The following is a 57,671-nucleotide window of genomic DNA, read 5'->3' as shown; positions in this document are numbered from 1 at the left end:
TCCATTCCTTATATAAATCTGGTAGTTGCGCAAATTGTGCTAACTGTACATCAGTCAGTTTAGGATAATATTTTTGAATTAATTTCATCAGTCTATATCTTGTTGAAGTTTCAAATAGCCACATTAAACTACTTTCGTGCAAAGATACACAATTTATAAGGTGATATTTTTCTACTTTTGTACCCTATTAAAATATAATTAATGAAAACCTATCAAGAAACTTTAGCCTTTCTGTTCAGCCAACTTCCGATGTTTCAAAACCAGGGTGAAAAGGCATTCAATAATAAATTGGATAAAAGTTTACAATTAGATGATTACTTCAACCATCCTCATCAAAATTATAAAACTATTCATGTGGGGGGCACTAATGGTAAAGGTTCTGTATCGCACCTTATTGCATCAATTCTACAAAGTGCAGGATACAAAGTAGGGCTCTACACTTCTCCTCATTTTAAAGATTTTCGGGAACGTATAAAAATAAACGGAAAACCTTGTGATGAAGATTTTGTCATCGATTTTGTATCGGAACATTCAGCTATTATTGAAGAGTTAAAACCTTCGTTTTTCGAAATGACTGTTGCTATGGCATTTGAATATTTTAACAGACAAAATGTTGACGTCGCAGTTATTGAAGTAGGTTTAGGAGGCAGATTAGATTCTACAAATATTATTCAGCCGGAATTATCGATTATTACTAACATAAGTAAAGATCATACGGCAATGCTTGGCAATACGCTCACAGAGATTGCCGGAGAAAAGGCAGGAATTATAAAGGCTGAAACAACTGTTATTATCGGAGAGTATCAAGAGGAGGTTGCCAAAGTATTCAAAGAAAAAGCTGAAAAAGAAAAAGCACCGATAATTTTTGCCGACAAAGAAAATCCACTTCAAAACATTCAAAAAAAAGATACAGAGCTTATCTTTGATTGGCAGGATATGAAAAATCTGCATTGTCCGCTACGAACAAGCTATCAAGTAAAAAATATCAACACCGCACTCACGTCTTTATGTCATCTACATGATAATAAGGCTTTTGAGATTTCAGAAACAAGTATCAGAGAAGGATTGAAAAATGTAGTTAAACAAACGCAGTTTCTTGGACGTTGGCAAGTGATAAACACTTCACCGCTCACCATTTGCGAGTCTGGACATAATGAAGCAGGCATTTGCTTAGCGATGAAAGAGTTAAGTGAATTATCTTACGAAAACTTGCATATCATTTTAGGTGTAAGTAATGATAAAGAATTAACTGATATCTTACCACTGTTTCCAAAACATGCAACTTACTATTTCACTCAAGCGAACGTACAGCGTGCAATGAATGCAGAAGAACTAAAGCAAAATGCAGAAAAGTATAATTTACAGGGTCAAACATATGAGAACGTGAATACTGCTCTAAAGAGTGCCTATAAAAAAGCTTCAGAAAAAGATGTCATTTATATTGGAGGAAGCATTTTTGTAGTGGCTGAGGTGGATTCATAAATAATTTTGATTAAAAGGTTTTGTACAACATAAAAAATATGCACAAAAACACCTAAGATGTTGATAAAATATTGTAGTTTTGGCAGAGATATTTATAAACTTTTAATTTTATAGAATTATGTCAGTAAAATACACACAAGAACATGAATGGGTTCGTTTAGAAGGAGATGTTGCAACAGTAGGAATTACCAACTTCGCACAAGGAGAATTAGGTGATATCGTATTTGTTGAGATTGAAACTGAAGGTGAAACATTAGATAAAGAAGAAGTTTTCGGAACTATTGAGGCGGTAAAAACAGTTTCTGACTTATTTATGCCTATGTCTGGTGAAATTATCGAATTCAACTCTGAATTAGAAGACAATCCTGCTCTAGTTAACTCTGACCCAATGGGTGAAGGCTGGTTGATTAAAATAAAAGTAAGCGATGCTTCTCAATTTGAAGATTTACTTACAGAAGACCAATACAAAGAGCTTACATAATAAGAAACAATGGGTAAATTTAAATCTACTTACAAAGGCAATCTACGTGTAGAGAGTGTACACTTACAGTCAGGCTCTACAATAGAAACTGATGCCCCAACGGATAACAATGGTAAAGGGGAGCGTTTTTCCCCTACCGATTTAGTTGCTACAGCTCTAGCGAATTGTATGTTGACTATTATGGGAATGAAGGCTGAGCAAATGACTGAAAATATTGACGGTACCACTGTTGAGATTGAAAAAATCATGGCTTCTGCTCCTCGTCGTATCCGTGAAATTCGGATAGATTTTTATTTGCCGAAAAAAGAATATGATAGTAAAACTCAGCAAACTTTAGAAGCTGCAGCCTTAAGTTGTCCTGTGGCAAAGAGTTTGAACCCAGCTATTACGCAAGTGGTCACTTTCCATTGGGAATAAGAGTCTTACAACATTTGATAACTTAAAACCGAGGATTTTCAGCCTCGGTTTTTTTATGCCTAAAATTTCTTTCTTTATCTTTGAATGATAATTAAAAACCTCTATGAGTAACTTCCTCGAAAATAGCCTTCAATACATCAAAGGCATTGGTCCTAAGAGAGCAAAACTCTTAGCTGAGGAACTCAACATACTGTCAGTAAAAGATTTAATTGAGTATTTCCCATACAAACACGAAGATCGAAGTACGTTTTATAAAATTAACGAGATTGCTTCTAGCCAAGCCTATATTCAGACCAAAGGTATCATCACCTCGATGCACACTGTCGGTGAAGGCAGAAAAAAAAGATTGGTAGCAGAACTACGTGACGAAACTGGAAGCTTGGAGCTGGTTTGGTTTAAGGGGGTTAGTTGGCAACAAAAAAATCTCAAACTCAACAAACCTTATGTTGTTTACGGAAAGCCTGCTTTGTTTGGCAGTCACTATAATATTGCTCATCCTGAGATGGAGCTACTTACACAGACAAAAAAGAAAATGACTGGTGCGCTGCAAGCCTATTATAACACTACGGAAAAACTCAAACAACATTATGTAAACTCTAAAATATTAAGTGATGCTATTGGAGGTATTTTGCAAGAACACTATAAAGAAATTCCTGAAACTCTTCCTACATATCTACTCGAAAAATACCGACTGATGGGAAGGCAACAAGCTATAATGAATATTCACTTCCCGGAAAATATCAAAAAGTTAAATCAAGCTACATATCGACTAAAATTTGAAGAATTATTTTATATCCAATTAGGTATTTTAAAAGATAAATTTGAACAAAGTCAAGATACTATCGGATATCCATTCCCCAAAGTCGGTAATTATTTAAATGATTTTTATCATAACCATCTCCCTTTTGATTTGACTAATGCACAGAAACGTGTACTAAAAGAAATCCGCAAGGATTTAGGTAGTGGAAGACAAATGAACAGACTACTACAAGGTGATGTGGGTAGCGGAAAAACAATAGTTGCCCTATTGGCGATGCTTATTGCTGCTGACAATGGCTATCAATCATGTCTTATGGCTCCCACCGAAATTCTGGCAACACAACATTATGAGGGATTGAGTGAATACTTAAGAGAAACAAATATAAATGTCGCCTTACTCACAGGAAGCACAAAGAAAAAAGACCGAAAAGTTTTACATGAAAAGCTACAAGACGGTAGCATTCATATTCTCATTGGCACGCATGCTCTTTTGGAAGACGTTGTTCAATTCAAAAATCTGGGATTTACGGTTATTGATGAACAGCACCGCTTTGGTGTAGCACAACGTTCAAAGTTATGGAATAAAAACCACCGAGCTCCACACGTTTTAGTCATGTCGGCTACACCAATCCCCCGTACCTTAGCAATGACCGTATATGGTGACCTTGATGTTTCTGTAATTGATGAGTTGCCACCAGGAAGAAAACCCATAGAAACCAAGCATATCTTTGACAAAAATCGTAATAAACTTTATCAGTTCATCCAAAAGGAAATTGAGAAAGGCAGACAAATTTATGTTGTTTACCCGATGATAAAAGAGTCTGAAAAATTAGATTATGAAAATTTAGAAAGTGGTTTTGAAACTTTATCAAAAGTTTTTCCTGCTCCTAAATACCAGCTAACTATGGTGCATGGCCAAATGAAAGCTGCCGAAAAAGAGACTGCTATGCAAGAATTCGTATCTGGAAAATCTCAAATCTTGGTGGCAACCACAGTGATTGAAGTAGGCGTAAATGTTCCTAATGCAAGTATGATGTTAATTGAAAGTGCAGACCGATTTGGGTTGTCCCAACTGCATCAACTACGAGGCAGAGTTGGGCGTGGCAGTGAACAGTCCTATTGCATCCTTATCACTTCTTATAAATTAAGTAATGACAGCAGAACTCGAATGGAAACGATGGTGCAAACGAATGATGGTTTTGAGATTGCAGAAGTGGATATGAAGCTACGTGGTCCTGGTGATATACACGGTACTCAACAAAGTGGTGTTCCTTTTAATCTAAAAATTGCACACCTAACAAAAGATACTGCTATCATGCAATATGTCAGAGAAATTGCTTTGAAAATACTTAGCAAGGATTCAGAATTGAAATTGCCAGAGAATGCACTAATCCAGAAACAATTACGTTTGCAAAAACTCCAAAATGTTGATTGGTCAATGATTAGTTAATAAAAAAAGAGCAGAAGCAAAAAAACTCCCGCTCTTTCATGTTCTGTTTGGCTATCTTCAATTAAAATGCTTCTTTTTTTAGAACATATTGGTTAGCCAATTCACCTTCTGTTTTGTTACCATCTTTGTCTAAAAGAGTCAGTTGGTCTTTTCCTAATTCATATTTTTCAACTTCTCCTCTAGCATCTTTCAAGATAAGCACACCATTTTCAATGGTGAAAGTTCCTTCAGATTTGAATTCTTTATCTTCATTTCCAAGATAAGTTTCTTCTTTCTCGTAAGTGTAATCATCATTTAATTCCAATTCCACTTCAATTCCTTCACAGTCTGCACATGGGAATGTTCCTTTATAATCACCTTCCCAAGCCTCAGCAGCGTCTTCTGTAGTGATAGTAGCTACTGTGCCGTCATCTGTTACAACTTTTTTCTCATTGTCTTTCTTACATCCTACTAGTAAAAGAGTAGAGAATGCTAATGCTAAAACTAATTTTTTCATTTTATTCAATCTTTAAGTTTAAAATTACACTTTAATAATCGAACAAAATCTGTGCCTTTATACTTAACATTAAAAAAAAATATTCTCTAAATTTCAAAAAACAAATCTATTCAGCCACTTCTTTAAACCAACAAACTTTCGTATTTTTGTGAATTAAATTATAAACAAATTTTACATGCTTGATACTATTGAAAAAATTCGGAAAGAAATAAGTGATTGGCAGGCGAAGAATAATGACGAATTGGAAGCGTTGCGCATTGAGTACCTTAGTAAAAAAGGAAAAGTGTCTCAACTTTTCAATGAATTTCGAGATGTTCCAAATGAGTTAAAACGTGAAGTTGGTAAATCTTTAAACGAATTGAAGAATTTTGCCAATGAAGAACTAAACAAGCTTAAAGATGAACTATCTACCCAAGATACTGTCGAAGCAAACAATGACCTGACACTACCACCAAAGCCTATAAAAGTTGGAACACGTCATCCTATTTCAATTGTTCGAAATGAAATTATTGAAATATTCAACCGTTTAGGATTCACCGTTTCTGAAGGTCCGGAGATAGAAGACGATTGGCATGTATTTTCCGCATTAAATTTTCCAGAAGAACATCCTGCACGTGATATGCAAGATACTTTTTTCATTCAACAAAATCCTGATGTGCTACTACGTACACACACTTCTTCTGTTCAGGTTCATGAGATGGAAGAATTGGAACCACCTATACGCACAGTTACGCCAGGTCGTGTCTTTCGTAACGAAGCGATTTCAGCCCGTGCACATTGCATATTTCATCAAGTAGAAGCCTTATATATTGATGAAAATGTGTCTTTTGCAGATTTAAAACAAACGCTTATTTATTTTGTAAAAGAATTGTTCGGACAAGATGTGCAAATTCGTTTACGCCCGTCTTACTTCCCTTTCACAGAACCATCTGCAGAAATGGATATTTCATGTACTATCTGTGAGGGAGAAGGATGTAATGTTTGTAAATACACAGGTTGGTTAGAGATTTTAGGTTGCGGAATGGTTGACCCGAATGTACTGGACAGCAACAAAATCAACAGTAAAAAATATACAGGTTTTGCATTAGGTATGGGCATAGAACGCATTGCGATGTTGAAATATGGTATCAAAGACCTTCGTTTATTCTTTGAGAATGATATTCGATTTTTAGAGCAATTTAAATAAAGCCATGATTTTTTGGGAAAATAACTGGCTATGGACACTGATTGCTCTTGGAGTTATAGTGATTACAGTTGTTCTTATTCTTTATTTATTAAAAAGAAAAAGACAGAAAATTCACATTCTAAAAGAAGAGCAGTACAAAATCCATCAGGAAAATCTCTCTAAATTGATAGAATTAATCAATCTTTCTAAGGAGACTTTTGAGCCTAATAAGATTATTCATTTTGAAAACAAGGAAGATAATTTAGTCTTGATAAAAGAGAAGTCGAAGCTATTAAGAGATTTCCAAAATAAAAATTTAGACAAATATTCTGACAAAACAATTACAATTAGTAATAAAATAAATACTATAATATTGAACTGCTATTTTCTTTTAAAGAAAATATATCATATAAAAGCAAAGAATTTGCCATTAGAAAATGCGGCACCATTAATCGACGAACTTGCTTTTATTTACACAGAGGATATCGAAAAAAGATTTCCTGCTTTAATACAAAAATTAAAAGAAGAAAAATAGATACTAAAATGAGCAACGAAAAGATAATTTTTTCCATGCACAGGGTTAATAAGAAAGTCCCTTCTGGAAAACAAATACTAAAAAATATCAATCTTTCATTTTTTTACGGAGCAAAAATCGGTATCATCGGTTTGAACGGTTCTGGAAAATCGACCTTATTAAAAATGATAGCAGGTCTTGATCAAGCCTACGAAGGTGATATTGTTTTTCCTAAAGAACATTCAACAGGTTACTTACCACAAGAACCGGAACTGGATAAATCAAAGACAGTAAAAGAAATTGTTAGTGAAGGTGTTCAAGACCTCATAGATGTGATGAAGGAATATGAGGAAGTAAATCTTAAATTCTCAGAACCTATGAGTGATGATGAAATGAATGCACTCATTGCAAGACAAGGAGAACTGATGGAAATCATTGAGCATAAAAATGGCTGGGAATTGGACAACATGCTAAACCGTGCTCTGCACGCCCTGAATTGCCCTCCTGAAGATGCTAAAGTAGCTACGCTCTCTGGAGGAGAACTTCGCCGTATTGCGTTATGCCGTTTATTGTTGCAAGAACCTGATATTTTACTTCTTGATGAGCCAACTAACCACTTAGATGCAGCGTCTATTCATTGGTTGCAACAACATTTGGAACAGTATAAAGGGACGGTTATTTGTATCACTCACGACCGTTATTTCTTAGACAATGTAGCTAAATGGATTCTAGAACTAGACCGTGGCGAGGGAATTCCGTGGAAAGGGAACTATGAAGAATGGCTAGAGCAAAAGACGAAATTATTAGCTCAGGAAGAAAAACAAGAAAGTAAACGAAGAAAAACATTAGAGCGTGAATTAGAATGGGCAAGAATGTCGCCTAAGGCACGACAAGCAAAATCAAAAGCTCGTTTGAATTCTTATGAAAAAATGATGAATTCTGACACCAAGCAGAAAATAGAAAACCTTCAAATATTTATTCCGAATGGACCTCGCTTGGGTGATAAAGTGATTGAATTTGAGAATGTTACCAAAGGATTCGATGGCAGAAGGCTTGTAAAGGATTTATCGTTTACGCTACCTCCTGCAGGAATTGTAGGTATCATTGGGCCAAATGGTGCAGGAAAAACGACACTTTTTCGTATGATTATGGGGCAACAGAAACCTGATTCTGGAAATATCACTATCGGTCCTACTGTTGAGATTGGTTATGTAGACCAAGCACATGAGAGTATCGATCCTGAGAAAACCGTTTATGAAGTCGTTTCCGGTGGTGTTGACAATGTTATCGTAGACAATCGAGAAATCAATGCCCGTGGCTATTTAGGGCGTTTTAACTTCACGGGAGCTGACCAAGAGAAAAAGTGTGGCGTACTTTCCGGCGGAGAGCGAAATCGCTTACACTTAGCATTAACACTGAAGGAAAATGCCAACGTACTCCTTCTCGATGAGCCTACAAATGATATTGACGTAAATACACTGCAAGCTTTGGAAGAGGGACTGGAAAATTTTGCAGGTTGTGCAGTGGTTATTTCACACGACCGTTGGTTTTTAGACAGAGTTGCGACACATATACTTGCATTTGAAGATGATGGTTACGTTCATTTCTTCGAAGGTGGTTATTCTGATTATGAAGACCACAGACGCAAACGCCTTGGCGAAGATGCTGATAAAAAAGCAAGATATGTAAAATTAAAAGAAGATTAAAAAATGGTCATTCCGAGTATTTTTCGACAATCGGAGGAAAAATGTATCGAGAAATTCAGCAAGTTTTCGATACACATTTAACTCTTTAAAATTCGTAAAATTCACCTAAGCTGACAGATTTTAAAAATAAACAATAACTTATGGCAGTAAATGCAAGAATACCCAAAGGAACTAGAGATTTCACTCCAGAAGTGATGCTAAGACGAAACTATATTTTTAATACTATCAAAGAAGTATTTCATCAATATGGATATTTGCCTATAGAAACTCCAGCCATGGAAAATCTCTCCACACTTATGGGAAAATACGGTGAGGAAGGCGACCGTTTGCTGTTTAAAATCTTAAATAGTGGAGATTATCTTGCAAAAGCTGACGAAAACGCACTCAACGAAAAAGACAGCAATAAACTCATCAGCAGCATCTCAGAAAAAGGCTTGCGCTATGATTTAACGGTCCCTTTTGCACGTTTCGTGGTACAGAACCGTAATGAGCTTTCATTTCCATTTAAACGCTACCAAATACAGCCCGTATGGCGTGCAGATCGTCCTCAAAAAGGACGTTATCGTGAGTTTTACCAGTGTGATGTTGATGTTATTGGCAGTGATTCGTTACTTAACGAAGTGGAATTGATTCAGATTGTTAATGATGTTTATAACCGTTTAAGGTTAAATGCATGCTTTCGCATCAATAACCGTAAGATTTTGGCTGGATTAGCAGAAATAGCCGGAGCTTCCGACAAAATGACAGACATGACCGTTGCTATCGATAAATTGGATAAAATTGGTTTAGATAAAGTATGTCAAGAATTGGAAAGTAAAGATATCGCCACTAATTCTATCAATAAAATAAAAGAAGTACTTGCACTCGAGGGCTCTAATCTTGAAAAACTCAACTTCCTGAAAGATCAATTTTCTGGTTCTGAAATTGGTCTAAAAGGTGTGGAAGAATTGCGCAGCGTTTTAGATTATCTTGCGCCACTTCCTATAAAGATGGACTTACTCTTTGACGTGACATTGGCTCGTGGACTGAATTATTACACAGGTGCTATTTTTGAAGTGAGTGCAAAAGATGCCAAAATGGGAAGTATTACCGGTGGTGGTCGATACGACAATCTTACAGGTGTATTCGGACTTAAAGACATGTCTGGCGTTGGCTTATCGTTTGGTGCAGACCGTATTTACGACGTGATGTTACAGTTAGGATTGTTTGAGAAAATTACAAATCTTGACCAAACGCAACTCTTCTTTGTAAACTTTGGCGAAAAGGAAGCAAATTACTGCCTGCAACTCCTAACAAGACTACGCAATGCTGATATCAATGCAGAACTTTATCCTGATAGTGCTAAGATGAAAAAACAGATGACTTACGCCAATCAAAAAAACATTCCTTACGTAGCACTTATAGGTGAAAGTGAAATGGAATCAGGTCTCATTTCATTAAAAAATATGACAACCGGCGAACAGCAAAAACTAAGTTTAGAAGAGGTGATTAATGTGATAAAACGCTAATTGCTCAACTTCTAACTAAAGAACTAAATAAAATACATAAAGGTGTTCTATAACAGTTCATTTTCTTAAGAAAACAAAAAATTTGGCTCTCTTATTGTAGCTGATAGTTATACAAATAATATTTAGTGACATGGTATATATTCAACTGTTTATCGTACTTGCAGCTATTTTTATTGGAGCCAAAAAAGGCGGTATTGGCTTAGGGATTTGGGGAATGATAGGGCTAGCCATTTTAGTTTTTGGTTTTGGACTGGCTCCCGGCAATGCCCCAATAGACGTCATGCTGATGATCGTTGCTGTGATTACTGCAGCTTCTGCATTGCAAGCAGCTGGAGGTCTTGATTATCTAGTAAAAGTTGCTGAAAAAATATTACGCAAGAATCCAAATGCAATTACGTTTCTTGGACCGCTAGTTTGTTATCTATTCACGTTTCTTGCAGGAACAGGACACATTGCTTACTCATTACTTCCAATTATCTCAGAGATAGCCACAGAAACTAAAGTTCGCCCTGAGAGACCTATGAGTATTTCTGTAATTGCTTCACAGCAAGCCATAACTGCGAGTCCTATTTCTGCAGCTACTGCCGCGCTGTTAAGTACTGAGTTGCTAGGAGGAAAGGGAATTGAACTTAGTGATATATTGATGGTTTGTATCCCGGCTACACTTATAGGAGTTTTAGTAGGAGCTTTCGTAGTTAATTTTGTTGGCGTAGATTTAAAAGATGATCCTGAATATCAGAAAAGATTAAAAGAAGGACTCATTAACAACTCTGATGAAAAAGAAAAAGAAAAAGAAACAATCACTCCAGAACAAGACAGAAAATCGCTGATTTCTGTTATTACCTTTATTTCTGGTGTTATTTTAGTTGTGCTTTTTGGTTCTATCCCATCAATGCGACCTTCATTTGTAATAGATGGTGAATTAATTAAGATGGGTATGCCTGCGGTTATTGAAATTGTTATGATGTCGGTTGCTGGATTCATTCTCCTATTTACGAAAACAAATACTGAAAAAGCAGTAAGAGGAAGCGTGTTTATAGCAGGAATGCAGGCTGTTATAGCTATCTTTGGTATTGCTTGGATGGGAGATACTTTCTTTACTGGAAACATTGATTTTTTCAAAATGCACATTGAACAAGTGGTAACTTCCTATCCATTCCTATTTGCCGTGGCATTATTTATTATGTCAATACTTTTATTTAGCCAAGCTGCCACAGTTCGGACTCTTTATCCATTAGGTATAGCACTTGGTATTAATCCTATGGCATTAGTAGCGATGTTCCCTGCGGTCAACGGTTATTTCTTTATTCCTAATTATCCGACAGTAGTCGCCGCTATCAACTTTGACCGAACAGGAACAACGCGTATTGGTAAGTATGTAATTAACCACTCTTTTCAAATCCCGGGATTTGTTGCTACGACTGTAGCGATAGGAGTTGGTTATTTTATAATAACATTTATTTAGTATTTCATTTACAATTTAAAATTAAACGACATGAAAAATTTAAAGATTTTTTTAGTTTTTATTGCTCTTGTTTTTTCAAGTACAATTTATGCCCAAAAAGCAAAAATCAGGATTATTGCTACAGGAGGGACAATAGCAGGAGTTAGTAAATCATCAACAGAATCTAATTACAAAGCAGGTGAGTTAGGAATTTACCAACTTCTAAGTGCAGTACCTGAAGTGCGCCAAATTGCTGACGTTACTGGCGAGCAGTTAGTCAAAATCGGTTCACAAGACATGAACGATGAGGTTTGGCTTCAATTAGCTAACCGCATAAATCAGTTATTGAATGAAGAAGGATATGACGGAGTTGTTATAACCCATGGAACTGATACTATGGAAGAAACAGCTTATTTCTTGAACTTAACTGTACATAGCAAAAAACCTGTAGTTTTAGTTGGGGCTATGCGTCCAGCTACAGGAATGAGTGCTGATGGACCTTTAAACCTTTATGATGCGGTTGCGGTTGCTGCAAATAAAGATTCTCATGGAAGAGGTGTTTTAGTTGTAATGAATGAACTTGTTTTAGACGCAAAAGATGTAACTAAAACGAGTACACTTGGTGTAGAAACGTTCAAGAGTTTAAATTATGGACCGCTTGCTTATATCCATAACGGGAAAGTTTTTTATAACCGTGCACCTCAAAACAAACACACCTATCAGTCAGAATTTGATGTTGCAAACTTAAAAGAACTTCCAAAAGTAGGTATCGTTTATAGTTATTCTAATGCTTCTGAACTACCAATGAAAGCATTTATTGATGCAAATTTTGATGGAATTGTACATGCTGGAGTTGGTAATGGAAATTTCTACCATAAGAACTTTGATTTAGCAGAAAAGGCACAGAATCAGGGTATTCAGATTGTTCGTTCCTCTAGAGTTCCAAGTGGAGCTACCACTCTTGATGCTGAGATAGATGATGCTAAATATCATTTTGTAGCGTCAAACACATTGAATCCACAAAAAGCACGTGTCTTGTTAATGTTAGCATTAACGAAAACAAATGACTGGGAGAAAATCCAGCAATATTTTAACGAATACTAATTAATTATTCTAATTAAATATAATTATAGAAATGAAAAAGACTATTATATTGATAATCCTCACATTAGGATTTACAGGAATTATAAGAGCACAGCAGAACAGTGAAGGGAAAAATGTAACTTCTTTAGCTGAGAGATTTGATTTAGTTGAAAAGAAATCGGATAAAATGGATGTATATTTCAACTTCCAATCTAGTTTTGATGTAGCTGATGAAGGGACAGAAGATTGGGGTGCAAAATTCAAAGCACGCCAACTGCGTTTGGAAATCAGGGGGAATCTTACTGACAAACTATTTTACCGATTCCGTCATCGCTTGAACAGAAGTAACGAAGCACGTACTATTGATAATCTTTCAAAAGCTACAGATATTCTTTATGCAGGTTATCATTTCTCAGATAAATTTACCATTATCGCAGGTAAGCAATGTCAGGCTTGGGGTGGTTTTGAGTTTGATTTAAATCCTATAAACATTTACGAATATTCAGATATGATTGAATATATGGATAACTTTATGCTGGGTGCTTCATTTGTATTTACTCCTGTAGAGAATCAAGAATTTATTTTACAAATAACTGACAGTAGAAACGATTCTTTTGAGGAGATTTATGGTAACGATATTATTACCAAACAGGGTTTTGAGGAAAGCAAAGCTCCTCTTACTTATATTCTAAACTGGAATGGTAGTCTCTTTGAGGATTTAATCAAAACAAGATGGGCTATCGGTGTACAAACTGAAGCAAAAGATACTTACACAACGAGTATAAGTTTAGGTACAAAATTGAACTTGCCACAATTTCAACTTGCATTTGACTATATGCGAGATGATTGTGAGCTTGATCGTTCAGGTTTAGCTTCATCATTTAGTCCTGATGGTAGATATTTTGAAGATGTTACCTACAACTCATTTATTATGAAAGCGGAATACCAACCTAATCCAAAATGGAATATTTTTGCAAAAGGAATGTATGAAAATGCAAGTGTAGATAATGTAACAAATTATGATGATAACTTCAGAAAATCGTATGGTTATTTCGGTGGCGTGGAATATCTTCCTTTTGAAGATCAAGATTTACGCGTATTCTTAACTTATGTAGGAAGAAAATATGATTTTGATGATAATCTAGCATTTTCTGATTATGATACAAACCGCGTAAGCTTAGGTATTATTTATAGAATAAAGGCTTTCTAAATTTAGTAAAAGCCGAAGCTAAAAAGAGACTGAACTAAAATTCAGTCTCTTTTTTTGTTGAGTTATTCATCTAACTCATACCCTAAATCTTTTCCTTTATCGACTATGGGTATTCCTTTAGTCATCCATTTTGGTGCGGATGCTCCTTTCAAATAATGGTCAAAAAACTGCATCATACGAATAGATAAGTCTTGCTTATTTTTTATTTTTTTGAGATTGTGAGCTTCATTATTGTAAACAAGTAACCATGCTGGCCTACCTAATCTTCTCAATCCCATAAACATTTCTATTCCCTGATAATAAGGAACTGCTCCATCATTATCATTATGCATTATTAATAAAGGAGTTTCTACATTTGGAATACCAAACAACGGCGAATTCTCTACGTACAGATCAAATCCGTCCCAGAGATTTTTACCAATTCTACTTTGCGTTTTCTCATACTGAAATTGACGGCTTAAACCACTTTGCCAACGAATACCACCATAGGCAGAAGTCATATTACTTACTGGTGCTCCTGCCATTGCTGCTTTAAACATATTGGTTCGAGTTACCAAATAAGCTACCTGATAACCGCCCCAACTTTGACCTTGTATAGCTATATTCCCAGAGTCTACATAAGGTAATTTGCTTATTTCCTCAGCCCCGGAAACGATACAGTTGTATGCACTCTCTCCTGGTTTTCCGTCTTTATAAACAATATCAGGAATGAATACTATATAATCATTGCTTACCAGATAACTCATATTCACGATAGATGCACTAGGTCTAGGCGTCCAGTAATTGTGTAATTCATCACTGTATTTTTCATAAAAATAAATCATAACAGGATATTTTTTGTTTGGGTTAAAATCTTCAGGCTTATAAAGCAACCCATCCAATTTTTTCCCATCAAAAGCAGTCCAATGAAACAATTCTACAGTTCCCCATTTAAAATCATTCTGTTGAGGATTAGCATCCGTTATCCTTACATCCTCCTCCTTATCATTCAAAAGATATAAATCTGGAAAGGTTTGAAAATTTTGTTTTCTATATACTATTTTCTCTGCATTTTCAGCCTTTTTAAATCCTGAAAGTATCATATCTCCCGGTGTCAAAATCTCCTCTAATTTATGACTATTGGGATTCAACTTATGCAATTTATTTGCCTTTGTGTTTTTATTAAAAGCAGTTATAAGTAATCCTTTTTTATAGTAAGAGGCTTCTTGACGATGTTCTCTGTCTAAACGCAAAGTCCGATATACTGTATTGGTTTTTCTTCCCATTTTAGTGACATTTTCAGGCTGTACACTGGCATCTAATTTCACTCTCCAAACATCAAACTGATCATATAGTAACACATTCCCATTTCTATCGAAACCTCCTAATCCATAGGCATCATCGAGAGCAGGTCGATCATCTTCAACATCATAGAATGGAACTTCTAATGAAGCTGTTAAATTGTGTCTCGTAAGTGTTTCTAAATTTACAGACCACCAATTCGCTTGTTCGGGTTCAAAATAGACAGCATAGTTGCCAGAAGTAGCTAAATAAGGGAAAGACCTAATTCCTTTCTCAATCAGTCGCCTCTCTCCTGTTTCGGTATTGATACTGTATAGGTCTCTTTTGCTGGGTGATTCCCATGATTTTTCTAGTTCATAAGGTTGTGAAGAATAACCTATTACAAATTTTTGTTCCTTTTCATCATCAAGAATAATTCCATCAATCAATTCATCTTGCAAATTGATGATTTTACCATCCAACAAATTGTAATATGACAAATACCCTTTGTTTTTCAACTCACTTTTTCTCGACTTTTGTTCGGGTTGAATAAGTCTATCTAAATAATGCCAAACATCTACATCTGGAATTTCATCTTTTAGCAAAGTCGTATCTACATTATATTTTCTTTCAGGATTAGTATAGAAATATAGTCTCTTCGTATTTTCTGAAAAATAGGTCTTTTTAGCTCCAGTAATCTCCCAATTTTCACGTAAGTTCTTTCCTAAAGAATCAGTAAGTGCTGTTAATCTATCATTATTGTATAGATACAACTGGTACTTTAATGAGTCTGTACTTGTGGAATCAGGAGCAGCAAGGTAAGCCATATATTCCCCTTTTTTGCTTACAGCAATCTTATCGTAAGCGAACTCAGTTGTGTCAATTACAATATCTTTTCTGTTAGAAAAATCATATTTATAAATCCCAACATCTCCTTTTTTCTTTCCTTTAGTTTTTGAATAATACAAAACGGGCTTTTCCTCAGCCCAAGCGTATTTTTTGAAATTTCTTATAGTATCTTTACGGCTATTCACGAAAGAATACAATACCGCAAAATTATTCTTATAAATATCGTCTTTATACAATACTGAATCTTGTGATACTTTCACATTCGACGTGCTGTCAGTTTCCGCTTCTTCCAGCTCTTCATTTTCTTCATTTTCAGTAGTATCCTTTTCAGGTTTCAACTTTTTATAATGTTCAACTAAAAGATAGTCACTATTCTTCTTGGGAATACTAAACCCTTTTACATTTAGAAAACTATCAATTAATACACCTTTTTCAACATTAAATACAAAGAGTTTATCCTTAGCTTTCTTATCTTTTTTTACTTCATCTTTACGTTCAGCTCTTTTCGTCTCGTAGGAGGGTTTTTCAAGAAAAACAACGTGTTTTGCATCAAAAGTAATTTTAGGATTATTACCATTGAAAAATTGATAAAATTGTTTCGTCTCAGTATTGTAAAGACGTAAATAACTATCACCTCTTTTCGTGTCAGTAACAACAGTAGTTGCAACTAACTTACCGGTGTGCGAAATTTGAACACGCTCTATCTTTTTCCAAAGATCATAATCATCATGTGTAAGAGATTTTTTAGTTTGTCCTACACTAACAGTACCCACTAAAACAAGTAGGAATAGCAATAAGTTTTGTCTCATAGTATATCATTTTAGCTGATGAAGTTACAAAATTCTTAGGAAATATGCCTTTCCAAGACTATTGTAAAAATGGATTGTACTTTCTTTCCCAAGCAATTGTAGTTTGCGGACCATGTCCTGAATGTACAGCAACATCATCACCTAAGGGTAAAAGTTTCGTTTTAATACCTTCAACCAATTGTTTGTGATTGCCGTAAGTGAAATCTGTACGACCAATACTTTGCTTGAAAAGACAATCTCCTGCTATTAAAATACGAGTTTTAGGTTCATAAAAACATAAGTGACCTGGTGTATGACCAGGAACATGATATATCTCCAACTCAGTATTACCGAAAGAAATAGTGTCGTTTTCTGAGATGTAAGTTCCAATTTCAGGTGGTAACTTATCCTCTACCGGTACACCATAGTTTTTACAAATCTGCTCATACTCATCTATCAAGAATTCATCTTCTTTGTGTGCATGAGTAAGTAGACCAAATGCTTCAGAAGACCAACGATACCCAAAAATATGATCTAAATGCAGGTGTGTATGAACCAACTTTACCACTTTCAACTCTTGCATTGTAATAAAGTCAAGTATTTCTTTCTCCTCAGAAGCATTAAAGGCACCACAATCGATAATTATAGCCTCCTTAGTATCATCATAGAGAATGTAGGTGTTTTCTTGAAATGGATTAGTTACAAAACTATATATATTCATGTCAATTTTACTTTTAAAGAATCATTCCTGCAGCAACTGTTTCATTCGTTGACTCGTCTACCAGAATAAGACTCCCTGTTATTCTGTTTTGTTTATAACTATCAATAAAAATGGGTTGAGTCATCTTCAAACTCACCTCCGCGATATCATTCATTTCTATGGTTTTATCTTCAAAGTCTTTCTCTAATCTATTGATATCCATCTTATAATTAACGGAAGAAACCAATGCTCGCACTTCGTTTGTCGTATGTCTCAAAGTATATTTACCTCTCACTTGCAAAGGACGTTCATTCATCCAACAAAGCATCACGGTAATCTCTTTTGCACTTTTAGGTTCACTTTCAACACCCACAATCATATCTCCTCGTGAGATATCTAAATCATCTTTTAAGGTCATTGATACAGATTGTGGAGCAGATGCGAGAGGGAGTTCTTTGTCCATTAAATGAACTGAAGTAATTTCCGAGGTCCTGCCCGAAGGTAATACTTTTACTTTGTTCCCTTTACTAAATACACCTCCAGCAATTCTTCCTGCATATCCTCTATAGTCGTGATATTCATCCGATTGTGGTCGGATAACGTATTGTACAGGAAAACGAGGGTGCTCTAAATCTCTATCATCTTGAATCTTAATAGTCTCCAAAAGGTGCATTAATGTTTCATCTTTGTACCAATTCATTTGCTCAGAAGACTTCACTACATTATCGCCTAATTTTGCTGAAACAGGTACAAAATGAACATCCTTAATCTCTAATTTAGATAAAATCTTTTTTTCGTAGTCCTCCTTAACTTGCTGATACGTTTCTTCTGAATAATCAACCAAGTCCATCTTGTTAATACAAATAATCACATGAGGAATTTGCAGTAAATTGGCAATATAAGAATGACGTAGAGTCTGCTCTATCACTCCGTTGCGGGCATCAACCAAAATAAGTGCTACATTAGCTGTAGAAGCTCCGGTTACCATATTACGAGTGTACTGGATGTGCCCCGGAGTATCAGCAATAATAAATTTACGTTTTGGTGTCGCAAAATAACGGTATGCAACGTCAATCGTGATGCCTTGCTCTCGCTCAGCACGCAACCCATCTGTAAAAAGCGATAAGTCAATCTCCTCATTACCTCGACGTTCGCTGGTCTCTTTTATTGATGCTAATTGGTCTTCAAATATTGCTTTACTATCATACAATAGCCGACCAATCAACGTACTTTTCCCGTCATCTACACTTCCTGCAGTAGTAAATCGCAGGAGTTCCATATCTAAATATCCTTTTGTCATATCTCTAAGGTGTAACTCTTTTCTAAAAATATCCTTCTTTTTTGCGGTCTTCCATAGCTGCCTCAGAACGCTTATCATCAGCTCTTGCACCACGTTCAGTTGTTCGTGTGGCAGCAACTTCCTCCACTATTTCCTCTAATGTTTTTGCTGTTGAACGTACGGCCCCAGTACAAGTTGCATCTCCAATAGTACGAAAACGAACCACTTGCTTACTTACAATTTCCGTTTCTCTAGTTTGAATAAAATCTGTTTTACCAAGAATAGTTCCATCACGTTCGAAGACCTCACGCTCATGAGCAAAATAGAGTGACGGAATCGCTATATTCTCTAATAATATATATTGCCAAACATCCATTTCAGTCCAGTTAGAAATTGGGAAAACTCTAAAATGTTCTCCTAAATGCTTCTTACTATTGAATATATTCCATAACTCTGGACGCTGATTTTTAGGATCCCATTGTCCGAACTCATCACGATGCGAAAAGAAACGTTCTTTGGCACGAGCTTTTTCCTCATCACGACGTCCTCCGCCCAATGCACAATCTACTTTTAAATCTTCCAGTGCATCTAACAAAGTTACTGTTTGCAACTTATTACGACTCGAATTGTAGCCTTTTTCTTCTACCACACGCCCCTTATCAATAGAATCTTGTACATAACCAACGAGTAGCCTCGTTCCTGTCTCTTCCATTAATCGATCTCGAAATTCAATTGTTTCAGGGAAATTATGCCCAGTGTCTATGTGTAACAATGGAAACGGCACTTTTGCCGGTGCAAATGCTTTACGTGCAAGGTGAAACATCACTATAGAGTCTTTCCCTCCCGAAAAAAGCATCACAGGTTTCTCAAACTGTGCCGCCACTTCACGAATCACATAAATTGCTTCTGCCTCAAGCTCTTTCAGGTGTGTTATTTTCATATTATCCATAGGTAATTTGTATTATCAGCTTTTTGCATTTATCATCGGTAAGACCGCATCTAACAATTCTTTTACCGATTCCTTAACGCTTTTGTTTTCTGTATGTAAATGTATCTCTGCACTCTCAGGTGCTTCAAACGGTGCGGATATTCCTGTAAAATCTTTGATCTCGCCGGCTCTTGCTTTTTTATATAGCCCCTTCACATCACGCTCTTCACAAACAGAGAGTGGAGTATCCACAAAGACTTCAACAAAATCATCACCAATAATCTGTTGTGCCTGAGAACGAATCGCTTTTGTAGGGCTTACAAAACATGCTATCGTTATCACTCCACAGTTCAGGAAGAGTTTGCTGACTTCAGCTATTCTGCGTATATTTTCTGTTCTATCTTCATCAGAGAATCCTAGATTTGCATTCAATCCCGAACGAATATTGTCTCCATCTAATAATTGTGTAAAATACCCTAATTCATGTAATTGACGCTCTAATTGAATAGCAAGAGTCGTTTTACCAGAACCTGAAAGACCGGTAAGCCAAAATACTTTTGCCTTTTGGTTTAAGACACGTTCCTTTGCCTCTCGAGACAACATCTTATCAAAAATAGGATAAATATTCTTTGCTACACTCATTGTATTACAGGAAATATTTTAGAGCGATAAACGCTAACAAGATAGTGATTAAGACATAATTAGTCATTCTACGTTGCTTTTGATATTCTTCTACATTAGAATAGACATCCTTAATTTTAAAATGGTCTTTAAAATCAATAAATCTGTAACTCAATTGCATCCAAACAAAGTGAACGGCAACAATAAGAGCGAAGAATATTCCTATGAAGTCAATGATACCAAACACCTGCCATTGAGTAGCTAATACATATACAATATAAGCCAAAATAAGCATCATAGGTAATGCCAATAAGAATCGTCTATTCATAATTGTAATTTTCTTTCTTTTTTATAATCCACAAAGATAACAAAACTTTTGCGGTAAAATTTCTCCAATGATTAGGTCTTTAGTATTCTATTCTCATCTTTAAAAAGAGTAATGTATCTTTGCTGTAAAATATATGAAGGGATAATTTAAGTGGAAATATCAAAGATAAAGCAAAAATATGCTCAACACTCGGAAGTGGTGAAACTTCGTGAAGTGTTAGAGCTTAAAGAAACCAACTCACATTTCTATCTCAAAGGCATTAGCCAGTCTGCTCTCGCAGTGGTGTTTGCTACCGCCAAAAACCCTAAACGCGTAAATGTGATACTTAAAAACACACAAGAGGATGCGGCTTATTTTTTCAATGATTTAAAAACACTCTTGCCGGAATACAAGTTGCTTTATTTTCCGGCATCCTTTACCAATACCTCCAACTTTGGACATGAAAACAATGCTAATGATATTTTGCGTACTGAAGTCTTACAAAATTTAGAAGGATACAGAAGCAAACTCGTGATTGTTAGTTATCCTGATGCACTTATAGAAAAGGTAACTACTAAAAAAATTCTCAATACTCATATACTGAAATTAAATTCCGGAGAAAATTATGATATTTCTGAATTAGCTGACACTTTACTCAATGCACACTTTGAGCAAGTGGATTTCGTAGATGAACCTGGACAGTTTGCTCTTCGCGGAAGTATTCTGGATATTTTTTCCTTTAGTAATGATACTCCATACCGAATTGACTTTTTTGATGATGAAATTCAATCAATCCGTAGTTTTGAAATAGAATCACAGCTATCAGTTAGCGAGGAAAAGAGCATTAAGATAATACCCAACCTAGTTGCCAACACAACCATTGAATCATTAGTTCCGTTCTATAAATTCCTGCCCTCCACTACACTTTTTTGGACCGAAAATCTAGAGATTTTAGAAGAAACTTTAAAAAACAGCTTAGATAAAATTCTTCAAAAACATGAATCTACGACTATTGGAGGTGAGGATGTTCCTACTTCAAAACTATTATGGACAGAAGCCAATCTAGCTGATATTATTTCAAAAAGTGAGCATCATATCACTTGGGGAATTGGCAGATCGCCAGAGAACTACCAAAATTTAACGTTCAACATCTCTCCTCAACCTTCGTTTAACAAAAACTTTGATTTACTGATAGCTAAGCTGAAAGAATATTCAGATGATGGAATATCGACTTATATTTTGTCTGAAAACAGCAAACAGCTGGAAAGATTAAAAGCCATTTTTGAGGACAAACAAGCTAATGTGGCGTTTACGGCAATTAACCAAACGCTTCATGAAGGTTTTATTGATAATGATTTAAAAATAGCTTGCTTTACAGACCACCAGCTTTTTGAACGATACCACAGACATAAATTACGTAATGAACGTTATAAAAAAGCCAAAGGAGGCATTAGTGTAAGTGAACTAATGAGCTTAAAACCTGGCGACTATATTGTTCACAACGATCATGGAGTTGGTCAATTTGTTGGTTTACAGAAGATTAATGAGCAGGGTAAAAATCAAGAGGTTATCAAACTGGTTTATCGAGATAACGACATACTTCTTGTTAATCTACATTCTTTACATAAAATCTCCAAATTTAGAGAAAAAGATGGTCAAGAACCGAAAATAAACAAACTCGGTACTGCTGCCTGGCAAAATCTTAAAAATCGCACTAAATCAAAGATTAAAGATATTGCTAAAGACCTCATAGCACTCTATGCGAAGCGAAAAGCTAAAGAAGGTTATGCTTATCAACCAGACACTTTCCTGCAACAAGAATTGGAAGCCTCTTTCATCTATGAAGATACTCCCGACCAAGAAAAGGCAACACAAGCGGTAAAGGAAGATATGGAAAGCAAGACTCCTATGGATAGATTAGTTTGTGGCGATGTCGGTTTTGGAAAAACGGAAATCGCCATACGCGCTGCGTTCAAAGCTGTAAGTGACAACAAGCAAGTTGCTATACTTGTTCCCACTACCATTTTAGCTTTTCAACATCACAACACCTTTAGCAAAAGATTAAAAGATTTTCCTTGCAGAGTAGAATATATTTCACGACTACGTAGTGCAAAAAAACAACGTGAAATTATCGCTGATTTAAAAGAAGGACAAATTGACATTATTATTGGGACACACAAACTCATCAGTAAAAACATACAATTTAAAGATCTTGGATTATTAATAATAGATGAAGAACAACGTTTTGGAGTCGCCGTTAAAGAGAAATTGAAAAATTTAAAGGTAAATGTCGATACTTTAACACTTACTGCTACCCCCATCCCCCGAACGTTACAATTTTCTTTGATGGGAGCACGAGATTTATCTATTATAAATACTCCCCCACCAAACCGCCAACCAATTCAGACTGAATTACATGGGTTTAATGATACCATAATCAGAGAAGCGATACTATTTGAGTTAAATAGAGGAGGACAGGTATTCTTCATTCACAATAGAGTGCAAAATATTTACGAATTGCAAGCTTATATTGAAAAGATAGTTCCTGAAGCGTCAACAGTCGTTGGTCACGGGCAGATGGATGGTGCCCAGCTAGAGAAAACCCTACTAAACTTTATCGAGGGGCAATATGATGTGCTTATTGCTACAACTATTATAGAATCTGGATTGGATATTGCCAATGCAAACACAATAATTATCAATCAAGCCCATCAATTTGGTCTCAGTGAATTGCATCAGTTGCGTGGACGCGTGGGGCGTAGCAATACCAAAGCATTTTGTTACTTACTGGCTCCACCGTTACAATCACTAACTTGGGAAGCGAGAAGAAGACTGAAAGCGCTTGAAGATTTTTCTGATTTAGGCAGTGGTTTCAATTTAGCCATGCAAGATTTAGATATTCGTGGTGCCGGGAACCTTCTTGGCGGTGAGCAAAGCGGATTCATCTCAGATATCGGTTATGAAACTTATCAAAGAATTCTGGATGAAGCACTTTTAGAACTTCGTACTACAGAATTTAAAGAGCTTTTTGAGAATGAAGAAATGAATCAAGAAGAATATGTGAATGATTGTCAGATAGATACCGATTTTGAAGCTTTAATTCCAGAGAGTTATGTAGAAAACACGAGTGAAAAAATAAGACTCTACAGAGAATTAGACAACACAACATCTGAGAAAGAATTACAAGCGTTTAGTGCAAAATTGAAAGACCGCTTTGGAGAGATACCAGAAGAAACTCAAGCCTTGATGAATATCGTGCGTATCAGAGAGATGGCAAAAGACTTAGGAATGGAGCGTATTATTATGAAGCAAAAGGTTCTGATAGCTCATTTAGTTTCCGATAGAGATTCTGCTTTTTATCAATCTGCATTATTCTCTAAAATATTACAAGCCATTCAAATACAAATAGTTCCTATAGCCATCACTGAAAAAAATGATAAACTCAGACTAAAAATCGAAAAAGTCAATAATGTGAATAAGGCGCTAGAAATTATTGAAAAACTATGGCTATTCTCCAGAGGATAATCTCTAGCTATGATTTCTATGGGAATGCTAAACCTGCTTTTTATAGGTTAAAATGTTTATATTTGCAACAAATATTTTATTCTAATTAACTTAAAAAACAAATGAAAAAAATAGTGGGATTTATGATACTAATAGCTACTATTGCAGGTTTAAATTCCTGTGTTTCTAAAAAGAAAACAACAGACGTACTTTTTGTAAATGTGGATACGCAAATCGACTTTATGAAAGCTAACGGTAAGCTGTATGTAGAAAATGCAGAAGAAATTGAGCCAACCTTGGCTGAACTCACTAAGTTTGCTAAGGAGCGTGACATTAAGGTTATGAATACTTGTGATTATCACACAAAAGATTCTGAAGAAATCTCTGATACGCCGGATTTTGTGAATACCTTCCCTCCCCATTGTATGAAAAATACTGAAGGACAGAAATATGTAAAAGCAACGACTCCCAATAATCCATTAGTTTTCGATTGGAGTAAAGATTATGATATTACCGAGGCACTATTAGGCAAAAATCGTAATATCGTTATTCGAAAAGATTTATTTGATGTTTTTGCTGGAAATCCACATACCGATAAAATTGTTGAAACACTCAATCCTAAAAAAGTATTTATCTATGGTGTGGCAACAAATGTATGTGTCGATTTTGCTGTCGTTGGTTTTGCAGACAGAGGCTATGAGGTATATGTGATAGAAGATGCTATCAAAGAATTACCAAATATTCCTCTTCCCTACGAAACTTGGAAAGAAAAAGGAGCAAAATTTATCAAGTTTGATGAGATCGAAAATTATCTCTAATCAAAAAGAATGACACAGGAAAGTAAACGAATTAATAAATACCTCAGTGAAATCGGCTATTGTTCAAGACGGCAAGCTGATAAATTAGTAGAAGCCAAAAAAGTAACTATCAATGGGAAACTTGCGGAGAATGGTTCGCAAGTTTTCCCCAATGATAAAGTTACAGTCGAGGGGAAACCAGTGGGAAAAACCAAAGATAAATTCGTTTATTTGGCTTTTCACAAACCAGTAGGTATTGTGTGTACTACTGATCAGAAGCGTGAAAAGAACAACATCATAGACTACATCAACTACCCTACCCGAATTTTTCCAATTGGTCGCTTAGATAAGCCCAGTGAAGGACTGATTTTGATGACTAATGATGGGGATATAGTCAATAAAATATTACGTTCTCGGAACAATCACGGGAAAGAATACATCGTAACCGTAAATAAGCTCATTACTCCTGAGTTTATCCGAAGAATGGGAAATGGTATTCCTATATTGGATACCGTTACGAAAAAATGTGAAGTAGAACGCATTGATTCTCACACATTTCGCATTGTGCTCACTCAAGGACTCAACAGGCAAATTCGCCGTATGTGTGAATATTTGGGTTACGAAGTGGTGAAGCTGAAGCGTATTCGCGTTTTGAATATCAACCTCGATATTCCAGTAGGAAAAATACGTGAACTTACAGCTAAAGAATTGAAAGAACTAAACACTTTGCTTGCTGATTCGCAAAAAACGTATGATGCCGATAATCCAAAAGAGAATACAGTAAAAACATTTAGAAAGAAACGTTCGAGAATAAATAGAACGAAGAAAAAATTATGAAAAATGCAACTCTTATTATTTTATCACTGATACTAATCGTAAATTTTGTTTTACTGTTTATCGCATTAATTCCTAATTTCTATCCGAACAGTCCTCTTAAAGAGTATTCAATTCTTATCGGTCTTGCGTTTCTCTTTAGTGCAAGTCTTTTCAAAAGGCAATATAGGATATTCAAAAAACAGTAAAGATTATATAATCCATATTCTCACAAGATAGGCATTCTGTTGAATGCCTATCTTTTTTATGAAATCTTGTAACAAAAGTATTTAAAGTTCTACTTATTATATATTAAAAATAAGAAACTTTTAAACTTTTGAATTATGAGCTTAAGTAAACCTAAATATGGATGGGCTAGAGCCTTATTAATTCTTATTCCTTGGATATTAGCTGTAGGCATATTTCAACTAATTGGGGGACTAATTTTAGGAATTCCTTTATGGCAGGATTTAGAGCATTTAAATTATTGGGACAGAACTATAATTGATTTTTTTGGGCTACTTGGAACACTTGGCATTGTTTGGGTTTTTATGAAAGCTGTTGATAAGAGCCCCTTTATTGATTTAGGTTTGAGTCTAAAAAACAGAGCAAAAGATATACTTATCGGAATAGCCCTTGGGTTAATCATTATGTCCATTGGATTTGGCATAATCTATATGAGTGGGTACATAGAGATAGAGGGTACTTCATTTAACATCTTAATTTTTTTAGCCTCTTTAATCCTATTTATCATCGTAGGTGTTAATGAAGAAGTTTTTGCACGAGGTTATATTCTGCGTAATCTTATAGAAAGTACCAATAAATACATTGCTTTAATTATCTCCGCTCTATTTTTTGCTGCATTACATGCATTCAACCCGAATATGTCATGGTTCAGCTGGCTGAGTTTATTTCTTGCAGGATTGTCTTTTGGAGTCGTTTATATGTATTCTAAAAATCTATGGTTTCCTATCGCATTACACTTCAGTTGGAATTTCTTCCAATCGCTATTTGGTTTCAATGTAAGCGGTCAAGATTTTTATTCTTTAGTAGATTTTTCTATAAGTACTCCAAATTATTTCAACGGAGGAGCATTTGGATTTGAAGGTTCATACCTCTCCCTTCTAGCTGAAGTACTTATTGTCGTAGGAGCAGTCTGGTATTATGAGAAGAAACAAAAAACGAGTAAAGAGTTCTTATAAAAAATATCCTGTAACAAAAGTAGTATTCTCACAACTTATTTAATATCTTAGTCAGCAGAACTAACTAAGAAATATGGAGAATAATTTAATTAGTAAATTCAAAAAACCTAAAAAACAATGAAACTTAAATTAGTAGTATTCACATTATTAATTGCATCTGTAACAATGGCGCAAGAGAAATTAACGTATCAAAAACCACCAAAGGAAATTTTAGAACTAGTAGATGTACCACGTGCTCCCTCTGTAAACTTAGACGCAAAGGGAGAAACTATGGTAATGTTTTATAGAGACAGCTACAAAACTCTGGAAGAGCTATCACAAAAGGAGCTACGTCTCGGTGGTTTACGAATTGACCCCAAAACAAATATCGGGAGCAGAGTAACTTATAGTAATAATATTAAAATACAGAAAGTAAATTCCAAAGAAGCCAAACAAGTAAAAGGTTTGCCAGAGAATGCACGATTGACCAATTTCTTATGGTCTCCAGACCAAAGCAAAATGAGCTTTACTAATACTGTAGAAAATGGTGTAGAGCTATGGATTTTAGATATAGAAACTGCCACAGCAAAAAAAATTAGTGAACCTACCATAAATGCTAATATGGGTGGCATTATTTCTTGGTTTAATGATAATGCTTCATTATTAGTAGCAATGCTACCTGCCAACAGAAAACCACTAATAGATGCTGAGTCGGTAATACCTGAAGGACCAACTGTAACAGAAAGTACCGGAGCAAAAGCACAAAACAGAACTTACCAAGACTTATTACAAAATAACAATGATGAGCAAAATTTTGAAACTTTAGCGACATCAGAACTATATAAAATAGACATTGACGGGAATAAAACAAAATGGAAGGAAGCTGCAATGTATAGTGATGCATCGTTCTCACCTGATGGCAACTATGTAATGGTTACCACTATCAAAAGACCTTTCTCCTACATCGTTCCTTTCTACCGATTTCCACAAACAGTAACTTTGTATAAAAGCAATGGAGAACAAGTACAAGTTGTGAATAAAGTGCCTTTAGATGAAGTAAGACCTCAAGGTTTTATGGCAACAAGAAAAGGCAAACGAAACATCTCTTGGCGTGCTGATAAACCTGCAACTTTGGTATGGGCAGAAGCACTTGACGAGGGTGATCCTGAAAAAAAAGTTGATTTTCGCGATGAACTATTTACACTAGAAGCTCCATTCAATCAACAACCAAAATCATTATTTAAAACTAAGGATCGATATGCCGGAATCACTTGGGGTAATGACAACACTGCAATCGTTGTAGATTATTGGTGGAATACTAGAAATATAAGAACCTATCTTATCAATCCATCAAAGTCGGAACAAGCAGCTACCGTTTTGTTCGATAGAAATTATCAAGATAAATACAATGACCCTGGTGAATTTGCTAGGAGAAAGAACCAATTTGGTAAATATGTCTTAGATCTTAATAAAGATAAGGCTTACTTGATTGGTGATGGATTCTCAAAAGAAGGACAATTCCCTTTTGTTGATGAAATCAATCTAAAAACGAAGGAAACAAAACGCTTGTACCAATCGAACTACAACGATAAATTGGAAAATCTTCTCTATGCAATAGATATGAAAAAAGGAAAACTTTTAGTGAGAATTGAATCTCCTACGGAATATCCTAATTATTATATCCGCAATATCAAGAAAAACAACTCATTGCAACAAATTACTTTTTTCGAAAATCCATTTAAGAGCATACAAGACGTTCACAAAGAGGTGATTAGATACAAACGTGAAGACGGGCTGGAACTTTCTGGGACACTATACTTACCCGTTGGTTATGATCTGGAAAAGAAAGAAAAAATGCCAATGGTAATGTGGGCATATCCTACCGAATTTAAAGACAAGAGCAGTGCAGGACAAACAACTTCCAATCCTAATGAATTCATCTATCCGTATTATGGTTCTATGGTTTATTGGGTTACAAGAGGTTATGTAGTTTTAGACGATGCCTCCTTCCCTATCGTTGGCGAAGGCGACGAGGAGCCTAATGATACTTTCATGCCTCAATTAGTGGCAAATGCCAAAGCTGCTATCGACGCTGTTGATAGTTTGGGTTATATTGACCGTGATAGAGTTGCCGTAGGCGGACATTCTTACGGTGCATTTATGACTGCGAATCTTTTGACGCATTCTGACCTATTTGCTGCAGGAATTGCACGAAGTGGTGCCTATAACAGAACTTTGACACCTTTTGGTTTTCAAAGTGAGGAAAGAAATTACTGGGAAGCTCCAGATGTTTACAATGCAATGTCTCCATTTATGCACGTAGACAAGATGAAAACACCATTGCTACTGATTCACGGAACAGCTGATAACAATTCTGGAACTTACCCTTTGCAAAGTGAGCGTTACTTCAATGCATTAAAAGGTTTTGGAGCCCCCACTCGCTTGGTTATGTTACCTAAAGAAAGTCATAGCTACAGAGCTAAAAAATCTATACTCCATCTGCTTTGGGAACAAGACCAATGGTTAGAGAAATATGTAAAAAATAGAAAAAAGTAAGGAATTAGCTTATAATTATGATAATCCAAGAAGCTCTGCAGGAAAGTAGGGCTTTTTGTTTTTTTTATTTACTTTTACCTAATACTTATCTTTAATTATTAAGAATAAAATCTATGAAACTTTTAGGAAATATTATTTGGTTTCTTTTGGGAGGCATACTCGTCGCTATAGAATATTTTGTCGCTAGTCTGATTATGTTTATAACTATCATTGGAATTCCTTTTGGATTTCAAACGATGAAGCTTGCAGGTGTGGCACTATGGCCTTTTAATAAAAAAGTTATTATGACTGAGAAAGCCACCGGTTGTCTTGCTATTATCATGAATATCATCTGGTTAGTTGTCGGTGGAGTTTGGATAGCATTAACTCATCTCATTTTTGCTTTGATTTTTTATATTACCATCATCGGCATTCCTTTTGGTAATCAACATATGAAATTGGCAGGTCTAGCTCTAACTCCCTTCGGGCGTAAAATTATAAATGATAACTAGGTTATGAAGACAGACAATTTTATCATCAGTTTAAAGACAGCTAAATTACTTTACGTTTTTAGTGCCATTTTCTTTCTAATAAGTTTAAGAGCATCCAAAAATGACTGGGAAAGTTCTGATGCATTACTGATTTAATCGATTGTTCTTTTTCTTTTTTTATGGGTGTGCTTTTTTCTAGAAATGCTTAAAACCAAATTTCATAACCGTACATTCTGGTTATTATCAATGTTTTTTATATCTCCTCTAGCCATCCTCTTTTACTTAATACAAAGAAGAAAACTATAACGAGCTCTGCTCCATATTTTAAAGATGATATTAGACGTTTTCCTCTATAACTTTCGCATCAAATAAAAAACATAAGCTAAAGACTAAGAATATTGCGTACTTTTAACAAACAGCATTACTTACGAATAGACGCTGTAAATAAGTTATGGGAAATGTGTCAAACAAAAATTACTTTGAGAAGGAATTTGAATTAAGGTATTTTGAGATGAATAAATTTGGAGTAGCTACTCCAAGTTCAATTTTAGTATTATTAGAAGAAGCTGTTGCAGAACATTGTAATGCAATAGACTACAGTTTATACCAACTGGAAGCGCAAAAAATCGGGTGGGTACTATATTCTGGGTTTGTTCAGATTGTTCGCTATCCTAAATATAAAGAGAAAATAAGGATAAAAACTTAGCTTTCAAAGTACTCTGCTATTAAAGGATGGCGAGAGAATATTATTTATGATGAGCAAAACAATATCATTGGAAGAGCTAAAGGATTGTGGGTATTCTTTGATATAAAAAGAAGGAGACCAACTCAAATCTTAAGTCAAGTAAAAGAAAGATGGTCTATATGTAAAGATGAAAGTATCCAATGTAATATTTATAAAAAGATAAAACCTGTCGTTACTCCTGATTTTCATTTGAGATATAAAGTGAATAGATTTGATACTGATACAAATAAACACGTAAATAATATCCGGTACTTACAATGGGTATTGGAATCAATCCCTGATGAAATTATTGACAATTATTATATGTTCTCTATAGATGGTCGATTCATATCTGAGGCTACATATGGACAAACAGTAATTTCTATGACCCAAATGCTCCATAAAGAGGATTCAGAAGATAAATCATTCTTACATACTGTAAAAGTTGAAAATACAGGTTTGGTATGTGCAACAGCTCAAACGGTTTGGAGAAAATTGAAAAACTAAAAACAATCCCAACTACCTACTTGGTTCTTTTTTTACAAATCATAGTTCATACTTAGTCTCTTGTATCTATACTGTTTCTAAGGCAATTTCCTGCACAGAGGTAACTAAATAGCAGTAATTTTGAGGTTAGAATAGTTTATAAACTCCAAATTAGGATGACAGAACCAATAATTAAAATTACAGGTTTAAATATTAGTTTCGATGATGAGGTAATACACAAAGATTTTTCTCTAACTGTAAATAAAGGTGAAAAGATTGCTATAACAGGAGAATCCGGTTCAGGGAAATCTACATTATTAAATGCAATTGTGGATTTATTCCCGATTATGAAGGAAAGATAATTACCAAAGATACTCCTCTTAGTACTGATACAGCCACTAAAATCCGAAAGAATATTGCATGGTTACCACAGGATACTTCATTAAACCTTGAAACTGCTGAGGAGCTGTTTTATGCACCTTTTAAGTTTGAAGTGAATAAGAAACAGAAACCCACAAAAGAAGAAGTTTCAGATATTCTAAAAGAGTTTGAACTTACAGAGGAGTTACTTTCAAAAAAGGTAAATGAGATATCCGTAGGACAAAAACAGAGAATCATCCTTGCAAGTTGTTTATTACTAAAGAAACCCTTACTTCTGATTGACGAACCTACTTCTGCTTTAGATACAGCCATAAAGAAAAAAGTCACAGACTATATTTTGAGTCAAGATGAGCTTACTATCCTAGCTGTTACCCATAACAATTATTGGATGGACAAATCAGACCATATTGTAGAAATTAAATAATACTTGAACGATGGATAAAGTTGTTGATATTAACTATCTTGAATTGTTTATGGAATACGCACTCATGCTTATTCCAATTTAGATATTGTGGTATTACAAAACAGGACTCGTTAAGGACACGATAATAGCAACTGTAAGAATGACCATACAGATTTTTTTAGTGGGACTATACTTAGACTATATTTAGAGTTAAATAATGCTTTGCTCAATGTTGCTTGGGTAATAATTATGTGCTTAATCGCTACTTATACAATTGTTCGAAGAACTGGATTGAGATATAAAATATTCTTCCTTCCCGTATTACTGTCAGGAATTATAAGTATTGCTGTAACTGATGCTTATTTTCTGGGAGTTGTTATAAAGCTTGACAATGTTTTTGATGCACAATACTTTATTCCCATTACAGGAATGCTCATGGGTAATACCATCCGAAACGTAATTATCGCCCTTGACTCCTACTACAAAAAAATAAATAACGAAGAAAATCTTTACAGATGGCATCTTGCCAATGGTGCAAACAAAAAAGAAGCTTTACAGCCATTTATGAGTCATGCCTTAAAGATTGCTTTTAATCCAAGGATAGCTTCTTTTGCTATTATGGGACTAATTTCTTTACCGGGAATGATGACAGGTCAAATACTTGGTGGCAGTAATCCTAACGTTGCTGTCAAATATCAAATAATGCTCCTTATCACTATTTTTTCTTCAACTATACTTACTTCTGTTCTTACTATTATAGTATCCAACAGAAAAGCTTTTGATCCATATAAAAACTTAAAAAAAGAGATTTTCAGATAAATTTATTCTGAGAGAATCTTATCTTAGTTAGTTAATTTGAACAAAGATAACTAATGAAAATTCAAAAAATCACAGAATTTAAAACGAGTGAATGGGCTGGTGGTAGCACTACAGAACTTTTTATCTATCCTCCAAATTCAGATTATCTAGACAGGAACTTTCTTTTCAGATTAAGTTCAGCAACTGTAGAAACAGATAAAAGTGTATTTAGTGACCTTTCAGGATATAAACGATATATAGCACCACTTGAAGGCAGGTTAAACATAAGTCATGACGAAAAGAATTTCAAATCCCTAGCAATAAACGAACTCTACACTTTTGATGGTGCCATAAAAACAGTAAGCACAGGCAAATGCAGAGATTTTAACTTCATGCTGAAAGATGGACATAAAGGCTTTGCAAATTATACAAACCTAATCCCTCTTGAGGATTTAGTGCTTGAATGCGAAGAAAAGGAAATCGTTTGGCTTTTTTCTTATAAAAACAAACCGACAATTCAAGTAAGTGTAAAAGACAAGATAGTAGACACACTCAACTTAACACAAATGTCACTTTTGGTTTTCTCTCCAGATAAAGAAAACCGTTCTAGTAATTTAATACAAATTTCACCGAATCAATCCGTAAGTTTATTTTATGGAAAAGTAATAATAGACTGATAGTCAATTATTTTTCAAATGAGATATAAATGATAATATATGTATCTTTGTCGCATTCTATGGCAACACTTTTAGTATATTTATTTTTAGCATTATCAGTATCATTTCTCTGCTCCATAATGGAAGCTGTTTTGCTCTCTACACCACAATCGTTTCTACTGGTAAAGACCAAAGAAGGCCATCAGTGGGCAAAAACTTTTACTGAATTTAAGGAAAATGTTGATAAGCCATTATCTGCGATACTATCTCTTAACACTATAGCACATACCGTTGGTGCTGCAGGCGTTGGTGCGCAAGCTGTAAAAGTCTTCGGTTCTGAATACTTTGGAATCGTTTCTGCCATATTAACCATATTGATACTAGTCGTTACTGAGATAATTCCTAAAACTATTGGAGCTAACTATTGGCGTGGCTTAGCAAAAATAACCAGTATTATTATTCAGATAATGAGCTTTATTACTTATCCTTTAGTGGTGATTTCTGCACTTATTACAAAAATGTTCAATAATGATGAAGAAGATCAATCGACCAGTCGCGAAGAAATTGCAGCATTAGCTAGCATCGGTACTGATGAGGGTGTCTTTCAAGAAAAAGAACATCAAATTATTCAAAACCTGCTAAGACTGAAAGATGTAGCTGTTCGCGAAATCATGACTCCGAGAGTTGTAGTAACGATCGCATCTGATAAGTTGTCTTTAAAAGAGTTTTTTAAAAACAAAGATTATCTAAAATTCTCACGAATCCCTATTTATTCAAAAAATGAAGAGAATATAAATGGTTATGTCTTTCGTCAAGAAGTATTTGAGAAATTAGCTGATAATCAAAATAAACTGAGACTGAAAGATATTAAAAGAGACATCGTAATAGCACCAAACTGCATGGTACTTTTCAACTTATGGGAAGAACTCTTAAATAAAAAAGAACATATTGCACTAGTTGTCGACGAATATGGTGGCATAGACGGCATTGTAACCATGGAAGATATTATTGAAACTTTGTTAGGCCTTGAAATCATTGATGAAAAAGATACCGTTGCGGATATGCAACATTTTGCAAAAGAGCGTTGGAAAAAAAGACAAGCAAAATACAATATGTTAGGGATTGCAAGTATTGAAAAAAAGGACTAATTACATTAGAATTTTATTAGCGTATCTTTGCTTTAACATTAGCCATTTTATTCTATCACTGCATCCTCTTCATCTTCCCAAGTTGCAAATTCTGCTGGGACAAATCGATATCCCTTCAATATGGCATATACTTTCGTGTATTCTGCACCAAAAAGTATAATTAGGAAGGAATAATTTATCCACATCATAATAAGAACAATGGTACCAGCAGTTCCATACACAGAAGTTGGATCAAATTCAGCGAAGTATATCGTTAATAAGTACTTCCCTATCGTAAATAATATTGCTGTAAGGAAAGCACCAGCATAGACTGCTTTCCATTGAATTTTCACATCAGGCAACACCTTAAATATCACTCCGAAAATAATCATAATCAAAACGAATCCCACACCAAAATTAACGAGTTGAAAGAGTTTATAGGTTTCTAAACCAAATTCTTGAGTGATGATATGATTTAGAGCCGTAACAATAGTGGAAAGCACCATGGTTATTACCATTAAAAGACCAATCATTAATATTAATCCTAGAGAATTTGCTCTGTCTAATACATATTTAAGAATCGCTTGTTTCGGCTTTGGCTCAATTCCCCAAAGGCTATTTAAACATTTTTGCAACATAAAGAATAAAGTTGTTCCACCAAAAATAAGTGCTAAAACTCCTATGGCTTTCATCCAAAAATTATCCTTTTCAATCATAGCCTTTTGAATAATATTTTGAATACTCTCTGCAGCGTCTGCTCCTAATACATCTTGAATTTGTCTTATAATTTCACCTCGCACAACCTGTTCGCCAAAGAAAATACCTGCAAGCCAAATAATCATAATCAATAAACCGGGTATAGAAAATATAGCAGAATACGCCAACCCCGCCGATTGGATAAATACATTAGAATCCGTATAGGATTCAACTGTTTTTTTCAATACATTCCAATGAAATGCTAATTTCTTTTTCATAATTTAATCGCGTTAAAATGGATATCCAATGGCTATATTCAACATTAAGTTATCTTTTCTCCACTGGCTGTCTCCTAAATCAATATCATCAAAACGCCAGCGTTCGTCCTCAGCATAGTAAGGTACTCTAATCGGTATAGCTAAGTCCAACCTTAAAATTAAAATACTGAAATCAAAACGCACACCGAGACCTGCTCCCATAGCTATTTCCTTATACCAATTCTTAGAAAATTTTCCACCTGGCCTTTCTTCATCTTCATTTACTAGCCAGATATTGCCAGCATCGACAAAGGCTGCAAAATTTAAAAACTTCCACAACTTGGCTCGATATTCTAGATTCATCTCTAAACGAATATCGCCTCCTTGATCAAAGAAAAATGAAGCATCTTGGTCTTCAGGATTATAACTACCCGGTCCTAGGGTTCTAGCTCTAAATGCTCTTACGCTATTTGTACCACCAGCAAAAAATTGTCTCGAAAAAGGAATGTATTCTGAGTTACCATATGGATAAGCAATTCCTGCTATTAAGCGGGTTGCAATACTATGTCTCTTTGAAAAATCATGATAATATCGAAAATCATGTTCCATTTTTGCAAACTGACTAAATGGTATATCAAAAATCTCCTTTTGCTTATCTTCTTTAGCATCTGCTCCAGTAACCAAGCCAGTAATGTTTCCAGCCAAGTCAATCATCCCTCTATAATAAACGGTATTCCGCTTAGGATACATTGTGGTGGTATAAGTAAAGCTGTAAATTGGTCCAAAAATTAATTGATCTTCAACTACTCTTTGCAAAACAGGATTATCTTCCATCAAATCTTTGTACTTATCTGTAACGTTTTGGGAATACACTAAAGAAACATCAAAAAGTTTAAGCTCATGCTCTATCCTGCGATTGTGTTTCCATAAATATCCAAAAGAAGTATTGAAATTATGCAAAGCGTACAAACTCGATCTGTTGATATACTCATACCCAATTTTAGCATTCGTCCTAGGTACAAAACCACCAGAAACATCCAACTTAAAAGGTGTTATTAGTCTAGGGATTGATAACTCAAGACTCGCACCTGTTTTGTAAATATTATTATCGTCACGTTTACCGCCCACCTGCATGCCTAAGGATGTATAGGTTGAAAAGCGTAATTGTTCTGCCCTCTTGAAAATATTACGATGTGTCCAATTCAGATTTACCTCGCCACCAACAAAGTCTGCAGAATTACTTTTAGCAGTAGTCTCTAAACGTAAAGTCTGCATTTCATTGGGTGTCAGCAGATAATAAACATCAAATAAGTTTTTTGCAGAGTCTGCAATAAAAAATTCATTCTTTACAAACTTGTAAACACCGAGACTATTCAGACGGTATAAGGTCAAATTATGATCTTTCCTACTATAAATCTCACCTGTTTCAAACTGTAAAGAATTGTCAAACATCTTAGGATTAAATCTATTGTCAGGATCGATGATGTACATTTGATCGTAAATCTCTAAAGAATCTGTATTATACGGAATTTCATAGCCTTTACGAGTTAATTCATTAACATTGTAATCGGCAAAAACGACCACCTTATTGATGCGAAATTTCTTTTTAGCTAATTCAGGCGTAGTTTCTTTCAACATAGCCTTCATACTCACCTCTGCATCTTCAGTTACCGTACTATCTGCTTCTACAATGAGATGATCGGGACTAAAAAAATAGAAACCTCTTTCCTTCAAAAGTGCGTCCACTCGTTCCCGTTCAGCTTTAATTACATCCAAATCAAATGGATTATCTTTTTTAATGAACGTCTTATCAGCAACCTCTGCTATTGCTTTCCCGATTGTTGTTGAATCCAGCTCGTAAGTAAAATCTTTAATTATATAACGCTGTCCAGGCTTTAATGTATATTTAACCTCTGCCGTTTTATTCTTTTGCTTGGTTTCATAGGAGGCTCTAGCATTGAAATAACCTTTATTCTCAGCATAGTTCACAGCGATATCATTATTAAATACCCTATCAACATCCTGCAAAAGCACCGGTTCTTCACCCAATTTTGTTTTTATCCAGTGCTTGATGCCTTTATTCTTTTTAGTCTCACCCACAAGATTTCCAATAAACAGTTTAGGTCTTAGTCCTAAAAAGCTGGTATTAGGCTTTGGAGTCAAATTCTCTTTGATTCCCTCTTTCAACTCTTTCTTTTCTTTCTTTGATAGTGAATCTGTTACGATCTCAATATCAGCCCCTGTATATAAATGTTCTCCTTTTTCTAATTTGGAAGTTCCGCAGGAGATGATTCCCAAAGAAAAAGCACTTATAATTAAGATATAGTAAAACTGTCTATTCATCGTCTAATCTTCTTCTTTTTTTTCTTTACTCTTGTGAAAAATATCTCTAAACTCATCAAAATCTAAGGTAATAATGAAGCCTAACCCAGTTTCAATAATTTGACCTTGAAGTACTACTTCGTAGTCATTCTTTCTGAAAGCTCTCAAAAGATATCTGCCATTTTTAGAAAGCATATAGTCAATCGTTAAATCACCGGCAATATTCGTAAGTTCTTCATTTTTACGAGCTTCTCCTTCTATCCCAAACTTACTACCGACGGTAATTTTCAACCGATCATTCAATAGACGTTTACTTACACCCAAATTCAAATCGGTACGTGTGTTTTTATGTCCTTGCGTATAATCATCATACGAGTTAAAGTCAAAATCAACATCGACTCCTGTGATTAAGTCTGAAGCTAGATTATTGAGCTGTTGTGACAAAATACGACTCACACTCTGGCGAGCCATCGTCCCGGCAGAAGTTTCTGATTCACTAGAAAATGGATTCTCTCCAATGAATCTGTTTAATAATAATAGTGCAAAGACTTGTTTGTTGAGTTCTGATTCATTTTGTCGGATTTGTTGCAATTTGGTTTTGGTATTATCCAATACAGATGATGAGACAGATGCCTCTTCTTCATCTACATTAATATCAAATTGAATATCAGGTTTCATCAAATCACCTTTCATCATCAACAATGTATTAAATGGAATACGCTGCTTGTATGTATTGTATGTAGATGGTGGTAAGCCACTTAATTGGTGTTGCAGTAAATCTATTGGTGCTGCTTCTATTCTATAATTTGCTGTAATGTCCATTTCTGCACTCAACGGTTCTCCATTCCAAATAATCGTGCTTCCTTCTTTGATGTCAAATTTTCTATTGAGCATGCCTAAATTCAATTCATAAGCTCCGTCACTCACTTCGTAGACGCCAACCAAAGTCGTTTTACCAGAAGGATCAATTCCACCAGAGAGTTCTGCATCACCCTGTAGTTTCACAAAGTCTCCTGTTGCCTTGTCTATGATTAACGAAATCTTAGCATCTTCTGTGATGCTTATTTCAACTTTCACGTCCATTCCCTTCAAGTTCGTTTCGCTGGTAAGGCTATCGGGCTTTAAGGTTTCTTTTAATGGCAAATCTTTATCTACAAATCGAACAATCCCCTCACGCTCTTCTAGGGTTGGTGAATCTTGAGGAAGAACAAATGTAAAATCTGTGACATCGGTAATATCAATCGTACCATCTACTTTAGGCATATTTAAATCACCTCCAATATTCAGCCTTGTATCTATCGCTAAAACACCATACATCATTTGGTCGTTATCCTCTTCAGAATCTACCACTTTGAAATCATCAGCTTCCAATCGTAAGTCAAAAGCATAATCTCTATAATCATCAGTTAGGATTTTACCATTGATGAGGAGATAATCACCGCTTTCATCATTCAATTTAAAATCATTGAATACGATTCCCTGTTGGGTAAAGCGAACCTCTTCATTGATGTTTCTGAAATTACTGCCCGACTGTACCACTTTTAATCCTACATCATTAAACTTTACTTGCCCTGTAATCTTTGGTTCAGTGGCGCTTCCTTCCACATCCAGCTTGCCTGATAAGTAACCTTCGGTTTCCTTTATTTGTCCCATAGAAACTCCTTCTAAACTCTGCATTTGCAGTTTTCTCATATCAACCAACAAATCAAATGAAGAGCTCGAGGTGTTATAATCTCCTGTAATTTTTACATCATTATCATTATCACTTAAGGCTACGTTAATATCAAAAACATTAGCGCTTTCAGTTGTTATCTCTGCATCAATAGTCCCCACTAATTGCTCATAAATATGCAAGTCTGTTATCTCTAAATCTGATTTTAGCTTTGTTTCTTGTTGTAAATCTTCAAAAGTTACAGAACCATTTGTTGTACCACTAGCCAACAACTTGTCTTTCTGTATCATCTTTGTAAGTGTAGCTACATCAAAGTTCACAAAGTCAATCTTTAAATGCTTTTCTGTTTCTGATTTCGATGTTTCTAAACTTAATGCACTATCGCCATTCGTAAGTTTAAAATTTTCAGCAGTAACAGTGCCATTATCTTCTAATTTTATAAAGTTTTTCTCACTGATATTCCACTTTTCGGTATTCAATTTCACTCCGTCAGCGTCTAATGAAATATAGTGACCGTCATCCTCTGCTTTTACATCTCCAGCCAATAATAATTCGGTTGTTCCCTTGGGCTTTTCTGTGCTAATTTTAAAGTCTATCGTATTACTGGCAACTTGTCCTGATGTACTAAATTCATGCAGTTGGAAACTCTCGCTATACAGCATTTCAACTAACAATTCATAGGTCAAAGCATCATTATCAGTATTAATAGCAATTTTCCCATTTTCAATGTGATTGTTGCCATATGTAATGTTTGGTATTTCCCCATCTACCTTTATCAACTGACTATCAACATCATAACTCCCTTGCAGTTCCATAGTCTCAAAACCTTTTAAATTTGGAACGAATTTTTCAACAAGGTCATCATAGAGGATTCGAATGTCAAAATCCATATGCTGATGGGGCGTTAGCGTATCTTGAGCTGTAGCCTCTTGAAATTGGTAATAGCTATTAAGTGTATGTGTCAAAGCAGTAAAAATTTCAGTGAGCTTATAGTCTCCTGAAAGTTCCACCTCAGCAATTTGCGAAGTCAAACTTATTGTATTACTATCATCCGTAGCTACTGCATTCAGATGAATATCTTGTAGTGGATAGACATCTTTCGCATCAGAAAGAGCAAAATTTGTAAGTGAGAAGTTTCCATTTAAATCATCAGGGTTGATGTTTGAAAAGTCACCTTTCAAATCACCTGCAAGAATCAGGGGCTTTTCATTGAAATTCAGCTTTTGCAAATCGAGTTTTTTTATGCCCCCTTTTAGATTAAGCGTAGGTTTATCTTCCGTAATACGACCTTCAGCATACAATGTCATGTTTGCATTTTCATCTTTTGACTCCAACTGAACATCATATTTTCCTTGCACCAGCTTGCCTTTCAGGTTCATATTTTCGTAGCGATATCCTTTGTAAGTTAGTGAATCAACTGTACCTGTAAGGTCTGCATCCGCGTTCTTAAAATCAAAACTCTTACCCTTGGCTGAAATATTTGCTGAAATGTTTCCTAATTCTTCATTTTGAATAACTTTTCCAACATTAAATTCATTTAAGTGTAATTTTATGTCATATTCCTCTTTGTTTTCTTGCATTATATTCACATCTGCGAGCACAGAGGCATCACCTTCTGATGTTTTTAGTGCCAAGTCTGCTTCAACTTCCTTCGTTGACCCTTTTGCTGTTCCAGAAAGTTTAATTTTAGATGGCAAACTTATATTATCAGGAATAGTTTGCGGTGGACTTAGCTTTTTAATAGTTGTTGAAGAACCTGAAATATTTTCTATATTCAAGTCAAAATACAAATTATCAGTATCGGTAGCATTTTTAACAATACCATTTGCTGAGAGTTGCAAGTCGCCAACTCCATGAGCAGTGAGATGTTGTATATTCAAATCGCCAATGTTTCCATCTATCTCTGTATCAAAATGTAGCGTTGCATTCGGGTATTCAGTAAATGGAGGATTTTTTCTTAATGAAGGCATAAAATCTAATAAATCAGCAAAACTAATCTTACTCTCATCGATATTCGCTACAATTTCCACCTTAGCAATATCTTCAGAAAGTTGTGACATATTATCATAAGAAAGTATTACTTCATCTCTCACAACAGAACGATCTGTTTTCAACAACAGGTCTTTCAGATAGGCTTCATTTTTAGCATATTTAAATTGGGTCTCCAACTCTCGGATTGTCAAGTGATTTTGCTCAATAACTCTTGCCTTATTGATTTCTCCTTCAAAAGTGCCATCCTGCATCTTAAAATCCTTCATTGAAAGAGTAATTTCTTGAAAATCTAAGTGATTGAAATCTATACCTTCCCCCTTTTGAGGTATTGCGGTATTATTGTATTGAACCTTTACATCTTCCAGTTCCAAATCATCCAAAATCACAGTTAGAGGCGCTTTTTTCTTTTCTTCCACTGGTTCAGAAACCTCTTCAGCGACTTCTTCTTCGGTAATTTCTTCCTCTGGCATAAATAAATTCACATTTATAGTTGCATGGGCAAAGAATAAATCATCAATATCGAACTCTTGGTTCTCTAAATCAAAATCATCCACGGCAACTTCTAAGTCCTGAAAAAAAGCACTTATGTCATTTTTCTCATATTCGTCTTGAAAAGTTACTCCTATGTCTTCAAGATCAATATCACCTACAGAAATCTCCCAGGGTTCCTGCTCTGTAGTGGTTGTATCTGGTGAAGCAAATGCCTCAATAATGTAATCAAAGTTAAAAACTCCCTCCTCATTTCGATGAACATTTGCTCGTAATTTCTTCATGTCAATCGAAGAAAGCGTTAGTTTATTATTCAACAAATCAGGAAGATTAATCCCAACATCTATTTTATCAGCATAGAGCAACGTGTCCGCATTTTGGTCTTCCAAGTATATGTTTTCTATGGCTACACCACTTGGAAAACTCACATACAATTTTTCCAATGAAACTTCCGTATCAATCTTCTCATGTAGAAAATCTAACGCATAGTTCTTCACTTTATTTTGTACTGATGGTAAACGTAATAGCAGAATTGCTAATATTAATAATGCAAAGATGGTAAGTAAAATATAGCCAATTATCTTTATTATTTTAAGTACGGTCTTTTTCAATCCAGGTATATTAAGTTAGTTAATCGTCTTAAAAAAATCTTGAATTCTCTAAAATACATATAAAATTGCTATTGCTACAAAAATAGGGCAATACTTGTAAGAAATTGCATAAATATTTTATGTTGACAATCAGAACATTAGATTCTGTATAAATTTAACATTTATTTTTTAGTATCTTTGGTTAAGACGACAAATAAGAGGATTTTTTATGAGTAGAGGATTTGTAAAAGAAAGCGACCAAGAGGAGGTACCATTGGTAGTACCCAGAGCACCTATTCCTAATGGTGTTACGAACTACGTAACACCGAATGGACTAGAGGAATTAGAGGAAGAACAAAAGCAATTGATTGCTAAGCGTGAAAAACTGAAAACAGAGAATGCTGAAAAAAATCGTGTGCAGATAAATCATATACGAGCCAATTTGGATTTGCTGGTAAAGCGTATCAACTCGGCAATAGTTATTGACTTAGAGAATCAACCGAAAGATACGGTTCATTTTGGAGCTACAGTAACCATTTGCATGGAAGATGATAGTGACGAACAACATTACCAAATCGTAGGTGTAGATGAAGCTGACATCTCTAAAAATAAAGTTTCCTTTCTTTCCCCTATCGCCAGAGTTTTGATGAACAAAAAAGTAGGGGACCAATTTAACCTAAAAACTCCCAAAAGCGATAGAGCAATGAAGGTAAAAGCGATTGAGTAGTAATGAAAAAAAGACGCTAACTAACTAACAGTTAACGTCTTTTATCTTTGCCGATGTACCCAGAGCGGGACTTGAACCCGCACGCCAACAATAGGCACTAGGCCCTCAACCTAGCGTGTCTACCAATTCCACCACCTGGGTAAGTGTTTTTTGGTGGCGCAAAGATAAGTTATTTCTTCGAAATTTCCACAAAAAAGGAGACCGCGACGGTCTCCTCCTTCATAAAAGTAAAAAGTTATTCTTCTTAAAATCCTTCTTCTTGCAATTGTTTTACCCAAGCTTCTATGCGCTCGTCTGTCAAGGCAGCTTGGTTTTCAATATCAATAGAAAGTCCCATGAATTTGTCGTCTCTAACGCCATATGATTCTTCAAATTCATAGCCTTCGGTATTTGTAAATCCATAGAGTTTAGCTCCTCTATCTTCCAACAAATATCCTAAAAGGCCAATAGCATCTTGGAAATTTTCGGTACCGTTTTTTTGGTCTCCTAAACCAAAAATAGCTATATGTTTTCCGTTCATGTCTAAATCTTCCATAGCGGGAACGAATTCATCCCAATAATACGGCAATTCGCCATCCATCCATGTAGCAGCTCCTAAAAGCATATAATCATATTCCATAAATTGCTCTTCTGTCAATTTTTCATCTACATCGACAGCCACGATTTCATACTCCCCGGAATTTTCAAAAGCTTCCTTTATTTTATTAGCAACTCGCTTGGTCTTTACTGTATCAAAATTATAATATAAACCTATCTTCTTCATTTTCTACTATGTTTTTAAAATTTGAGCAATTTGGTTGCAGCTTCCTTAATTTTCTCCTCATTCGGCAAAATAGCTTTTTCTAAAATTCTATTAAAGCCTACAGGTGTAAAGGTTGATCCTACACGCTCTACCGGGGCATCTAAGTGTTCAAATGCTTCTGAAGCAATCATTGAAGCTACCTCAGCACCAAATCCACTGAACACTTTGTCTTCATGTACAACTAAGACCTTATTGGTTTTTTTCACAGACTTTAATATGCCTTCTTTGTCCAATGGCAATAACGAACGTAAATCAATCACTTCAATTTCTTTACCCTCTTCTTTGGCAACTTCTTCTGCAACACTCACACACATATGTGTCGTATTTCCATAAGTTATAATGGTCATATCAGTTCCCTCTCTGCGTACACGGCATTTGCCAAACGGCACTTCAAAATCCTCTGGGACTGCTGCCTCAGCTATAGGTGCATTATACAATGCTTTAGGCTCCATAAATACGTTTAAACCTTTGGAACGCATACACGTACGAAGTAGCCCGGCAGCATCATCAGCATAGGAAGGATACACAACTCTACAACCAGGGAAAGTGGTAAGGGTCGCTTCTATATTTTGTGAATGGTACAATCCACCACCAATGTAACCTCCTGAAGCTAAACGCACAGTGATATTTGGTGAGAATGCACCATTAGAACGCCAATAATCATGACTGGTATCTACAAACTGTTCCATTGCTGGCCAGAAATAGTCAGCAAACTCGGCTCCCTCTACGACTACGCGAATTTTTTGGTCAAAACGACTCATTCCGTTTGCAGTTCCCATGATGAAATCCTCTGCAATTGGTGCATTGAAGATACGCTCACTACCGAACTCATCTTCCATACCTTTTGTTACGTTGAATATTCCACCTTTATCTTTATTGGAAACATCCTGTCCCCATAAGTAGGTGTCAGGATTATGACGAAACTCTGCTTTCAGCGTACTATTCAAGGCCCCGATGAGCTTCATGGTCTCTCCTTCGTCCCCATTAGGCAATCCTTCAGGGTATTTTTCAGAAACATAGGCTTCACCAATCACAAAGTCGTGAATACTTTCTGGGTCTGGATCTTTAGCTACAATCGCTTTTTTATGTGCTTTTTTTACCTCCTCAATAGCTCGTTCTTCAATAGCATCTAGTTCTTCTTCTGTAAAACGTTCATATCTCATCAACATTCTACGAAACTTACTAAGCGGATCATAGGCTTTTACATACGTCAATTCTCCCTCATCACGATACAAGTCATGACGGTCTGAGTTCGAATGTGAACCGATACGCACACAGTTAGCTTGTAAAATCACAGGCTCGCTGTGTTCCAAGGCATGTTTTTTCGCTTCGGTCATCGCATTCATAGAATCAAACACATCTTTACCATTACAATGAATCACTCGCAGGTTTTTCATTCCTGCAAAGTTGTCAGCCACTTTTCTATTGGCTGTCTGTACTTCCTTAGGTACAGAAATACCGTATCCATTGTCCTGAATAACGAAAACAACAGGCAATTTCTCACGAGATGCTCCATTAAACGCTTCATAAACATAGCCCTCTGAAACTGAAGAGTCGCCTTGTGAACTTATCGCCACACCTTTATGATCATACTTTTTCATGGCACGTGCCACACCGACTGCATGCAAGGTATGGTTACCAGTACATGAAGAGACATTATGCATATTCCACTCCGGCTTCGCAAAGTGATTGGACATGTGACGTCCTCCACTTGCTGGGTCATCAGCTTTGGAGATACCATTTAAAATGGTTTCCTCTGCTGTTTGTCCTGCTGATATTGCCGTAAGCATATCTCTATAATAAGGGAATAAGTGATCTGTTTCTTTGTCAAATACCTGACCAATAGCCAGCTGAATACCATCATGTCCTGCATAAGGTGCATGATATGACCAGCCAATCGCTTGTTTCAAATAATTAGGAGCTTTCTCATCAATGATGCGCCCTAATTGCATCAAATAATACCACTGCTCTAAGGTCTCTTTAGGAGTTTTTTTCACTCCGTATATCTTTTCGTACTTCTTTTTCATTTCAGTTATAGGGTTATTATAGTGTTCTGTTTGTATCAAATTCCTCTAGATAATCGGCTACTTTACGTAAGAATGAGCCTCCTAGCATACCGTCAATTACTCGATGATCATATGATAAGGAAAGGAACATTTTGCTGCGTGGCACAATCAAATCTCCCTCAGGAGTTTCTATTACAGCTGGTTTCTTTTCTATGGTTCCTACTGCAAGAATTGCTACTTCAGGAATATTGATAATTGGTGTTCCCATTACATTTCGGAAAGAACCGAAGTTCGAAATAGTAAAAGTCCCACCTTGTAAATCATCAACATTGATATCACCGGTACGTGCACCTTCTGCTAATCGATCCAATTCTGCTGTTATGCCTACTAGATTCATATGGTCGGCATTCTTAATAACAGGTACCATAAGGTCTCCGCTATTTGTAGATACTGCAATACCCATGTTGATATCTTTCTTTTCTGTAATCGTATATCCATTTAGGTGTGCATTTACTCTTGGGAAATCACGTAAGGCCTTTACCACTGCTTCAATAATAATAGGCATATAGGTAAGCTTTCTACCTTCACGCTCTTGGAATGCTTTCTTATGAGCATTGCGCCACTTAACTACATTAGTAACATCAGCCTCTACCATAGACGTTACATGCGGAGCAGTATGCTTAGATTCTGACATTTTATCAGCAATAATCTTGCGCATTCTGTTCATTTCTATAATCGTATCATCTCCTGATGCTGATGTAGATGCTTTAGGCTCAGGTTTCACCTCTTTTTTCGCATCCTCTTTTGGAGCCTCTTTTTGCTCAGTAGCTCCTCGATCTGATTTTCTATTTTCTAAATATTTTAAAATATCCGCTTTTTGAACACGCCCATTCGCTCCATTTCCCTCGATGCTTGCCAATTCGTCAGCAGAAATGCCTTCTTTTTTAGCAATATTTTTAACCAATGGAGAATAAAAACGTTTATCATCACTCTTTGGTGTGTCGTCAGCTTGCTCATCATCATTAGCAACGGCAGTCTCTTCGTTTTCTTCACCATCAGCAGGTCCGTTTTCTTTTGCCTCTGCCGTTTTATCAACAGCATCCTTCTTGCTTTCTACTACTTCGCCTTCTCCATCTAATGAAATAACAGCGATTACATCACCCACAGGAACAACATCGCCTTCTTCATGTTTTATTTCAATAATTTTTCCTTCTACAGGTGAGGGAATTTCCGAATCGACCTTGTCAGAACCGACTTCCATAAGCAGGTCATCTTCCTGAACCATATCACCAACTTTCATAAACCATTTGGTAATGGTTACCTCTTGAACGCTTTCTCCCAGTTTAGGAGCTACAATGTTAAATGTGGACATATTATTTATCTTTTTTTGATTCCAAAAATTCAATTCTACACAAAAATAACCAATAATTTAGAATTAATATAATTGAGAAAAGGAAAAATACCTTTTTATCTTATTTAAATAATCAATAAGCTTATTTATCACAGCGCAACTTTCTATCCAATTTCTGAAAATAAATCCTTTTGGATTTGCTTCTCGGCAGACAACGAGGAAAGGGCAACTAATTTTGACAAAGTAATGCCAAGCAAACGAATTCCTTGTTCCATAGGTATTTTATCCCATAAAAATAAAGAGGCGTTTTCAATCGCTTTTGTTCTGTATATCGGTTTGCCATAGGTTCTGCTCCGTGATATTTTCTTAAAATCACTGTATTTCACCTTTAAAGTAATAGTATAGCCACCTACGTTCTTTTGCATAGCTCTACGATTCAACTCTTTGGCGATTTCCTCCAAAGCTTCCACCACCTGTTCTCTATCAGTAATATCTGTCAAGAATGTTTCTTCAGTACCTATTGATTTGCGCACCCTATCAGCCTGTACAGGTCTGTTGTCAATACCTCTTACAATATTGTAATAGAAATGCCCAACTTTCCCAAAATGCCTTACCAAATCATTTTCTAAGAATTCTTTCAAGTCTTTGCCATTCTCTATTCCCAAACGCGTCATTTTCTTGGCAGTGACCTTACCCACACCATGAAATCTGCGAATCGGAAGAATATCTAAAAACTGCTGCGTTCTCTTAGGTGTAATAACGAACATGCCATCAGGTTTATTCACATCAGATGCCGTTTTAGCTAAGAACTTATTGTATGAAACTCCTGCAGAGACGGTAAGCCCGAATTCTTTTTTCACACGACTGCGAATTTCTTCTGCAATAGACATAGCATAGGGTTCTTCTTTCTTGTTTTCCGTAACATCCAAAAAAGCTTCATCTATCGACAAGGGTTCTACGAGGTCAGTATATTCATGGAACATTGCCATCAATTTCTGAGAGATTTCTTTATAACGACGGGATCTTGACTTCACAAAAATGATATGAGGGCACCTTCGTAGTGCTTCTGCATTAGACATAGCTGAACGCACCCCATATTTTCTTGCTTCATAGCTAGCGGCAGCAACGACTCCCCGCTGAGTGCCCCCGCCAACCGCTATGGGCTTACCGCGTAGCTCCGGGAAATCCAACTGCTCTACGGATGCGTAAAATGCATCCATATCCATATGAATTATCTTTCTTATTTTCTTTTCTCGTTTCAACTTAAGTAATACTTTTGTCCTCGTAAAAAGCAAAAAATATATGGCGCAAATCAATCAACTTACAAAAGGCAACATATCTTCACAATTGGTAAAATTAGCAATTCCTGTGATATTGACCTCTTTTGTGCAAATGTCGTACAATTTGGTTGATATGGCCATACTTGGCTCGCTAGGCAGTGAAATTGTTAGTGGTGTGGGAACAGCATTCTATATCGTTTGGGTAGGTCGCTCTATTATCTTTTTTACAAAATTAGGAGGTGAAGTTAATATTGCCCAGTCTATTGGCAGGGACAACCTACCTGATGCGTTAAAATATATCCGAAATGCTACCACCACGGCTTTGCTCCTGTCCAGTGTTTATGCTTTTTTTATTTATCTTATGGCTCCAGATATTATTGGACTCTTTGGTATTGAAAATCCTAAAATTAATGAAGCCTCTGTAAAATACTTATCCATTGTAGCCATAGGCATGCCTTTTAGCTACACGAACCTCTCCTTCACAGGAACATACAATGGAATTGGTAATACGAAAATCCCCTTATTAGTTACCAGTATTGGTCTGGGTATTAATCTTGTTTTAGACCCCTGTCTTATTTTAGGTTGGGGACCTTTCCCTAAATGGGGTGTAGCAGGTGCAGCTTACGCTACCGTAATTTCTCAGATGATTGTATTTGTGACTTTCTTGCTAATCCTATACTTTAAACAACCGTTTAAAACAAGACTTTATTTTCTTCCTTTGCACAAATTTCATTTTGATTTACAATACCTCAACAGAATTTTTAAAATTGGAGGACCACTCTCATTGCAATCCTTGTTTCTTGCTTTCGTAACAATGGTTATGGCAAAGATTGTCATCAATGCAGCACATGGGGACGGTCGCCCCATCTCGGTGCAATCTATTGGGGCACAAATTGAGGCACTGTCATGGATGACAGCCAGTGGTTTTGCAACAGCTCTAGGTACATTTACCGGGCAAAATTATGGAGCAGAAAATTGGGAACGAATACGTAAAGGTTTCTTTACGGCACTTAAATTGGGTATTGGGTTTGGAATTGTAGCAACATATCTCTTCATTTTCCATGGTGACTTCATTTTTGGCTTATTTATATCTCCAGAAGAATCTGAAATATACAATTTGGGTGTTGTTTATTTATTAATACTCTCAATATCGCAAGCATTTATGTGTCTGGAAATCATCTCCAGTGGGGCGTTCAATGGAATAGGGAGGTCTGTTCCCGTTGCTATAACCAGTGTCTCAATTAATGTGGCACGTATACCTCTGGCACTACTTTTTACGGGCAGTTTAGCTTGGGCACTACCAGAATTTTCCTCATATATTCCCCAAGAGCTAGTTCCTATCACCGGCGTTTGGTGGTCATACAATATTACAAGTATCTTGAAAGGTGTAATTCTTTTCATTGGATTTCTTCTCATTCTAAAAAAACGTCCTAAATGACACCTAAAATAAAAGTAACGGAAGATGGGTCTACCACCCTATTTCGTGAGGATTTACAAGAACATTATCATTCTATCCATGGAGCCATACAAGAATCAAATCATGTTTATATACAGGCGGGATTTCAGCAACTAACAAATGAGCAAAGTCGCATCTTAGAGATAGGGTTTGGAACCGGGCTCAATGCACTACTTACTTGCGAAGAAACATCAAGACAAAAGAAGAAAATTATCTATCATTCTATTGAAAAAAATTTCCTAAGTAAAGAAATAACTAAGCAGTTAGACTTTGGGAAAGGAAGGGCAAAATTACTGGAACAATTACATGCTATCCCATGTGATAAAACAGTCGATATCACACCATATTTTTGTCTAAAGAAAATTCAAGCTGACTTATTGGATTATGAATTTACAGAACAGTATGACTTGATTTATTACGATGCATTTGCACCCGACAAACAGCCAGAGATGTGGGCACCCAACATTATTAAAAAAGTATCATCGACTCTCACAAAAGGAGGTTTCGTAACGACCTATTCCACAAAAGGCACTGTAAAGCGGGCGTTCAGAGAATTAGGTTTAGAAGTGAAAAGACTACCAGGACCTCCAGGGAAAAGGGATATGCTTCGTTGCAGAAAACTATAATCTTGTTCCTATAGACAATTCATCAAATTTTGTCTATTTGGCACAAAAACCTTATATTTGTAATTAATATGGAACATGATGAAAGCTATTTGACAGATACCATTGTCGAGATTAAGCGAATGGTTTTAGTCTTAGTTACATTAAACGAAAGATTAAAAGAACGTGTTTCAGAGTTGGAATTGGAGAAAAAGTCTTGGGATGTAGAGAAAGAGGAGATGCAAAACCAATTGCAACAACTACAAGAGGATTATAACATATTGAAATTGGCTAAAGCGGTGCAGGGAGATGGAGAATCAAGCGAGGCTAAGATGCAAATTTCAAAGCTGATGCGGGAGATTGATCAGTGCATGGTATTAATTCAAAACTTGTGATGGAAAAAAAGATATCCATAAACTTGTATATAGCGGAACACCATTTTCCGTTGACAGTGACCACAGAGGAGGAGGAAGTCTTAAGGAAAGCAGCTAAGTTATTAAATGACAAGATTAGAACTTGGCAAAATGAGACAAAACACAGCACTCTAAGTCAGGAGAAAATTATGGCTGGGGTAGCTTTGGAAGTGGTAGGCAGTCTTATTAAAGAAAACAAGATACAAGATAAGGATAGCATAGAAAATGATTTGGAAGAAATAAGAATAATGCTGGAGGACAGCATCATAAATAATTAATAAAAACGTTCTTTAACATACATAAAGGTAAACATTAACCCGCATGTTTCCTATAATGGCTGAAACTCAACAATTATCACATTAGAGATAAGCTCATTTTCGGCAAAAACAGGCCTCATATGCTTCGGCATAGTTTCTTCGGAAACCAGTGGACGTTTGACCCGGAAGGCAACTCTACCCATGTTTTTACAGGGTTTTTTAGACATTTAGGAAGGTGCGGGTTTTTTATTTATTTAAAATTAATGATATAACAAATACTATGGAGATATTTATAATAAGTCTAATTGCTTTTTTAGCTGGGGCTGGAATTGCATTTCTTATTATCACTAAGCTGATGAAAAAGAGAGCATTCAACTTCCTTGAAGAAGCAAAAGCTGAAGCTGAGGTAGTAAAGAAGGAGAAGATACTACAGGCAAAAGAGAAATTCTTGCAACTTAAGGAAGAGCATGAAAAAACAATCAACGAGAGAAACAACAAAATGTCTGTTGCTGAAAACAGGTTAAAACAAAAGGAGAATACATTAAATCAAAAACTCCAAGACGCGAACAAAAACATTAAGGAAAACGACATAATAAAAAAGAGTCTTGAAAAGCAACTCAACATTTTAGAAAGTAAAAAAGAGGAACTTGCAAATGCTCAAGAAAAGCAACGTTTACAATTAGAAGAAATTTCTGGTTTATCGGCTGAAGAAGCGAAGAAAAAACTGACAGAGGCTGTAAAAGACGAAGCCAAAACGGATGCTATGGCTTACATCAACAGCACGATGGAAGAGGCTAAAATGTCTGCTAATTTAGAAGCTAAAAAATTAATAATCAATACGATACAGCGCATCGGTGCAGAAACTGCTATTGAAAATTCTGTTACTGTCTTTAATATTGACTCTGACGAGATTAAAGGACGAATCATTGGTCGTGAAGGGCGTAATATTAGAGCTTTAGAAGCAGCTACAGGAATCGAAATTATCGTAGATGATACGCCTGAGGCAATTATTCTCTCTGGATTTGACCCTGTACGTCGCGAGATTGCAAGATTAGCACTTCACCAACTGGTGACTGATGGACGCATCCATCCTGCTAGAATTGAGGAAGTTGTAGAGAAAGTTAAGAAGCAATTGGAAGAAGAAATTATGGAAACTGGTAAGCGTACAGCTATCGATTTAGGTATCCATGGTCTTCATCCGGATCTTATTAGAATGGTAGGGCGAATGAAGTATCGCTCCTCTTACGGTCAAAATCTATTGCAACACTCACGCGAGGTAGCTAACCTCTGTGCAGTGATGGCATCTGAATTAGGATTGAAAGCAAATATTGCTAAACGTGCTGGTTTACTACATGATATTGGTAAGGTGCCTGAGGACGAAACAGACTTGCCACATGCTATACTAGGTATGAAGATTGCCGAACGATGCAAAGAGAAACCTATCGTTTGTAATGCAATTGGTGCACACCATGATGAAATAGAGATGACTTCTATGTATGCACCTATTATTCAAGTGTGTGATGCCATATCCGGGGCAAGACCAGGAGCACGCAGGGAAATTGCTGAATCTTACATAAAACGACTCAAAGAACTTGAATCTATTGCTTTATCTCATCCTGGCGTACTCAAAACCTATGCCGTACAAGCTGGACGTGAACTGCGGGTAATTGTAAGTAGCGATAAAGTTGCAGACAATCATATTGAAGCTCTTTCTTATGATATTGCGAAACAAATACAAGATGAAATGACGTATCCAGGTCAAGTAAAAATCACAGTGATACGTGAAGTTCGTGCAGTACAATACGCAAAATAAAAATTAAAAATTATTTTTTTAACAAAAGGTACTAAGAAATAGCGCAAAAGGTTTTACTTTTGCAAAATATTTAGGTAAACAGAAAAAAATTATGTCAAAGAAGAAACATCAGAAAAAACAGAGTTCTGAAATTGAAGAGAGCTTCGGGAATATTGAGGAATCTTTAACCAAAACGGAACAATTTATTGAGAGTAATCAAAAGACTATTATCATTGTAGTATTAGCTATTGTGGCGATTGTTTTAGCTTATTTTGCTTACAATAAGTTCTATAAAGCTCCTAAAGAAGATGAGGCATTATCTAATATGTATCAAGCAGAAGAGTTTTTCAAAGCCGAAGAGTATCAAAAAGCATTAGATGGTGTGAGTGAAGTTGGAAACCAAGCTCCTGGCTTCTTAGAGGTAATTGATGATTATGGTTCTACCAAAGCAGGAAATTTAGCTCATTATTACGCTGGAATTTCTTATAAAAATTTAGGAGAATACGAAAAAGCTATTGATTATTTAGATGACTTTAGCTCTGATGATTATCTTTTAAAAAGTATCGCTGTAGCAGCAAAAGCTGATTGCCATTTTGAGTTAGGTAATTACGATAAGGCTGCAAGTACTTATGAAGAGGCTTCAACAATAAATCCTAATAATTTTTCTACCCCTATTTATTTGCAACGCGCTGGATTGGCTTATGAAAAATTAGGCAAATACGATAAAGCTATTGAAGCTTATACAGAATTAAAAGAAAAATATGCTAATTCTATTGAGGGAAGAGATGCGGATAAATACATTACTCGTGCTAAATTAGCTCAAGGAAAATAGTCTCAATAAAATATTCCGAAATAGCCTAGAAAGTATTTTTCTTATTGAATGATATTTTTTAGGCTGTTTTGTTTTTAGTCTATGGGGAAACTTATTATTGTACCAACACCAATCGGAAACCTTGAAGATATTACGCTTCGGGCTCTACGTGTTTTAAAAGAGGTAGATTGCATCTTGGCAGAAGATACCCGCACAAGTGGTAAATTGCTAAAACATTTTGAAATAAGTTCTCCGCTAAAGTCTTTTCACAAATTCAATGAGCACCAACGTGTGGACAGCATCATTGAGGAACTTCAGCAAGACGCAACCTATGCTCTCATTAGCGATGCCGGGACACCGGGAATTTCTGACCCTGGTTTCCTCTTGATACGAGCTTGTATTGAGCATAAGGTTGAAGTAGAATGTTTGCCTGGTGCTACTGCATTTGTTCCTGCATTAGTAAATTCAGGCTTGCCAACAGACCGTTTTCTTTTTGAAGGCTTTCTTCCACAGAAAAAAGGAAGACAAACTCGACTGAAGGAACTTGCTACAGAGCCGAGAACTATCGTACTTTACGAATCACCTTACCGGTTAGTGAAAACACTCAAGCAACTTCATGAGTTCTGGGGAAATAGACAGGCGTCAGTGTCAAGAGAACTAACTAAAATGTATGAAGAAAATGCAAGAGGAACATTAGTTGAATTGGAGAAACATTTTTCTCAAAAAACAGTAAAAGGAGAAATTGTTATAGTTGTTGCAGGTTATCAAGAATGATAGACCATCTTTTACCCAATATCGAAATAAGAATATGAAAGATATCCGACATTTATTTTTTGACTTAGATAGAACACTTTGGGACTTCGAAACAAATTCTGAGACGGTACTCAAAATGCTTTATCAAGACTACAACTTACAACAATTCTTCCCAAACTTCTTACTCTTCCATAAAAAATATAAAGAAATTAACGAGGGGCTTTGGCAAAAATACTATAAAAAAGAAATCACCAAGGACGATATTCGGTGTTCACGATTCTATTATATCATAGGTAAAGACAAAAAAATGTGTGCAGAGATGAGTAAACAATATGTTGAATTGTCTCCTTTGCAAACATCCGTATTTCCTGAAACCCATAGTGTTTTACATGCACTAAAAGACAGAGGCTATACTTTACATATTATTACCAACGGTTTCAATGAAGTGCAATTCAAAAAGTTAGAAAATTCTAAGCTTAATGATTTTTTCGAGACTGTATCTACCTCAGAGAATGCGTTCCATCACAAACCAGACATTCGAGCTTTTGAATATGCTTTGCAATGTGCAAATACAACTGCACCAAAAGCAGCTATGATTGGGGACGACCTGATTACTGACATACAAGGGGCTCATAATGCAGGACTATTTACTGTGTACTTCAACCCCAATAGACACACTTCTGAGCACCCAGCTGATAAAGAAATACATGAGCTAAAAAGTTTATTAGAAATTTTTTAAATTAATGCTTCCTCTTTTTATCAACCATTAGATAAACTAAACAGAAAAGCAAGCAAACTAATAGCACAATTCTTATTATCGCTAATGTTTTTATATCATTAGGAATCCAATGATAAATCTTGTTTGCCTCCAAAAAAAGTTGTACAAGAACTCCTCCTGCAACAATAAGACTGATAACTTTTTTTCTTCTACTTGGCAACTATTTCTATTTTAATATTACGATAATAACTAAAAATACAATATTCAGCTGGAATTATTTTATCTTAGTATCCAAATATTATAAAAATGAAATACAGAAATAATCCTATTTTAGCATTTTTCTTACTTATTGCACTTTTCTCCTGTGACACGACTTCCCAGTTCAACTCACAAGAAAATAAAGTACCTAAAACCACATTCAACAGCACCTCTTTTACAATAGATAAAAAACTAGATGAAATTTCTGGCTTACAACTAGTTGATGACAGCTTTTACGGCTTCAACGATAGTGGTGGTGAACCCGAACTTTATAAGATCAATAATGATGGTAGAATTGTTCAGACAATACGGCTCTTAGATGCAAAAAATATCGATTGGGAATCTATGGCGATGAATGATTCACATATCTTTATTGCTGATGCTGGAAATAACAGGGGTAACCGAAAAGACCTTTGTATTTACTATATAGATAGAGATGATATAGAGCCCAATAAAGTAACGCAAGAAGTGAAAGCAAAGAAAATCTCTTTTTATTATCCCGAACAAACGAATTTTGAAAAACAATCTCATAAACATGATTTTGATTGTGAAGCCATCTGTTACTTTAACGGGAAACTGCATTTGTTTACGAAAGAATGGAAAAGCAACCAAACACATCATTATACCTTAGAGGTGACTGAGCAACCTCAACCGGCAAAACTCATTAGCAGTTACGATACTAAGTTCTTAGTCACTGGTGCAGACATTCTAAAAATAAATGATGAAACTTCTCTTTTAGCACTTATTGGCTATACGAAAATAGGAACAATTCATTTAATCCAAACTACAGTATCGAATAACCAAGACGAGTTGCTCACTTTTCCAAAACAAACAACACACTTGGGGCGTTCAGGAAGATTAGGCCAAGTAGAAGGTGTAGCTATTGAATCACCCAAAGTGATTTTCTATAGTGCTGAAGCTTATAAAAATGTACCGCAACACATTACGAAGTTAGAAGCAATTCATTAATCTGCGACTCTAAAACGATATTCTGTATGGTGGGTATAAGTCGTTCCCGGAGCCAATCTTACGGAAGGGAAATGCGAGATATTTGGGGCATTAGGATGTACCTGAGCTTCTAAACAAAAGGCTGTGTGTTTCGAATAATGTTTCCCATCTTTTCCTTCTGTATCTAAAAAGTTTGCCGTATAAAATTGTAATCCGGGCTGGTTTGTCCAAATCTCCATGCTCAATCCATTTTCAGCTTCGGCTTTGGCAACTTCTTGTAAACTCTCATCAAAATTATTTAAGACAAAAAAGTGATCTATTCCTTCTCCATCCATCCCCCATTGCGTTTTCATAACTTCCTGGAAATTAACAGAAGTGATTTCTTGGAAATTAAATGGAGTAGTACCAATAGCTAAACTGTTGCCAGTTGCAATACTGTCTTCCCCAAATTCGAGAATTTCATTTGCATCTAGCCAAAACTTATGCTCATCTAAGGAAGGAGTGCCTTCTCCCATTAAATTAAAATAAGGATGAAAAGTCAAATTAGCTACGGTAGGCTTATCAGTAGTGGCATAAATATATGTTTGTAAAACATCTTCCTCAGTCCAGCGAATTACTGCTTTCACAATTAAATTTCCCGGATAGCCTTGGTCTCCATCATGGCTTTTGTGTGTCAGTATTATCGAAGATTTGGTATAATCTTCAACCTCCCATACCGCAGATGCAAAGCCTTCAACACCTCCATGTAAATGATGCTTGCCGTTAATATTTTTAGTGAGTTGATATTTTTTCCCATCAAGAGTGAACGATGCATTTCCGATACGATTGGCTACACGCCCAACAAGAGCACCCAAATTGGCGTCATCTGTCAAATATTGACCTATATTGTCATAACCTAAAAGTACATCAACTTTCCTATCACGCTGGTCTCGTAACCACAAACTCACCAGTCTGCATCCATAATTAGCTAACTGTAATCGATAGCCTTCAGGACTTTCTATTTCATATAAATCAATGTCTTTACCCTTATGCTTTGTTTGGAAATTTTCTCTCATCATAATATTCTATTTAATGCAATATTAATTTCAGACATCGTAAAGCCTCTACTTTGCCCATAACGTATTAGTTTTCCCATT

General features: G+C 35.7%; 49 protein-coding genes, 1 tRNA gene and 2 pseudogenes (2 of these 52 only partly in view). 34 read left to right on the top strand and 18 right to left on the bottom strand.

Going from position 1 to position 57,671, the window contains the following annotated elements:
* A protein-coding gene (gene rsmG, locus C7377_RS05975; protein ID WP_116496642.1) for a 16S rRNA (guanine(527)-N(7))-methyltransferase RsmG crosses the window boundary here: on the bottom strand, window positions 1-88 show its beginning. 533 nt of this gene lie to the left of the window's left edge; only the first 88 of its 621 coding nucleotides appear in the window; its start codon is at window positions 86-88; the stop codon falls past the left edge of the window.
* A 113-nt stretch (window positions 89-201) separates the two neighbouring features.
* Here rsmG and C7377_RS05970 point away from each other — a divergent pair, with 113 nt between their 5' ends.
* The 4 genes from C7377_RS05970 (at window position 202) to recG (ending at window position 4,589) form a co-directional block, all read left to right on the top strand.
* Window positions 202-1,482, top strand: a complete 1,281-nt coding sequence (locus tag C7377_RS05970) for a bifunctional folylpolyglutamate synthase/dihydrofolate synthase (protein WP_116496432.1) — start codon at window positions 202-204, stop codon at window positions 1,480-1,482.
* 118 nt (window positions 1,483-1,600) lie between these two features.
* Entirely contained in the window at window positions 1,601-1,963 is a 363-nt protein-coding gene (gene gcvH / locus C7377_RS05965) for a glycine cleavage system protein GcvH (protein ID WP_116496431.1), read from the top strand.
* Window positions 1,964-1,972: 9 nt separating this feature from the next.
* The gene (locus tag C7377_RS05960; protein WP_116496430.1) at window positions 1,973-2,380 is read left to right on the top strand and encodes an OsmC family protein; all 408 of its coding nucleotides are present in this window, start codon (window positions 1,973-1,975) and stop codon (window positions 2,378-2,380) included.
* Window positions 2,381-2,483: 103 nt separating this feature from the next.
* Window positions 2,484-4,589: an ATP-dependent DNA helicase RecG gene (recG, locus tag C7377_RS05955; RefSeq protein ID WP_116496429.1), complete on the top strand. Its 2,106-nt coding sequence runs from the start codon at window positions 2,484-2,486 to the stop codon at window positions 4,587-4,589.
* Window positions 4,590-4,650: 61 nt separating this feature from the next.
* Here recG and C7377_RS05950 read toward each other — a convergent pair whose 3' ends face one another.
* The gene (locus C7377_RS05950; protein WP_116496641.1) at window positions 4,651-5,085 is read right to left on the bottom strand and encodes a copper resistance protein NlpE; all 435 of its coding nucleotides are present in this window, start codon (window positions 5,083-5,085) and stop codon (window positions 4,651-4,653) included.
* A 175-nt stretch (window positions 5,086-5,260) separates the two neighbouring features.
* Here C7377_RS05950 and pheS point away from each other — a divergent pair, with 175 nt between their 5' ends.
* The 7 genes from pheS (at window position 5,261) to C7377_RS05915 (ending at window position 13,715) form a co-directional block, all read left to right on the top strand.
* Window positions 5,261-6,271: a phenylalanine--tRNA ligase subunit alpha gene (pheS, locus tag C7377_RS05945; protein WP_116496428.1), complete on the top strand. Its 1,011-nt coding sequence runs from the start codon at window positions 5,261-5,263 to the stop codon at window positions 6,269-6,271.
* A 4-nt stretch (window positions 6,272-6,275) separates the two neighbouring features.
* A complete protein-coding gene (locus C7377_RS05940; protein WP_116496427.1) occupies window positions 6,276-6,785 on the top strand; it encodes a hypothetical protein in 510 nt (169 codons plus the stop codon).
* A gap of 8 nt (window positions 6,786-6,793) precedes the next feature.
* Window positions 6,794-8,470 carry an energy-dependent translational throttle protein EttA gene (ettA, locus tag C7377_RS05935; protein ID WP_116496426.1) on the top strand — a complete coding sequence of 559 codons (1,677 nt, stop codon included), beginning with the start codon at window positions 6,794-6,796 and terminating at the stop codon, window positions 8,468-8,470.
* A gap of 140 nt (window positions 8,471-8,610) precedes the next feature.
* Window positions 8,611-9,978 (top strand): histidine--tRNA ligase, encoded by a 1,368-nt coding sequence (hisS, locus tag C7377_RS05930; protein ID WP_116496425.1) that lies wholly within the window; start codon window positions 8,611-8,613, stop codon window positions 9,976-9,978.
* A gap of 130 nt (window positions 9,979-10,108) precedes the next feature.
* On the top strand, window positions 10,109-11,443 hold the full coding sequence (locus C7377_RS05925; protein ID WP_116496424.1) for an anaerobic C4-dicarboxylate transporter family protein: 1,335 nt from the start codon (window positions 10,109-10,111) through the stop codon (window positions 11,441-11,443).
* 30 nt (window positions 11,444-11,473) lie between these two features.
* The gene (gene ansB, locus C7377_RS05920; RefSeq protein ID WP_116496423.1) at window positions 11,474-12,526 is read left to right on the top strand and encodes an L-asparaginase 2; all 1,053 of its coding nucleotides are present in this window, start codon (window positions 11,474-11,476) and stop codon (window positions 12,524-12,526) included.
* Between the two features lie 31 nt (window positions 12,527-12,557).
* A complete protein-coding gene (locus C7377_RS05915) occupies window positions 12,558-13,715 on the top strand; it encodes a porin (RefSeq protein WP_116496422.1) in 1,158 nt (385 codons plus the stop codon).
* Window positions 13,716-13,777: 62 nt separating this feature from the next.
* Here C7377_RS05915 and C7377_RS05910 read toward each other — a convergent pair whose 3' ends face one another.
* From C7377_RS05910 to C7377_RS05885, 6 genes are read right to left on the bottom strand one after another with little or no spacing between them, the layout of a single operon-like run.
* Window positions 13,778-16,633, bottom strand: a complete 2,856-nt coding sequence (locus C7377_RS05910; RefSeq protein WP_116496421.1) for an alpha/beta hydrolase family protein — start codon at window positions 16,631-16,633, stop codon at window positions 13,778-13,780.
* A 58-nt stretch (window positions 16,634-16,691) separates the two neighbouring features.
* The gene (locus C7377_RS05905) at window positions 16,692-17,333 is read right to left on the bottom strand and encodes an MBL fold metallo-hydrolase (protein WP_116496420.1); all 642 of its coding nucleotides are present in this window, start codon (window positions 17,331-17,333) and stop codon (window positions 16,692-16,694) included.
* A 13-nt stretch (window positions 17,334-17,346) separates the two neighbouring features.
* Window positions 17,347-18,612: a sulfate adenylyltransferase subunit 1 gene (locus C7377_RS05900; RefSeq protein ID WP_207778438.1), complete on the bottom strand. Its 1,266-nt coding sequence runs from the start codon at window positions 18,610-18,612 to the stop codon at window positions 17,347-17,349.
* Between the two features lie 22 nt (window positions 18,613-18,634).
* Entirely contained in the window at window positions 18,635-19,540 is a 906-nt protein-coding gene (gene cysD / locus C7377_RS05895; RefSeq protein ID WP_116496419.1) for a sulfate adenylyltransferase subunit CysD, read from the bottom strand.
* 15 nt (window positions 19,541-19,555) lie between these two features.
* Window positions 19,556-20,161 (bottom strand): adenylyl-sulfate kinase, encoded by a 606-nt coding sequence (gene cysC / locus C7377_RS05890; RefSeq protein ID WP_116496418.1) that lies wholly within the window; start codon window positions 20,159-20,161, stop codon window positions 19,556-19,558.
* A 4-nt stretch (window positions 20,162-20,165) separates the two neighbouring features.
* A complete protein-coding gene (locus tag C7377_RS05885; protein ID WP_116496417.1) occupies window positions 20,166-20,468 on the bottom strand; it encodes a hypothetical protein in 303 nt (100 codons plus the stop codon).
* A gap of 150 nt (window positions 20,469-20,618) precedes the next feature.
* Between C7377_RS05885 and mfd the strand changes: the two genes are divergently transcribed.
* The 13 genes and pseudogenes from mfd to C7377_RS05820 all read left to right on the top strand — a co-directional run bounded on the left by mfd (window position 20,619) and on the right by C7377_RS05820 (window position 34,364).
* On the top strand, window positions 20,619-23,972 hold the full coding sequence (gene mfd, locus C7377_RS05880) for a transcription-repair coupling factor (RefSeq protein ID WP_116496416.1): 3,354 nt from the start codon (window positions 20,619-20,621) through the stop codon (window positions 23,970-23,972).
* A gap of 101 nt (window positions 23,973-24,073) precedes the next feature.
* Complete coding sequence (locus C7377_RS05875; RefSeq protein WP_116496415.1) at window positions 24,074-24,769, top strand: cysteine hydrolase family protein; 696 nt, start codon at window positions 24,074-24,076, stop codon at window positions 24,767-24,769.
* Between the two features lie 9 nt (window positions 24,770-24,778).
* On the top strand, window positions 24,779-25,585 hold the full coding sequence (gene rluF / locus C7377_RS05870; RefSeq protein WP_116496414.1) for a 23S rRNA pseudouridine(2604) synthase RluF: 807 nt from the start codon (window positions 24,779-24,781) through the stop codon (window positions 25,583-25,585).
* A 320-nt stretch (window positions 25,586-25,905) separates the two neighbouring features.
* Window positions 25,906-26,763, top strand: coding sequence for a CPBP family intramembrane glutamic endopeptidase (locus C7377_RS05865; protein WP_116496413.1), 858 nt, complete (start codon window positions 25,906-25,908; stop codon window positions 26,761-26,763).
* Window positions 26,764-26,880: 117 nt separating this feature from the next.
* A complete protein-coding gene (locus tag C7377_RS05860) occupies window positions 26,881-29,298 on the top strand; it encodes a S9 family peptidase (RefSeq protein WP_116496412.1) in 2,418 nt (805 codons plus the stop codon).
* A gap of 113 nt (window positions 29,299-29,411) precedes the next feature.
* Window positions 29,412-29,789, top strand: a complete 378-nt coding sequence (locus tag C7377_RS05855) for a YccF domain-containing protein (protein ID WP_116496411.1) — start codon at window positions 29,412-29,414, stop codon at window positions 29,787-29,789.
* A 3-nt stretch (window positions 29,790-29,792) separates the two neighbouring features.
* Window positions 29,793-29,924 (top strand): hypothetical protein, encoded by a 132-nt coding sequence (locus C7377_RS09735; protein WP_262494793.1) that lies wholly within the window; start codon window positions 29,793-29,795, stop codon window positions 29,922-29,924.
* Window positions 29,925-30,219: 295 nt separating this feature from the next.
* The gene (locus tag C7377_RS09850; protein WP_207778437.1) at window positions 30,220-30,474 is read left to right on the top strand and encodes an acyl-ACP thioesterase domain-containing protein; all 255 of its coding nucleotides are present in this window, start codon (window positions 30,220-30,222) and stop codon (window positions 30,472-30,474) included.
* Window positions 30,475-30,558: 84 nt separating this feature from the next.
* Window positions 30,559-30,999: a hypothetical protein gene (locus tag C7377_RS09845; protein WP_394336362.1), complete on the top strand. Its 441-nt coding sequence runs from the start codon at window positions 30,559-30,561 to the stop codon at window positions 30,997-30,999.
* Window positions 31,000-31,154: 155 nt separating this feature from the next.
* Window positions 31,155-31,783, top strand: a pseudogene (locus tag C7377_RS05840) (ABC transporter ATP-binding protein).
* A gap of 139 nt (window positions 31,784-31,922) precedes the next feature.
* Window positions 31,923-32,581 (top strand): annotated as a pseudogene (locus tag C7377_RS05830) (ABC transporter permease).
* Window positions 32,582-32,634: 53 nt separating this feature from the next.
* Window positions 32,635-33,237, top strand: a complete 603-nt coding sequence (locus tag C7377_RS05825; protein WP_116496406.1) for a HutD family protein — start codon at window positions 32,635-32,637, stop codon at window positions 33,235-33,237.
* Between the two features lie 29 nt (window positions 33,238-33,266).
* Window positions 33,267-34,364, top strand: coding sequence for a CNNM domain-containing protein (locus C7377_RS05820; RefSeq protein WP_243408302.1), 1,098 nt, complete (start codon window positions 33,267-33,269; stop codon window positions 34,362-34,364).
* 47 nt (window positions 34,365-34,411) lie between these two features.
* Here the strand turns inward: C7377_RS05820 and C7377_RS05815 are convergent, their stop codons facing one another.
* The 3 genes from C7377_RS05815 to C7377_RS05805 are packed head-to-tail and all read right to left on the bottom strand — an operon-like array spanning window position 34,412 to window position 42,382.
* Window positions 34,412-35,317, bottom strand: coding sequence for a YihY/virulence factor BrkB family protein (locus C7377_RS05815; RefSeq protein WP_116496404.1), 906 nt, complete (start codon window positions 35,315-35,317; stop codon window positions 34,412-34,414).
* Window positions 35,318-35,329: 12 nt separating this feature from the next.
* Window positions 35,330-37,639, bottom strand: coding sequence for a translocation and assembly module lipoprotein TamL (tamL, locus tag C7377_RS05810; protein ID WP_116496403.1), 2,310 nt, complete (start codon window positions 37,637-37,639; stop codon window positions 35,330-35,332).
* 3 nt (window positions 37,640-37,642) lie between these two features.
* Complete coding sequence (locus C7377_RS05805) at window positions 37,643-42,382, bottom strand: translocation/assembly module TamB domain-containing protein (protein ID WP_207778436.1); 4,740 nt, start codon at window positions 42,380-42,382, stop codon at window positions 37,643-37,645.
* A gap of 208 nt (window positions 42,383-42,590) precedes the next feature.
* On the opposite strand from C7377_RS05805, the gene C7377_RS05800 reads away from it, so the two are divergent.
* Window positions 42,591-43,088, top strand: a complete 498-nt coding sequence (locus C7377_RS05800) for a GreA/GreB family elongation factor (protein ID WP_116496401.1) — start codon at window positions 42,591-42,593, stop codon at window positions 43,086-43,088.
* 56 nt (window positions 43,089-43,144) lie between these two features.
* Here the strand turns inward: C7377_RS05800 and C7377_RS05795 are convergent.
* The 5 genes from C7377_RS05795 to dinB form a co-directional block, all read right to left on the bottom strand.
* Window positions 43,145-43,229: transfer RNA gene (locus tag C7377_RS05795), tRNA-Leu, on the bottom strand.
* 103 nt (window positions 43,230-43,332) lie between these two features.
* Window positions 43,333-43,851: a flavodoxin gene (locus C7377_RS05790; RefSeq protein WP_116496400.1), complete on the bottom strand. Its 519-nt coding sequence runs from the start codon at window positions 43,849-43,851 to the stop codon at window positions 43,333-43,335.
* Between the two features lie 14 nt (window positions 43,852-43,865).
* Entirely contained in the window at window positions 43,866-45,917 is a 2,052-nt protein-coding gene (locus C7377_RS05785; protein ID WP_116496639.1) for an alpha-ketoacid dehydrogenase subunit alpha/beta, read from the bottom strand.
* A 16-nt stretch (window positions 45,918-45,933) separates the two neighbouring features.
* On the bottom strand, window positions 45,934-47,268 hold the full coding sequence (locus C7377_RS05780; protein WP_116496399.1) for a dihydrolipoamide acetyltransferase family protein: 1,335 nt from the start codon (window positions 47,266-47,268) through the stop codon (window positions 45,934-45,936).
* A gap of 143 nt (window positions 47,269-47,411) precedes the next feature.
* Window positions 47,412-48,509, bottom strand: coding sequence for a DNA polymerase IV (gene dinB, locus C7377_RS05775; RefSeq protein WP_262494792.1), 1,098 nt, complete (start codon window positions 48,507-48,509; stop codon window positions 47,412-47,414).
* Window positions 48,510-48,549: 40 nt separating this feature from the next.
* Between dinB and C7377_RS05770 the strand changes: the two genes are divergently transcribed.
* The 9 genes from C7377_RS05770 (at window position 48,550) to C7377_RS05725 (ending at window position 56,556) form a co-directional block, all read left to right on the top strand.
* Window positions 48,550-49,965, top strand: a complete 1,416-nt coding sequence (locus C7377_RS05770; RefSeq protein WP_116496398.1) for an MATE family efflux transporter — start codon at window positions 48,550-48,552, stop codon at window positions 49,963-49,965.
* Complete coding sequence (gene mnmD, locus C7377_RS05765; protein WP_116496397.1) at window positions 49,962-50,609, top strand: tRNA (5-methylaminomethyl-2-thiouridine)(34)-methyltransferase MnmD; 648 nt, start codon at window positions 49,962-49,964, stop codon at window positions 50,607-50,609. Before C7377_RS05770 ends, mnmD begins: the two co-directional genes overlap by 4 nt.
* A 68-nt stretch (window positions 50,610-50,677) precedes the next feature.
* Complete coding sequence (locus C7377_RS05760) at window positions 50,678-50,980, top strand: hypothetical protein (RefSeq protein WP_116496396.1); 303 nt, start codon at window positions 50,678-50,680, stop codon at window positions 50,978-50,980.
* Complete coding sequence (gene zapA / locus C7377_RS05755; RefSeq protein ID WP_116496395.1) at window positions 50,980-51,276, top strand: cell division protein ZapA; 297 nt, start codon at window positions 50,980-50,982, stop codon at window positions 51,274-51,276. The genes C7377_RS05760 and zapA overlap by 1 nt, the downstream gene beginning before the upstream one ends.
* Window positions 51,277-51,535: 259 nt before the next feature.
* Window positions 51,536-53,068 (top strand): ribonuclease Y, encoded by a 1,533-nt coding sequence (gene rny, locus C7377_RS05750; protein ID WP_116496394.1) that lies wholly within the window; start codon window positions 51,536-51,538, stop codon window positions 53,066-53,068.
* Window positions 53,069-53,159: 91 nt separating this feature from the next.
* Entirely contained in the window at window positions 53,160-53,879 is a 720-nt protein-coding gene (locus C7377_RS05745) for a YfgM family protein (RefSeq protein ID WP_116496393.1), read from the top strand.
* An 81-nt stretch (window positions 53,880-53,960) separates the two neighbouring features.
* Window positions 53,961-54,632 (top strand): 16S rRNA (cytidine(1402)-2'-O)-methyltransferase, encoded by a 672-nt coding sequence (gene rsmI / locus C7377_RS05740; protein ID WP_116496392.1) that lies wholly within the window; start codon window positions 53,961-53,963, stop codon window positions 54,630-54,632.
* 34 nt (window positions 54,633-54,666) lie between these two features.
* A complete protein-coding gene (locus C7377_RS05735) occupies window positions 54,667-55,350 on the top strand; it encodes a YjjG family noncanonical pyrimidine nucleotidase (protein ID WP_116496391.1) in 684 nt (227 codons plus the stop codon).
* A 285-nt stretch (window positions 55,351-55,635) separates the two neighbouring features.
* Window positions 55,636-56,556, top strand: coding sequence for a hypothetical protein (locus tag C7377_RS05725; RefSeq protein WP_116496389.1), 921 nt, complete (start codon window positions 55,636-55,638; stop codon window positions 56,554-56,556).
* Here the strand turns inward: C7377_RS05725 and C7377_RS05720 are convergent.
* A complete protein-coding gene (locus C7377_RS05720) occupies window positions 56,553-57,593 on the bottom strand; it encodes an aldose epimerase family protein (protein WP_116496388.1) in 1,041 nt (346 codons plus the stop codon). The genes C7377_RS05725 and C7377_RS05720 overlap by 4 nt on opposite strands.
* Window positions 57,590-57,671, bottom strand: partial view of a regulatory protein RecX gene (locus tag C7377_RS05715; protein ID WP_116496387.1) — the 3' portion only. Its footprint extends 368 nt past the window's final position; only the last 82 of its 450 coding nucleotides appear in the window; its start codon lies beyond the right edge, outside the window; the stop codon is at window positions 57,590-57,592. The genes C7377_RS05720 and C7377_RS05715 overlap by 4 nt, the downstream gene beginning before the upstream one ends.

Origin of the sequence: Balneicella halophila, from assembly GCF_003096835.1 — a bacterium.
Taxonomy (GTDB): domain Bacteria; phylum Bacteroidota; class Bacteroidia; order Bacteroidales; family Balneicellaceae; genus Balneicella; species Balneicella halophila.
This window is presented reverse-complemented; position numbering and strand designations above follow the sequence as displayed.

Excerpts from the sequence above, each read along its gene's own strand:
- C7377_RS05970 (WP_116496432.1), top strand. The coding sequence starts at position 202 with ATGAAAACCTATCAAGAAACTTTAGCCTTTCTGTTCAGCCAACTTCCG.
- gcvH (WP_116496431.1), top strand. The coding sequence starts at position 1,601 with ATGTCAGTAAAATACACACAAGAACATGAATGGGTTCGTTTAGAAGGA.
- C7377_RS05960 (WP_116496430.1), top strand. The coding sequence starts at position 1,973 with ATGGGTAAATTTAAATCTACTTACAAAGGCAATCTACGTGTAGAGAGT.
- recG (WP_116496429.1), top strand. The coding sequence starts at position 2,484 with ATGAGTAACTTCCTCGAAAATAGCCTTCAATACATCAAAGGCATTGGT.
- C7377_RS05950 (WP_116496641.1), bottom strand. The coding sequence starts at position 5,085 with ATGAAAAAATTAGTTTTAGCATTAGCATTCTCTACTCTTTTACTAGTA.
- pheS (WP_116496428.1), top strand. The coding sequence starts at position 5,261 with ATGCTTGATACTATTGAAAAAATTCGGAAAGAAATAAGTGATTGGCAG.
- C7377_RS05940 (WP_116496427.1), top strand. The coding sequence starts at position 6,276 with ATGATTTTTTGGGAAAATAACTGGCTATGGACACTGATTGCTCTTGGA.
- ettA (WP_116496426.1), top strand. The coding sequence starts at position 6,794 with ATGAGCAACGAAAAGATAATTTTTTCCATGCACAGGGTTAATAAGAAA.
- hisS (WP_116496425.1), top strand. The coding sequence starts at position 8,611 with ATGGCAGTAAATGCAAGAATACCCAAAGGAACTAGAGATTTCACTCCA.
- C7377_RS05925 (WP_116496424.1), top strand. The coding sequence starts at position 10,109 with ATGGTATATATTCAACTGTTTATCGTACTTGCAGCTATTTTTATTGGA.
- ansB (WP_116496423.1), top strand. The coding sequence starts at position 11,474 with ATGAAAAATTTAAAGATTTTTTTAGTTTTTATTGCTCTTGTTTTTTCA.
- C7377_RS05915 (WP_116496422.1), top strand. The coding sequence starts at position 12,558 with ATGAAAAAGACTATTATATTGATAATCCTCACATTAGGATTTACAGGA.
- C7377_RS05910 (WP_116496421.1), bottom strand. The coding sequence starts at position 16,633 with ATGAGACAAAACTTATTGCTATTCCTACTTGTTTTAGTGGGTACTGTT.
- C7377_RS05905 (WP_116496420.1), bottom strand. The coding sequence starts at position 17,333 with ATGAATATATATAGTTTTGTAACTAATCCATTTCAAGAAAACACCTAC.
- C7377_RS05900 (WP_207778438.1), bottom strand. The coding sequence starts at position 18,612 with ATGACAAAAGGATATTTAGATATGGAACTCCTGCGATTTACTACTGCA.
- cysD (WP_116496419.1), bottom strand. The coding sequence starts at position 19,540 with ATGGATAATATGAAAATAACACACCTGAAAGAGCTTGAGGCAGAAGCA.
- cysC (WP_116496418.1), bottom strand. The coding sequence starts at position 20,161 with ATGAGTGTAGCAAAGAATATTTATCCTATTTTTGATAAGATGTTGTCT.
- C7377_RS05885 (WP_116496417.1), bottom strand. The coding sequence starts at position 20,468 with ATGAATAGACGATTCTTATTGGCATTACCTATGATGCTTATTTTGGCT.
- C7377_RS05875 (WP_116496415.1), top strand. The coding sequence starts at position 24,074 with ATGAAAAAAATAGTGGGATTTATGATACTAATAGCTACTATTGCAGGT.
- rluF (WP_116496414.1), top strand. The coding sequence starts at position 24,779 with ATGACACAGGAAAGTAAACGAATTAATAAATACCTCAGTGAAATCGGC.
- C7377_RS05865 (WP_116496413.1), top strand. The coding sequence starts at position 25,906 with ATGAGCTTAAGTAAACCTAAATATGGATGGGCTAGAGCCTTATTAATT.
- C7377_RS05860 (WP_116496412.1), top strand. The coding sequence starts at position 26,881 with ATGAAACTTAAATTAGTAGTATTCACATTATTAATTGCATCTGTAACA.
- C7377_RS05855 (WP_116496411.1), top strand. The coding sequence starts at position 29,412 with ATGAAACTTTTAGGAAATATTATTTGGTTTCTTTTGGGAGGCATACTC.
- C7377_RS09735 (WP_262494793.1), top strand. The coding sequence starts at position 29,793 with ATGAAGACAGACAATTTTATCATCAGTTTAAAGACAGCTAAATTACTT.
- C7377_RS09850 (WP_207778437.1), top strand. The coding sequence starts at position 30,220 with ATGGGAAATGTGTCAAACAAAAATTACTTTGAGAAGGAATTTGAATTA.
- C7377_RS05825 (WP_116496406.1), top strand. The coding sequence starts at position 32,635 with ATGAAAATTCAAAAAATCACAGAATTTAAAACGAGTGAATGGGCTGGT.
- C7377_RS05820 (WP_243408302.1), top strand. The coding sequence starts at position 33,267 with ATGATAATATATGTATCTTTGTCGCATTCTATGGCAACACTTTTAGTA.
- C7377_RS05815 (WP_116496404.1), bottom strand. The coding sequence starts at position 35,317 with ATGAAAAAGAAATTAGCATTTCATTGGAATGTATTGAAAAAAACAGTT.
- tamL (WP_116496403.1), bottom strand. The coding sequence starts at position 37,639 with ATGAATAGACAGTTTTACTATATCTTAATTATAAGTGCTTTTTCTTTG.
- C7377_RS05800 (WP_116496401.1), top strand. The coding sequence starts at position 42,591 with ATGAGTAGAGGATTTGTAAAAGAAAGCGACCAAGAGGAGGTACCATTG.
- C7377_RS05790 (WP_116496400.1), bottom strand. The coding sequence starts at position 43,851 with ATGAAGAAGATAGGTTTATATTATAATTTTGATACAGTAAAGACCAAG.
- C7377_RS05785 (WP_116496639.1), bottom strand. The coding sequence starts at position 45,917 with ATGAAAAAGAAGTACGAAAAGATATACGGAGTGAAAAAAACTCCTAAA.
- C7377_RS05780 (WP_116496399.1), bottom strand. The coding sequence starts at position 47,268 with ATGTCCACATTTAACATTGTAGCTCCTAAACTGGGAGAAAGCGTTCAA.
- C7377_RS05770 (WP_116496398.1), top strand. The coding sequence starts at position 48,550 with ATGGCGCAAATCAATCAACTTACAAAAGGCAACATATCTTCACAATTG.
- mnmD (WP_116496397.1), top strand. The coding sequence starts at position 49,962 with ATGACACCTAAAATAAAAGTAACGGAAGATGGGTCTACCACCCTATTT.
- C7377_RS05760 (WP_116496396.1), top strand. The coding sequence starts at position 50,678 with ATGGAACATGATGAAAGCTATTTGACAGATACCATTGTCGAGATTAAG.
- zapA (WP_116496395.1), top strand. The coding sequence starts at position 50,980 with ATGGAAAAAAAGATATCCATAAACTTGTATATAGCGGAACACCATTTT.
- rny (WP_116496394.1), top strand. The coding sequence starts at position 51,536 with ATGGAGATATTTATAATAAGTCTAATTGCTTTTTTAGCTGGGGCTGGA.
- C7377_RS05745 (WP_116496393.1), top strand. The coding sequence starts at position 53,160 with ATGTCAAAGAAGAAACATCAGAAAAAACAGAGTTCTGAAATTGAAGAG.
- rsmI (WP_116496392.1), top strand. The coding sequence starts at position 53,961 with ATGGGGAAACTTATTATTGTACCAACACCAATCGGAAACCTTGAAGAT.
- C7377_RS05735 (WP_116496391.1), top strand. The coding sequence starts at position 54,667 with ATGAAAGATATCCGACATTTATTTTTTGACTTAGATAGAACACTTTGG.
- C7377_RS05725 (WP_116496389.1), top strand. The coding sequence starts at position 55,636 with ATGAAATACAGAAATAATCCTATTTTAGCATTTTTCTTACTTATTGCA.
- C7377_RS05720 (WP_116496388.1), bottom strand. The coding sequence starts at position 57,593 with ATGATGAGAGAAAATTTCCAAACAAAGCATAAGGGTAAAGACATTGAT.